This is a genomic window from Chryseobacterium soldanellicola (genome assembly GCF_900100115.1).
Classification (GTDB): domain Bacteria; phylum Bacteroidota; class Bacteroidia; order Flavobacteriales; family Weeksellaceae; genus Chryseobacterium; species Chryseobacterium soldanellicola.
Map to the genome: position 1 here is coordinate 807,400 of NZ_FNKL01000001.1, position 57,671 is coordinate 865,070.

The 57,671-nt window shown below is 34.5% G+C and carries 48 protein-coding genes, 3 tRNA genes and 1 pseudogene (1 of these 52 running past the window's edge); 20 read left to right on the forward strand and 32 right to left on the reverse strand.

Annotated elements, in window-relative coordinates; genetic code table 11:
• Window positions 1–62: 62 nt before the first annotated feature.
• From BLT04_RS03520 to BLT04_RS03540, 5 genes and pseudogenes are all read right to left on the reverse strand, one after another.
• A complete protein-coding gene (locus BLT04_RS03520; RefSeq protein ID WP_089753711.1) occupies window positions 63–767 on the reverse strand; it encodes a hypothetical protein in 705 nt (234 codons plus the stop codon).
• 182 nt (window positions 768–949) lie between these two features.
• Window positions 950–1,399, reverse strand: coding sequence for a hypothetical protein (locus BLT04_RS03525; protein WP_089753713.1), 450 nt, complete (start codon window positions 1,397–1,399; stop codon window positions 950–952).
• Window positions 1,400–1,405: 6 nt separating this feature from the next.
• A complete protein-coding gene (locus BLT04_RS03530) occupies window positions 1,406–2,071 on the reverse strand; it encodes a hypothetical protein (protein ID WP_089753715.1) in 666 nt (221 codons plus the stop codon).
• A gap of 4 nt (window positions 2,072–2,075) precedes the next feature.
• Window positions 2,076–2,515: pseudogene (locus BLT04_RS03535) on the reverse strand (RHS repeat-associated core domain-containing protein); the annotation flags it as partial.
• A 42-nt stretch (window positions 2,516–2,557) separates the two neighbouring features.
• The gene (locus BLT04_RS03540) at window positions 2,558–4,279 is read right to left on the reverse strand and encodes an AraC family transcriptional regulator (RefSeq protein WP_089753716.1); all 1,722 of its coding nucleotides are present in this window, start codon (window positions 4,277–4,279) and stop codon (window positions 2,558–2,560) included.
• A 279-nt stretch (window positions 4,280–4,558) separates the two neighbouring features.
• Between BLT04_RS03540 and BLT04_RS03545 the strand changes: the two genes are divergently transcribed.
• Window positions 4,559–4,804, forward strand: coding sequence for a hypothetical protein (locus BLT04_RS03545; protein ID WP_089753718.1), 246 nt, complete (start codon window positions 4,559–4,561; stop codon window positions 4,802–4,804).
• Window positions 4,805–5,084: 280 nt separating this feature from the next.
• Here the strand turns inward: BLT04_RS03545 and BLT04_RS03550 are convergent, their stop codons facing one another.
• The 4 genes from BLT04_RS03550 to BLT04_RS03565 all read right to left on the reverse strand — a co-directional run bounded on the left by BLT04_RS03550 (window position 5,085) and on the right by BLT04_RS03565 (window position 11,349).
• Entirely contained in the window at window positions 5,085–6,527 is a 1,443-nt protein-coding gene (locus tag BLT04_RS03550) for a TolC family protein (protein WP_170828419.1), read from the reverse strand.
• Window positions 6,514–9,705, reverse strand: a complete 3,192-nt coding sequence (locus BLT04_RS03555) for an efflux RND transporter permease subunit (protein WP_089753720.1) — start codon at window positions 9,703–9,705, stop codon at window positions 6,514–6,516. Before BLT04_RS03555 ends, BLT04_RS03550 begins: the two co-directional genes overlap by 14 nt.
• 20 nt (window positions 9,706–9,725) lie before the next feature.
• Complete coding sequence (locus BLT04_RS03560; RefSeq protein WP_089753721.1) at window positions 9,726–10,808, reverse strand: efflux RND transporter periplasmic adaptor subunit; 1,083 nt, start codon at window positions 10,806–10,808, stop codon at window positions 9,726–9,728.
• A 151-nt stretch (window positions 10,809–10,959) separates the two neighbouring features.
• Window positions 10,960–11,349: a hypothetical protein gene (locus BLT04_RS03565; RefSeq protein ID WP_089753723.1), complete on the reverse strand. Its 390-nt coding sequence runs from the start codon at window positions 11,347–11,349 to the stop codon at window positions 10,960–10,962.
• A 528-nt stretch (window positions 11,350–11,877) separates the two neighbouring features.
• Here BLT04_RS03565 and BLT04_RS03570 point away from each other — a divergent pair.
• Window positions 11,878–12,279, forward strand: coding sequence for a hypothetical protein (locus BLT04_RS03570; protein WP_089753725.1), 402 nt, complete (start codon window positions 11,878–11,880; stop codon window positions 12,277–12,279).
• Between the two features lie 25 nt (window positions 12,280–12,304).
• On the forward strand, window positions 12,305–12,739 hold the full coding sequence (locus BLT04_RS03575; protein ID WP_089753727.1) for an META domain-containing protein: 435 nt from the start codon (window positions 12,305–12,307) through the stop codon (window positions 12,737–12,739).
• Between the two features lie 140 nt (window positions 12,740–12,879).
• On the opposite strand, the gene BLT04_RS03580 is transcribed toward BLT04_RS03575, so the two are convergent.
• From BLT04_RS03580 to BLT04_RS03590, 3 genes are all read right to left on the reverse strand, one after another.
• Entirely contained in the window at window positions 12,880–14,184 is a 1,305-nt protein-coding gene (locus BLT04_RS03580) for a hypothetical protein (RefSeq protein ID WP_089753729.1), read from the reverse strand.
• Between the two features lie 371 nt (window positions 14,185–14,555).
• Window positions 14,556–14,816, reverse strand: coding sequence for a SemiSWEET transporter (locus BLT04_RS03585; protein ID WP_089753732.1), 261 nt, complete (start codon window positions 14,814–14,816; stop codon window positions 14,556–14,558).
• 61 nt (window positions 14,817–14,877) lie between these two features.
• Complete coding sequence (locus tag BLT04_RS03590) at window positions 14,878–16,563, reverse strand: hypothetical protein (protein ID WP_139166206.1); 1,686 nt, start codon at window positions 16,561–16,563, stop codon at window positions 14,878–14,880.
• Window positions 16,564–17,462: 899 nt separating this feature from the next.
• Between BLT04_RS03590 and BLT04_RS03595 the strand changes: the two genes are divergently transcribed.
• The 3 genes from BLT04_RS03595 to BLT04_RS03605 all read left to right on the forward strand — a co-directional run bounded on the left by BLT04_RS03595 (window position 17,463) and on the right by BLT04_RS03605 (window position 20,255).
• Complete coding sequence (locus tag BLT04_RS03595; RefSeq protein WP_089753735.1) at window positions 17,463–17,915, forward strand: transposase; 453 nt, start codon at window positions 17,463–17,465, stop codon at window positions 17,913–17,915.
• Between the two features lie 25 nt (window positions 17,916–17,940).
• Window positions 17,941–18,291 carry a transposase gene (locus BLT04_RS03600; protein ID WP_089753737.1) on the forward strand — a complete coding sequence of 117 codons (351 nt, stop codon included), beginning with the start codon at window positions 17,941–17,943 and terminating at the stop codon, window positions 18,289–18,291.
• Window positions 18,292–18,830: 539 nt separating this feature from the next.
• The gene (locus tag BLT04_RS03605; protein WP_089753740.1) at window positions 18,831–20,255 is read left to right on the forward strand and encodes a tetratricopeptide repeat protein; all 1,425 of its coding nucleotides are present in this window, start codon (window positions 18,831–18,833) and stop codon (window positions 20,253–20,255) included.
• A 600-nt stretch (window positions 20,256–20,855) separates the two neighbouring features.
• Here BLT04_RS03605 and BLT04_RS03610 read toward each other — a convergent pair.
• From BLT04_RS03610 to BLT04_RS03645, 8 genes are all read right to left on the reverse strand, one after another.
• Entirely contained in the window at window positions 20,856–21,899 is a 1,044-nt protein-coding gene (locus tag BLT04_RS03610; RefSeq protein WP_089753742.1) for an NAD(P)/FAD-dependent oxidoreductase, read from the reverse strand.
• A gap of 54 nt (window positions 21,900–21,953) precedes the next feature.
• Window positions 21,954–22,892, reverse strand: coding sequence for a type IX secretion system ring subunit PorN/GldN (gene porN, locus BLT04_RS03615; protein ID WP_089753744.1), 939 nt, complete (start codon window positions 22,890–22,892; stop codon window positions 21,954–21,956).
• Window positions 22,893–22,916: 24 nt separating this feature from the next.
• Window positions 22,917–24,509 (reverse strand): type IX secretion system motor protein PorM/GldM, encoded by a 1,593-nt coding sequence (gene porM / locus BLT04_RS03620; protein ID WP_089753746.1) that lies wholly within the window; start codon window positions 24,507–24,509, stop codon window positions 22,917–22,919.
• 57 nt (window positions 24,510–24,566) lie between these two features.
• The gene (gene porL / locus BLT04_RS03625; protein WP_089753748.1) at window positions 24,567–25,262 is read right to left on the reverse strand and encodes a type IX secretion system motor protein PorL/GldL; all 696 of its coding nucleotides are present in this window, start codon (window positions 25,260–25,262) and stop codon (window positions 24,567–24,569) included.
• Window positions 25,263–25,320: 58 nt separating this feature from the next.
• Window positions 25,321–26,739, reverse strand: coding sequence for a T9SS ring complex lipoprotein PorK/GldK (gene porK, locus BLT04_RS03630; RefSeq protein WP_089753750.1), 1,419 nt, complete (start codon window positions 26,737–26,739; stop codon window positions 25,321–25,323).
• 108 nt (window positions 26,740–26,847) lie between these two features.
• A complete protein-coding gene (gene glmS / locus BLT04_RS03635; RefSeq protein WP_089753751.1) occupies window positions 26,848–28,701 on the reverse strand; it encodes a glutamine--fructose-6-phosphate transaminase (isomerizing) in 1,854 nt (617 codons plus the stop codon).
• A gap of 30 nt (window positions 28,702–28,731) precedes the next feature.
• Window positions 28,732–30,276, reverse strand: a complete 1,545-nt coding sequence (locus tag BLT04_RS03640) for a DUF4270 domain-containing protein (RefSeq protein ID WP_089753754.1) — start codon at window positions 30,274–30,276, stop codon at window positions 28,732–28,734.
• Between the two features lie 13 nt (window positions 30,277–30,289).
• A complete protein-coding gene (locus BLT04_RS03645) occupies window positions 30,290–31,060 on the reverse strand; it encodes a glycogen/starch synthase (protein ID WP_089753756.1) in 771 nt (256 codons plus the stop codon).
• A 170-nt stretch (window positions 31,061–31,230) separates the two neighbouring features.
• Between BLT04_RS03645 and panC the strand changes: the two genes are divergently transcribed.
• A complete protein-coding gene (gene panC / locus BLT04_RS03650) occupies window positions 31,231–32,079 on the forward strand; it encodes a pantoate--beta-alanine ligase (protein WP_089753757.1) in 849 nt (282 codons plus the stop codon).
• A gap of 416 nt (window positions 32,080–32,495) precedes the next feature.
• Here panC and BLT04_RS03655 read toward each other — a convergent pair.
• The 3 genes from BLT04_RS03655 to BLT04_RS03665 all read right to left on the reverse strand — a co-directional run bounded on the left by BLT04_RS03655 (window position 32,496) and on the right by BLT04_RS03665 (window position 32,834).
• Window positions 32,496–32,568: transfer RNA gene (locus BLT04_RS03655), tRNA-Lys, on the reverse strand.
• Between the two features lie 74 nt (window positions 32,569–32,642).
• Window positions 32,643–32,725: transfer RNA gene (locus BLT04_RS03660), tRNA-Leu, on the reverse strand.
• A gap of 36 nt (window positions 32,726–32,761) precedes the next feature.
• Window positions 32,762–32,834 (reverse strand) — tRNA-Lys (locus BLT04_RS03665).
• Between the two features lie 115 nt (window positions 32,835–32,949).
• Between BLT04_RS03665 and BLT04_RS03670 the strand changes: the two genes are divergently transcribed.
• On the forward strand, window positions 32,950–33,465 hold the full coding sequence (locus BLT04_RS03670) for a shikimate kinase (protein ID WP_089753760.1): 516 nt from the start codon (window positions 32,950–32,952) through the stop codon (window positions 33,463–33,465).
• Between the two features lie 58 nt (window positions 33,466–33,523).
• Here BLT04_RS03670 and BLT04_RS03675 read toward each other — a convergent pair whose 3' ends face one another.
• Complete coding sequence (locus BLT04_RS03675; RefSeq protein WP_089753762.1) at window positions 33,524–33,970, reverse strand: RNA-binding S4 domain-containing protein; 447 nt, start codon at window positions 33,968–33,970, stop codon at window positions 33,524–33,526.
• Between the two features lie 55 nt (window positions 33,971–34,025).
• Here BLT04_RS03675 and BLT04_RS03680 point away from each other — a divergent pair, with 55 nt between their 5' ends.
• Entirely contained in the window at window positions 34,026–34,769 is a 744-nt protein-coding gene (locus BLT04_RS03680; protein WP_089753764.1) for a hypothetical protein, read from the forward strand.
• 68 nt (window positions 34,770–34,837) lie between these two features.
• Here the strand turns inward: BLT04_RS03680 and BLT04_RS03685 are convergent, their stop codons facing one another.
• From BLT04_RS03685 to BLT04_RS03695, 3 genes are all read right to left on the reverse strand, one after another.
• Window positions 34,838–36,355 carry an FMN-binding glutamate synthase family protein gene (locus BLT04_RS03685; protein WP_089753766.1) on the reverse strand — a complete coding sequence of 506 codons (1,518 nt, stop codon included), beginning with the start codon at window positions 36,353–36,355 and terminating at the stop codon, window positions 34,838–34,840.
• Window positions 36,356–36,409: 54 nt separating this feature from the next.
• Window positions 36,410–37,756, reverse strand: coding sequence for a tRNA (N(6)-L-threonylcarbamoyladenosine(37)-C(2))-methylthiotransferase MtaB (gene mtaB / locus BLT04_RS03690; protein ID WP_089753768.1), 1,347 nt, complete (start codon window positions 37,754–37,756; stop codon window positions 36,410–36,412).
• Window positions 37,757–37,821: 65 nt separating this feature from the next.
• On the reverse strand, window positions 37,822–38,412 hold the full coding sequence (locus BLT04_RS03695) for a DUF1572 family protein (protein ID WP_089753769.1): 591 nt from the start codon (window positions 38,410–38,412) through the stop codon (window positions 37,822–37,824).
• An 81-nt stretch (window positions 38,413–38,493) separates the two neighbouring features.
• Between BLT04_RS03695 and BLT04_RS03700 the strand changes: the two genes are divergently transcribed.
• Entirely contained in the window at window positions 38,494–38,829 is a 336-nt protein-coding gene (locus BLT04_RS03700) for a nuclear transport factor 2 family protein (protein WP_089753771.1), read from the forward strand.
• Window positions 38,830–38,876: 47 nt separating this feature from the next.
• Here BLT04_RS03700 and BLT04_RS03705 read toward each other — a convergent pair whose 3' ends face one another.
• Window positions 38,877–40,955, reverse strand: a complete 2,079-nt coding sequence (locus BLT04_RS03705; RefSeq protein ID WP_089753773.1) for a T9SS type B sorting domain-containing protein — start codon at window positions 40,953–40,955, stop codon at window positions 38,877–38,879.
• Between the two features lie 153 nt (window positions 40,956–41,108).
• Entirely contained in the window at window positions 41,109–41,906 is a 798-nt protein-coding gene (locus BLT04_RS03710) for a hypothetical protein (protein WP_089753775.1), read from the reverse strand.
• 200 nt (window positions 41,907–42,106) lie between these two features.
• Between BLT04_RS03710 and glgP the strand changes: the two genes are divergently transcribed.
• The gene (gene glgP / locus BLT04_RS03715) at window positions 42,107–43,771 is read left to right on the forward strand and encodes an alpha-glucan family phosphorylase (RefSeq protein ID WP_089753777.1); all 1,665 of its coding nucleotides are present in this window, start codon (window positions 42,107–42,109) and stop codon (window positions 43,769–43,771) included.
• Between the two features lie 93 nt (window positions 43,772–43,864).
• On the opposite strand, the gene BLT04_RS03720 is transcribed toward glgP, so the two are convergent.
• Window positions 43,865–44,056 (reverse strand): DUF6496 domain-containing protein, encoded by a 192-nt coding sequence (locus BLT04_RS03720; RefSeq protein WP_089753779.1) that lies wholly within the window; start codon window positions 44,054–44,056, stop codon window positions 43,865–43,867.
• An 11-nt stretch (window positions 44,057–44,067) separates the two neighbouring features.
• Window positions 44,068–44,541 carry a hypothetical protein gene (locus BLT04_RS03725; RefSeq protein WP_089753782.1) on the reverse strand — a complete coding sequence of 158 codons (474 nt, stop codon included), beginning with the start codon at window positions 44,539–44,541 and terminating at the stop codon, window positions 44,068–44,070.
• Between the two features lie 207 nt (window positions 44,542–44,748).
• Here BLT04_RS03725 and BLT04_RS03730 point away from each other — a divergent pair, with 207 nt between their 5' ends.
• The 3 genes from BLT04_RS03730 to BLT04_RS03740 all read left to right on the forward strand — a co-directional run bounded on the left by BLT04_RS03730 (window position 44,749) and on the right by BLT04_RS03740 (window position 49,554).
• Window positions 44,749–45,930, forward strand: coding sequence for a hypothetical protein (locus BLT04_RS03730; protein ID WP_089753784.1), 1,182 nt, complete (start codon window positions 44,749–44,751; stop codon window positions 45,928–45,930).
• A gap of 5 nt (window positions 45,931–45,935) precedes the next feature.
• On the forward strand, window positions 45,936–47,318 hold the full coding sequence (locus BLT04_RS03735; protein ID WP_089753786.1) for a hypothetical protein: 1,383 nt from the start codon (window positions 45,936–45,938) through the stop codon (window positions 47,316–47,318).
• A gap of 106 nt (window positions 47,319–47,424) precedes the next feature.
• Window positions 47,425–49,554 (forward strand): S9 family peptidase, encoded by a 2,130-nt coding sequence (locus BLT04_RS03740; RefSeq protein ID WP_089753788.1) that lies wholly within the window; start codon window positions 47,425–47,427, stop codon window positions 49,552–49,554.
• Window positions 49,555–49,891: 337 nt separating this feature from the next.
• On the opposite strand, the gene BLT04_RS03745 is transcribed toward BLT04_RS03740, so the two are convergent.
• A complete protein-coding gene (locus tag BLT04_RS03745; RefSeq protein WP_089753790.1) occupies window positions 49,892–50,137 on the reverse strand; it encodes a DUF2281 domain-containing protein in 246 nt (81 codons plus the stop codon).
• Between the two features lie 87 nt (window positions 50,138–50,224).
• Here BLT04_RS03745 and BLT04_RS03750 point away from each other — a divergent pair, with 87 nt between their 5' ends.
• From BLT04_RS03750 to recG, 6 genes are all read left to right on the forward strand, one after another.
• Window positions 50,225–51,880, forward strand: coding sequence for a peptide MFS transporter (locus tag BLT04_RS03750; RefSeq protein ID WP_089753792.1), 1,656 nt, complete (start codon window positions 50,225–50,227; stop codon window positions 51,878–51,880).
• Window positions 51,881–52,013: 133 nt separating this feature from the next.
• Window positions 52,014–53,768 (forward strand): peptide MFS transporter, encoded by a 1,755-nt coding sequence (locus BLT04_RS03755; RefSeq protein ID WP_089753793.1) that lies wholly within the window; start codon window positions 52,014–52,016, stop codon window positions 53,766–53,768.
• Between the two features lie 60 nt (window positions 53,769–53,828).
• Window positions 53,829–54,824, forward strand: a complete 996-nt coding sequence (locus BLT04_RS03760) for a PDDEXK nuclease domain-containing protein (protein WP_089753796.1) — start codon at window positions 53,829–53,831, stop codon at window positions 54,822–54,824.
• Window positions 54,825–54,841: 17 nt separating this feature from the next.
• Window positions 54,842–56,353: a peptide MFS transporter gene (locus BLT04_RS03765; RefSeq protein WP_089753797.1), complete on the forward strand. Its 1,512-nt coding sequence runs from the start codon at window positions 54,842–54,844 to the stop codon at window positions 56,351–56,353.
• A gap of 41 nt (window positions 56,354–56,394) precedes the next feature.
• The gene (locus tag BLT04_RS03770) at window positions 56,395–56,928 is read left to right on the forward strand and encodes a thioredoxin family protein (RefSeq protein WP_089753799.1); all 534 of its coding nucleotides are present in this window, start codon (window positions 56,395–56,397) and stop codon (window positions 56,926–56,928) included.
• A 159-nt stretch (window positions 56,929–57,087) separates the two neighbouring features.
• On the forward strand, window positions 57,088–57,671 hold the 5' portion of the coding sequence (gene recG, locus BLT04_RS03775; protein ID WP_089754236.1) for an ATP-dependent DNA helicase RecG. 1,501 nt of this gene lie beyond the right edge of the window; 584 of the gene's 2,085 nt are visible here — the first part of the coding sequence; the start codon lies at window positions 57,088–57,090; the stop codon falls past the right edge of the window.

Here is a 57,671-nt window from a genome sequence, read left to right on the forward strand (position 1 = left end):
GGCGAAGCCGCCGCCCAAAACAGAAAATAGCGAGTGCGGAAAGCGGGATCAAGCTCCTTATTTTAATTACAAATCGTAAGAAAACTATGACTTTTTATATGGAATTTCATTTTTGCTTCTGATTTTAAAGTGCTGAAAATACTGTATTCAAATGCTTCGACTGCCTTCAGTTTTTGGTCAATAAAATCCGCAATTCTTACCATAGAAAAATGGAAATTTCTGTACAATGAAATATCAACCGTGGAGCCGTAACAAGGCAGATAAGCTCTTAAAAAAGCCAGTGTTTTCTGGTGCTGATCGTAATCTAAGCAATAGCCGGTCTGTTCTTTTGCGGTGATAATTTCGTAATTATTGATGTAATCCTGAACGTTTTGTTTTTCCTTCTCCAAATTGTTTTTCTGGAAATATTTATTGATTTTGTCCAAAATATGTTGAGAATATTCCATCATCGTGATGGTTTTCCACTCGGAAACATTGTTGATTCCTGCTTTTAAAGATTTGGTTTGTTTGCCGTTCTCATAATCGACGCAAAAAGAGATTCCAAAGTTATCAAAATAAGGAAAAAAGCAGTTTTTAACCTTCATAACGGCATCGGTCTGAAGTTTGTTTTCAGAAAAATTATAACTCAGATAAGGTTTATATAATTCGGCAAGACTTTTTAAAAAATCGATCTCGCTCGTAATATGATAATGCTCAAACCATTTTTCAAGATTGTCGAAATAATCTTTCTCGAAATCCCTGAAACTTAAATAAAACGGTAATTCCATAGCTCTGTAATTTTGATAGAACAAAGCTAATGGCGTAATGCGACAAAACTTGACGTGTTATTTTTTATTGGAAAAAGATTCAAATCGATAACATTGCTGTTTTATAAAACAAAAACCACCGCAATGCAGTGGTCTATTGTATTATTTTACATTAAAAAGTTGTACGTTTTCTTTATAATGCATTAAATCCCTGAATACCTTTCTGTTAATAATTTCCACTTTTCTTCTTTACAAGAATATTCGAAGATTACTGTAGCTCCTCCATTATTAATAAATTGATAGTTATTATTTTTATAATAAATATTAAGGTCTATTATTTTAATAATTAATTTATTCTTATTCATTACCGGTATGATTTTCCAAGCATTGATTCCTTTTTTTAATAGATTCTGATTCTTTTTATTATAAACTTCTATAGATTTAAAATAAGAATTCAACAAAAAATGACTAGTAATATATTTAGAATTATCAGAAGTAATTAAATAACATGACTTATTTTTCAAATCACTTTCATTATGATTTTTATTTATAATTATAGCCGAATCTAACAATCTTTTATAATCATCAATTTTAACTTGACTATGGAATAAAATCGTAAAATAAGAAAATGCAATTACTAATATTTTTTTCATAATTTATTATTTTTTAAATTCAACAAATCTTTTTTGAGGAATTGTAGCGGTGACACCTGATTTATTAAAAATATATACTGTTCCATCGCTTCTTGAAAAAACATAATTTGTACCTTTAGCATTAGAAATATCGTAAGCAGAAGGAGCTTTTCCCCAACTATCAATTGTACTTGTTCCTCCAAGTTGCGTTCCCCCAGAAGCACCTGAGCCTTGTACAATTTGACCACTCGGATGGCTGTGAAAGGTTTTATCTGAATTTCTAACATCTGGATGTATAATAGAGGCTTCAGAATCTGTTTGGGGGTTTCCTACAGGTCCTGCTGGCGATTCCGTAACTTTTCCGTCACGAATAATTCCTCCATATTCTCGATTATTTGCATCTGAAGTACCGCCATTACCTGTATCTTTACTAACAATGTCAACCATAGATTGACGTGTTTCTTGGCTACCTTCGATCTCCGAACTATTCTCATAGGCAATATTATTGGACTCAAAGGCTGCTGTATTTCCTGAATTTGCTTTTATAAACTTTTCAGTTTCTTTAGCTTCAGATTTACTTATACCTGCTGAAGTTGCTCCATTATCAAATGATGTTTGTGTAGTTTTAATTACGTAAACCTTTCCGTCATTTTTCCCATCATTACCTATATTTTTCCCATCTTCTAAAATCACCTTCTAATCTTCCATCTGGATCTATAAATCTTAGAGGATTATCATAAGCATAGCGATATGGACTCCATCTGCTGTCTTTCTCTGCGAGCGGATCAATCACACCCCATCTTCCTAAATCCGGCATATAAAAACGTGCTCCATAATCATACATGCCTGTTTCCTGCAATTCTTTACCGTTGTACTTATAATTGTATTTAGGATTTCCTGTTAAAACATTATATCCTTCATGTTTTAACCCAAACGGATAATAATTGTTTTCTTCAATGATCTCTGTTCCGGAAGCACTTTTTGTATAGCTCAAGCGTACGTTTCCTAAGTGATCTACATAATTGTAAATATACTTATTTTGCTGGAAATCATAATAGCCTTCTGCAGTCGGCACAAACTGCAATTCTGTTCCCGCAATTTGACCTGTATATATTGAAAACCATCTAAATAATGAGTAAGAATAAGAGTTTTTCATAGGATTCAAATTATATCCGAATGTTAAATAGGATTCAAAGTAGAAAAGCCCCCTTTTCCGTCCAATTCCTGTTTTCTTTTTCTGATAAAATCTGTCGGACGGATTCCATTAATTTCGTAAAATAAATCAGAAAAATTCTGTCGGGAAGCAATTCCGCATTCTTTGGCAAGGGTTTCGATCCCGTATTTGAGGTATTCTTTATTTTCAAAAAGTAAAACGGTGATGTAATTGATCCTTAACTCGCTCAGGTATTTATTGAAATTCATTCCCTTGTATTCATTAATTACCTGCGACAAATAATTGGAATTGGTCCCTAACTGATTCGCTAACTTATTGATGGTAAGTCCTTTTTGGGTAAATTCTTTTTTTCCTTCAAATATTTTTAGTTTTCGTAGTAATTCTTCAACTTTATTTTCGTCGAGACTTGTTTTCTTTTCTTCAGGATTCGGAAAAGGTTTTTCCAGTAATTTGTCCTGTTGTAATGTAAATTTCTCTTCCAGTAAAATATACTTCTGCTGAATATCTTTCTCTCTTTTATATCTTATAATTAATAAAATAATTAAACCAACCGCAAAAATTGCTAAGCTGATGATAATAAAACTTCCCCATGAGTTGGCGCGCTCCAATTTATTTTTTTCATCTAAAAGAGTTTTTGTGTCATATTCTTTATGGATTTTTGGTGACAAATAAATGAAATCTTTCGAAATAATACTGTCTGCCTTTAAAAGTTGACTTGTATAATATAGCTGTAAAGTCTGATCTTTTTCATTTTTATAATGATTGATTAGAATTTCGTAGTTTTCTCTTAATTCCGGAAGAATAAATTGATGCTTTTGAAATATGGAATCTACTTTTTTAAAGTAATTAATTGATTCTGAATAATTTTTTAAACTTCGGAAACTTTTACCTAAATAAAAGTAATCCACAGAAAGCCAGGCAAAATCATCGCTGTTTTTTATAGGATTTACAGAAAGGTTTAAATTTTCTATTGCTAATGAAAATTGATTCTTTTTATACTCAGAAATACCTTTTGATAATAAAAAATATCCTTTTTCCTGCGCAAAATCAGTATCATTTCCCGCTTCTTTCAACCCTGTCTGGATGGCAGAATTGGCTTGGTTTAATTTTCCTAAATTCTGATAGCAAATAATCAATTGGCGCAAACTGTTAAGATATCCTTTTTTATTATTATAAATCTCGTTTGGATGCAGGTTTGCCTTTGTTTTGGCTTCATAATATGAAATACATTGCTTAAATAATTCCGCCGCTTCCTGATAATATCCCAAATAACTTTTTACGACTCCGATATGGTATAAGTTTTGGTATCTCAGGAAATCATTTTTGGTATTTTTGGAAAATTCATAGGCATTAAGATACTCATTTAAAGCCAGTTGATATCTTTTAAAATGATAATAATAAACAACACCTTTTTCCAGATAAGCGGTACTTATCAGATCATTCACTGAAGATTGCCTGGCAGCCCAGATTGCACTGTCGGCATAGGTAAGCTTTAATTCTTTTGGCGAATAGAAAACTCCATCCTTATAACCCTGAACCAGCTTTTCAAAGTTTTTTTCCTTTTTTGCCTTATTAATATATGCCTGAATATAGGGAAAAGCTTTGGAGTTATTCTCTTCAAAGTTTTCATATTTTGATCTTAATTTATAGTATTCGCTATAGTTTTCTTGAGATAAGAAAAGTTTAAAAAATACTAGAAATAGAAGTATTGATAGTTTTTTAATCACTTTAAGCAGTTATCGGGTACAAGTTTAGTATCAAAAGTACAGAAAATCCTTTAATTTTTATCAACAATTGATGAATTAAAACGAACATTTATAAAGTTTTATATTTTAATCATAATATATTGATTATCAATGATTTAAAATTGTCCTAATTTATGAATTAGGACGTCTTAATTGCCGAATAGAGACAACAACTTCTTTTTTTTATCATACTTTGATGATAATTTCGAACTCAGAATTCTAAACAAAACCTGGCCGGGATAACCTTAACCTCATGATTTTATGAAAAAGATTATCTCATTTAAGATACCGATTTTATTAGCACTAGTGCTTGTTGCAGGCAATTTACAATCTTGCAGACAAGATGATGAAAATGATACATCAACATATGAAGAAAATATTTTTAACAAAAACAATGAAATAGAAGAAAATAATCAATCTACCGCTAGAGATTCTGCAGATGCACCTGCAGGTGGGTATGATGATCCGCCAGTGAAAAACGGCACGCATTGGAAAACACAAAAATGAAGTAAATAAAATATAAATACAATGCTGCCAAACCGACCAAATCTCAATAATTATAGCGCCATCCTTTTTTAATCCTAGTTACTGAAGGATGGTTTTTAAAAAAGAAACTAATAACCATGCAGACATATAATTTAGTTGCTATCATTTCTTGCAAGTAAATTGCAAAAGGTTCATTAATTTGAACCTTTTTATTTCAAATATTTTCAGTCATATATAATCGAAAAGAGACTGTCCTATTGCAGGCAGCCTCTTTTCTTTTTAAAACATTAAGGATTTATAATCACTTCCAGCCTCCGCCTAAGCTTTTATAAATATCGACAACAGTACTCAATTGTTGTTGTTTTGCTTCTACAAGCTCCATTTTTGCATCCAAAGCATCTCTTTGGTTTAAAAGGACTTCCAGATAATCGGCTCTTGAATTTTTAAATAACTGATTTGCAATATCAATAGACTGTTCCAGGGCTTTTGTTTCCTGAGATTTTAACTGATAATACTGATCAATATTTTTAACTTTTGACATTAAATTGGCCACATCCAGATACGCATTCAAAATCGTTTTGTCATACTCATACAGAGACTGGATCTGTTTTGCATCCGCAGTCTGGAAATTGGCTTTAATGGCACTTTTATTAATAAGCGGGCCGGCCAGCTCACCTACTAAATTATAAGCAATTGATTCCGGCATTTTTACTAAATAAGATGGTTTAAACGCTTCCAAACCTAGCGTTGCAGAGATTTCCAGTGAAGGATAAAACTCTTTTCTTGCGGCTTCAACGTCTAATTTTGATGATTTTAATTCTAATTCAGCTTGTTTAATATCAGGGCGGTTCGCTAATAATTGTGACGGAATCCCCGTATAAACCGTTTGCGGAATTATCGACATAAAATCCTCTTTTGATCTTATAATCGGTTGCGGATAACGGCCACAAAGCGCATTGATCTGATTTTCTTTTTCTACGATCTGCTGACGGATCGTGTATGCCGAAGCTTTTGATTTGGCTAATTCTGCTTCAAATTTCTTTACGGCTAATTCTGTTGCAGCGGCAGCTTCTTTTTGAATTTTAGAAATCTCTAAAGCTCTTTCCTGAAGCTTGGTATATTGCTGAATAATATCCAGTTGATTATCCAAAGCCAGCAATTCATAATAATTATCAGCTACTTCTTCAATTAAATTAGAAAGAACAAAGTTTTTCCCTTCAACTGTTGAAAGATAATGGGCAACGGCAGCTTCTTTTTCTGTTCTTAATTTTTTCCAGATATCGATTTCCCAGTTTGCCATCAATCCACCTTCAAAATTTCCCAGCGGATCGGGCATTTCCCTGCCTTCTTCAATATCTGTGGTGGCATCACCGGCTCCTTCGCTCGTATAACGTCCGGCTTTGCTTACTCCTGCTCCTATTCCGGCAGTAACGGTCGGTGTTAACCTTCCTTTTTTAGCAACAACTCCACTTTTTGCAATTTCAATTTCCTGCAAAGTGATCATGAGCTCCTGATTGTTTTTTAAAGCAGTTTCAATTAAAGCTACTAAATTAGGATCAGTGAAAAACTGTCTCCACGGCGTTGTTCCGCTGTTGTTGTTGGCGTCTTGTTGCTCTTCCTGATTAAAATTCTGAGGAATATTTTCTTTTACCTCATCTTTTATCACAGTCGCCATCGGCGCTTTACAGCTTGCTAAAACAAGCGATAAAGCAATGGCTGCTATATATTTATTATAAGTCTTCATGTTTTCCATCATGTTTGTAAGGTTCTGTTTGTTCAGTTAAAGGATTTTCTTCTTCATATTTCGACAATCTGGATTTTTCAGCAATTCGTCCGAAAATATAATACAATCCCGGAATAATCATTAATCCGAAAATAGTCCCGATTAACATCCCTCCGGCTGCGGCTGTACCGATTGTTCGGTTTCCTACAGCTCCCGGTCCGGTTGCCATCACTAATGGAATCAAACCTGCAATAAAGGCAAATGAAGTCATCAAGATCGGACGGAAACGAATCGCCGCTCCTTCAATCGCTGCTTTTGCAACAGGAACGCCTTCCGCTTTCCTTTGTACGGCAAATTCTACGATCAATACGGCATTTTTACCTAAAAGCCCGATTAACATAACCATTGCCACCTGCGCATAAATGTTGTTTTCCAATCCTAATAATTTCAGGCATAAAAATGCTCCGAAAATACCTGTCGGCAAGGATAAAATCACCGGCAACGGCAGGATAAAACTTTCATATTGTGCAGAAAGAATTAAATAAACAAATCCTAAACACACCAGGAAAATAAATACAGCCTCATTCCCACGGCTTACCTCATCTTTTGAAATACCTGCCCAGTCGATCCCAAAACCTCTCGGAAGCGTCTTATCGGCAACCTCCTGAATGGCTTTAATTGCCTGTCCGGAACTGTAACCCGGCGCAGGAGTACCACTTACCTCGGAAGAATTATACATATTATGTCTCGTGATCTCAGATAAACCGTACACTTTTTCCAATTTCATGAAATCAGAATAAGGAACCATTTCACCTTTATCATTTTTAACATAAAGCTTTAATAAATCGCTTGGTAAAGCTCGATACTGCGGTCCTGCCTGAACAATCACCTTATAAGGTCTGTCGAAACGGATGAAACTCGTCTCATAATTCGAACCAATTAAAGTGGATAAATTATCCATTGCATTTTCGATGCTTACTCCTTTTTGTTCGGCTAAGTCATTATCGATCTTTAACATATACTGAGGGAAACTCGCTGAATAAAACGTAAATGCAGAACCCAATTCCGGGCGTTTCTGTAATTCTTTTACGAAATCATTACTTACCGTTTCCATTTTTTTGTAATCCCCACTTCCTGCTTTATCCAGCAAACGAAGCTCAAAACCACCTGCAGCACCATAACCAGGAATAGAAGGTGGCTGGAAGAATTCTATATTGGCTCCCGGAATTTCCTTGGCTTTTGCTTCCAACTGCTCAATAATCTCGGCAGCTGATTCTTTACGTTCGCCCCAGTCTTTAAGGTTAATCAAACACGTTCCTGAGTTTGAACCTGTACCTTCCGTCAGAATTTCATAACCAGCCAATGATGAAACAGATTGTACTCCATCAATATCTTCTGAAGCTTTTTGTAGCTTTAATGCGATCTCATTCGTTCTTTCCAAAGTAGATCCCGGAGGAGTCTGAATAATCGCATAGATCATCCCCTGATCCTCACTTGGAATAAACCCGACCGGAAGTGAATTACTTAAAAAGAAAGTACATACACAGAAAACCAATAATAAAGGAAGTGTTATGATTTTTTTTGTTACTGTTTTATTCAGCATCTTCTCATATCTTCCTGCTCCTTTTGTAAATAAATTATTGAATTTATCCAGGAATATAGTTACAGGAGTTTTCTTTTTAGGTTTACCATGATTATTTTTCAGGATTAAAGCACATAATGCCGGTGTTAACGTTAACGCAACAACCCCCGAAAGGATAATTGAAGAAACCATCGTAATCGAAAACTGGCGATAGAAAACCCCAACCGGACCGGACATAAATGCCACCGGAATAAATACGGCTGCCATTACCAGTGTAATAGCGATGATCGCACCGCTGATCTCATGCATGGCTTCTTCCGTTGCCTTCAATGGCGAGAGATGTTTCTCTTCCATTTTGGCGTGCACAGCCTCGATGACGACAATAGCATCATCCACAACGATCCCGATTGCCATGACTAAGGCAAACAATGAGATCATATTCAGGGTAATCCCAAATGCGGACATGATCGCAAAAGTTCCTATCAATGAAACAGGTACTGCCATCGTCGGAATTAACGTTGAACGCCAGTCTCCCAAGAATAAAAATACCACAATTGCCACCAGGACAAAGGCTTCAAACAAAGTGTGGACTACTTTTTCAATAGAGGCATCCAAAAACCGAGAAACGTCATAGCTGATGTCATAATGCATTCCTTTTGGAAGATTATTTTTCTCAAGATCGGTCATCAAAGCTTTTACATTTTTGATAACGTCACTTGCATTAGAACCATAAGATTGCTTAATGGTAATCGCGGCAGACGGTTTTCCGTTTAATGTAGAATAGATATCATACATTGAGCTTCCAAACTCAATATCAGCCACATCTTTCAATCTTACAAACTCTCCACCGGATTTTGCTTTAAGAATGATATTTCCGTAATCTTTTTCGTTGCTGTAACGTCCCGGGTATTTCAAAATATATTCAAAAGACTGAGAACGTTTTCCGGAGCTTTCGCCCGTTTTTCCGGGAGATGCTTCCAAACTCTGCTCATTTAAAGCTTCCATTACTTCGTCTGCCGAAATGTTATAAGCTGTTAATCTGTCAGGTTTCAGCCAAACACGCATTGCGTATTCACGGGTTCCTAAGATATCGGCATCTCCGACTCCTTTAATCCTTTTTAATTCAGAAAGAATATTAATATCTGCATAATTGAAAAGGAATTTCTGATTTGCCTTCGGGTCATCACTATACAAGTTAATATACATCAACATGTTAGGTTCTTCACGCGTGATCTTTACCCCTTCTCTTACTACGATCGGAGGTAATTTATTTACGGCAGAAGATACGTGATTCTGAACGTTTACGGCAGCAACATTCGGGTCGGTTCCCAAATCAAAAACCACCTGAATAGAAGCTTCCCCATCATTTCCGGCATCGGAAGCCATGTATTTCATTCCAGGAACACCATTTAATGATCTTTCTAACGGAATGATTACGGATTTAATCAACAATTCGTTGTTGGCTCCGGGATATTCTGCGGTGATATTTACTTTTGGAGGTGAAATTGAGGGAAACTGTGTCACCGGAAGCTTTACCAATGACAAGATTCCTAAAAATACGATAATCAATGAGATTACAATAGACAGAACAGGTCTGCGAATGAATTTCTTAAACATACTTCTTCATTTATAGAGTCCTACTCTGCTTTTAATTTCAATGATTCAAGAACTTTTTTCGGATCCTGATACTTCGTCTGAACTTTTTGGTCATCTTTCACTTTCTGCACTCCTTCCAGAAGGAATTTATCCCCTTGTGAAAGTCCGGAAGCTACTACATATAAGTCTGGAAGCTCATAAGCCACTTTAATATTTTTAGATCTTACCTTTCCGTCATTACCCACCACGAAAACATATTTCTGATCCTGAATTTCGTAGGTTGCTTTCTGCGGAATGATCAGGGCATTTTTCAATGGTAAAGTCATTCTTACTTTTCCTGTTTCGCCATTTCTCAGTAATTTATTCGGATTTGGGAATTTTGCTCTGAAAGCGATATTTCCTGTTTCGTTATCAAATTCGCCTTCAATCGTTTGGATCATTCCTTTTTGTGGAAAGGCATCTCCGTTTGCCATAATTAATGTTACTTCATTACTTCCTCTATCATTCACATGAGTTTGATAATTCAAATATTCAGGTTCTGAAACGTTGAAATAACTGTACATATCTCCATTGTCGGAAAGTGATGTTAAAAGATCTCCTTCATCGATCAAGCTTCCCAGCTTTAAAGGAATTCTGTTGATAATTCCCGAAAACGGAGCTTTAATATCCGTAAACGACAGGTGGATCTGCGCCAGTTTTGCTTCTGCGTTGGCGGCGTCCAGCTTAGCTTTTGCCATTAACCTTTCATTCTTAGAAACAATATTGTTACTGGCCAGCGTACTTGCATTTCTCAGCTCAATGGTGGCTTGTTCCACTTCAGCTTTAGCTTTTAATAATTCTGCCTGATACAATTGAGGCATAATTCTGAACAAAGTCTGCCCCTGGTGGACAAATTGACCTTCGTCTACATAAATCTTTTCAAGAAAACCTTTTTCCTGAGCACGAACTTCAATGTTCTTTACAGACTGAATCTGCGCTACATATTCTTTATCGATCACCGTATCCATTTTCACGGGAGTGGTAACCGGATAAACTGTAGCTTCTTCTTTTTCTTCTTTTTTGCCGTTGCAATTTGTCAACAACAAAATACTACTTAGCGCAATGCTTGCGACAACTCTTTTCATCATAATTCTAGAGCTTATATAAATCGTTAATGTTTTAAATGAAATAAAAAATTGGTAATGAGTATTTGAGCGGTGTGAGCTTACCAACAACACAACGCAGAATATTTCCCACTCGAAATGAAGAGCAGAAAATTAACCGTAAAAAGAGATTTTAAATTCTGATAGAACGGATAAAAATGTATTTTTTTACCAATAAAGCATGAAGAACAAGATCTTCGAATGCCAATTTAAGGCGCTCACGAAAACGCAACCCAAAAATATATAATAAACTGAAAACACATGCAAAAACAATAACTGCCTGCACCGTATCAGAAAGCTGAAAGTCATTTTCATTAAATTCAAATGAGGAACTCCCGGCATCATCCAGCTGCTGCTGAACAGAAAGCTTCTCAAAAGTCTGGTTTAAACGGTTGGCGTGTTTAGGCATATGATGAGAAACCGGACCCGAATAATCGTTTCGTAAAGTAGTAACCTGAATTTTGCTTCCTATCACAAAAAACAGGAATAAGCCGGTTAAAAAATATACTAGGTATGTTCTCATTTTGAAGTGGCAAATGTACATTTAGATTTGTATACAATCATAATAGATTAACAAAGTTTAACGCTCCTTTAAATTAACTGAAAGGGCTTTACGACTGCAAAAACGGAATATTAAGATTGATTTTCAGCTATAATTTCCGGCCGTTTCCCAGCGAAAAATTTTAAATACAAAAAGTAAAAAATCAATTTGAATATCAATTTGAATTAAATTTTTAAATATAACTAAGAATTATTTTTAAAATTATATTTATATATTGAATTATTCACAAAAAAATTAATGTAGAAAAAGTAAATAACCATTCGTGAATATTCATTTACAATAACTTATCATGAGAAAAAATAATATCAAGTAAAAGGTAAATTTTGCGCTTATTTTAGGTTAAAACAACATCATTTTAAGAATTTTAAACATCAATTAAAATATTAATACTTAATTAATTTATCTAAAATTAACATATACATTGTAAAAAAAGTTGTAAATTTATGGAATATTAACACTTAACCATGAATCACGAAATCACTTATTATTATGAAAAAATTAGTACAACCAGTCGTAATGGCCCTTTTTGCCCTTTCATTAACAGCATGTAGGCACTCTGCAAAAGAAGGAGAAATGCTTACCGCAACCAATACAACAACTTCTACAGCAAGCAAAGATGAGATTACAAAAAATGTTTTTACGGATAGTTATGGAGATCAGATGGAAGTAGCTGTAAATCACACCAATAATACAATTACTATACATCTTGACGGTAAAACCTACGAACTTAAAAAAAACGATGACCTGCCGGATTATACGGCCTCCAATGCCGAATACCAATATTCCGACATCAATGGGAATATTACTTTTCTAAAGAAAAATATAGACATGGTTTTGTTCCATTTGAAAAGTGATAAGAACCGCTCTTCAAACAAAATGGCATCTTATTAGCATATCACAATCACAAAATTTAAATATGAAAACTTTATACAATTTTCTTACAGCACTAATATTTGTCTCATTTGTAGTGGCATGCAAACCTGTACCGACTACTCCACAAGCCTCAACAGATATTACGGGAAAAACGTGGAAGCTTACGGAAATCAACGGACAGCCGATTAAGCTTAAGGATCCGAAAAGAAATCCTTTCTTTAAACTAAATATGGCAAGTATGCGATATGAAGGCAATGGCGGCTGTAATGGAGTTGGCGGAACTTTTGAAATAAAACCGGAAGCCATGCGCATAAAATTCAACCAGGGAATGTCTACAATGATGGCCTGTGATGATCTCGAAACCGAACAATTATTCACTAAAGCATTGCTAGCTGCAGATAATTATTCTGTAAACGGAAATACCTTAACACTAAACAAAGCAAAAATGGCCCCTTTGGCGAAATTTGTCTTACAATAAATAATTTATAATAAAACACATTCATATAGAGGTACCTGCATAATAACGCAGGCACCTCATTTTTTTTTCATCCGAATAAGCAAAAAACTTTCTCAAGCTTGTGTTTAAATATGATATGTTTAGATTGAAGGAATTTAAATTTACTTAATTGCTGTGGCATAAATGCTGCTTTCTGACCATGTTCCGCCAAAATTCTGGATGGTTGTAGCTGAATTCGGCCCACCTCCCGTGACGGTAGCTCCTACAATATATCTGTACGTTTTATTTGCTCCGGAAGTATTATTAATAAAAACAGCTCCCTGAAATACATCAAACTGTTGAGGATTTGTGCTTACACCGGGACCCTGCACCCGGAAGCTCATCAGAGACGGGCCGCCGTTTACATCTGCTGATCTTGTGGCAACCGCTCCTACAGCTACATTTTGATCTGTAAATGTACTTCTTACAAACATCCAGTCATCGGTGTCCAAAGTTCCAACAGTCTGTGCAAGCTGTGTGATCGTAACCGCCCATCTTCCGGGAGGCAAAGTAATGTATCGCCCTGTGTATTTATAGTCACTGTTATTGACAAAGGGAATATTGATTCCGGAGCCCGTTAAAGCACCTACAACTGCTTCTGCAACAGGAGTTTTCCATTCTGCAGTACCATTTCCGTCTGTAGCGGTTAATACAGAACCTACAGTTACCGAACCTGGCGTTGCATTTTCAAATCTTCTTGTTCCGATCGTATGAAAATTAGTTTGCGGGTTTGTAGTTCCTATTCCAACTTTTCCGGTTTTGTTTAGCGTCATTAATGCATTTCCATCGGCTGGAGCTCCTGCAAAAATTTGTAAAACATTGGCTGCTGCACCAAAACCGTAGAAATCATCACCGGCGGTACTGTTCCATAATGCCAGTTTCTTTCCGTTTGACTGGCCCAGGTCCAATAAATTGTTTGGTGAGGTAGTTCCGATCCCCACTCTGTTATTCGCTGCATCAACAGAAAAAGTATTTCCGTCTACAGAAAAAGCATTGATTGCCGAGCCTGTAAAAGCCAGAGTATTTGCGTTCTGGGCTACCGTACGATTTCCTGCCAAAGAACCGTTTGAGTTATAAATATTTGTGTCTTTATCATTAATGGTTCCAGAATTTAGCTTTATCCAATTAGTTCCGTCGAAATAATAATATCCTACAGAATTAATATTTACAGCTTTTCCTGTTTGTGTACCGGTTGTAGCATTATTTACAAAAATCAGGGTTGAGGTAGCAATTCCATCCATTGACTGCGCCCGCAACCTGTCGATTCGAGGGACAAGAAGTCCTTCCGGAGCTTTAGAAGTTCCTGTTGCAGATTTAGCAACAATATCAAAAGTTGAAGCCGGATTTGGCGTGTTAATACCGACTTGAGCGTTAGCAAAACTTGCAAATGACAAGGCAAAACATGTCAAAGTAATTTTGTTTTTCATTTTTCTTAGTGTTTGTATTAATAATATCCTTTTCAATTATTATTAAAGTATAGTTTAATTTTTAAATGAATCTGGATGTAGTATAAAATTTTAAGAATAGTTTCAGTTGACTTTTAACAATAATAAATGTTAGTGAAAATGTCATATTCGCAAAACTTGGTTGCAAATCTAGAACCAAAAACTATAAAAAGCAGTACTGCAATTCTACTTAAAATTTATAAATATCTAAAAATCAATACATTAAAAACACGCCTCAAGTAAGTTTGAAGTATAAAAAAAATGAAAAAATCAGGAGGTTTTTTTAGAATTATCTATTATTTTTAATGATAAAAATAATTTTTACACAGCAAAAAATAATCAAAACAAAAAAATTACTTGGATTTTTTATAAATGATACAGCAAATTAAAAGAGTGATATTGAGAAGCACAGAAAATGAATTTGAAAGAATAATGGGTAATTCATCCTGTAAGAAACCGTACCAAACCCATAAAGAAAGGCCGGAAATAAGCACTAATAACATAACCCATGAGATGTCGTCTGCATTTTTTTCCTTCAAAACTTTTATTAATTGCGGAAGCATCGCCGCTGAAGTTAAAATCCCTGCAACAATACCTAAAACATTTTCATTCATAGCATTTAATTCTAATCGTAATGAAGATAAGAATTTTCGCTATATTCTCGAAATATATTTATTATTTGATAGAATTAAGAAAAATTCCTAGATCTTCTTCTTTATCAAGCTTCATTTTAGATTTTATTTTTGATTTATAAACCCGGGCGCTTCCTGGGGTAACATTTTCCAGCAGAGACACTTCTTTTGATGAAAGATTGAGCCTGTAGAGCACGCATAATTTCAATTCATGGTCTGTAAGAGTAGAAAATCTATTTGACAGTTTTTCCATAAATTCTTTATTTTCGATAGAGCTTTCATTGATAAGGTCACAATTTTTCTCATCAATCTGCAATAGATTGTTGATTTTAAAAAAAAGATCTCTTACGGTACTTTCGGCATCAATATTTTTTGATCTTTTAATTTTTTTGAGGTTTTCGAGGAATGCTTTTTCTGTTTCTATTTTCAGGTTGAGGTTGAGATGCAGATTTTTTATTTTACCTTGCTGAAACTGAAGATCTTTTTCTAAATTTTCCTTATTACTTTCTAAAAGTGATTTTTCTTCTTCCAGAATATTTTTTTCTGCTTCATTTTTCTTTCTGATTTTAAAAATAATGCGTACGGAAATGGCTATAACAGCTACAATTAAAATAACAAGCAAAATGTTTTTTCTTTTCTGGCTTTCTATTTTTACATCATATTGCTGATTAATATTTTTTAAAATGTAACCGTTGAGTACGTTAGAAACGTTGTCGATTTCTTCAGAAATATCCTGTGCATTTTGGTTATTGTATTTTATCAGCAGATCCGAATATATATTAACATTAGGAATATCATTATTTTTAATATAATAATTGACCAATATTTCACAAATCGCAATTTTTGCTTTCAGAGGTTTTGTTTTGGGTAAAAGTGTTCTATATAAAAGAATTATTTCTTTAACCTTATCTAATTGTTTGTTTGACTGATATATAGAGAGTAATTTAGCTACCTTTTTAACACCGTTAAGAGAAAGGGTCTGCTCAGATTTAGAGTAATCAATATCTTTTACCAAGTATCTTTCGGCGGTTACATAATCTTTTTTATAAAAATAGAATAATCCTAAGTTAGCAATCATTTTATGCATAAAAGTAATCTCATCACCGGTAAGTTTTTTTTTGGTTTTAAGAATATTTATAGCGTATCTGGTTTGCTTAATTCCTGAATCAAAATTACCTGTTTTCATGTCACATAAGGCAAAATTATTGTGCATGGAAGCAATATACATAGTATCCCGCTTACTAAAATTGACTAACGCCTTTCCAAAATAAATCCTTGCAAGAGAATAGCTTTTGTGTGTAAAATACCATCTTCCTTTTGCATGATACATATGTGGCAAAAAGTTTTTTATAGGAGATTTTTCTTCAATTTTTATTGCCTCATTGAGAAACTGTAAACATAATTTGGGTGAGGTATCTTCTAATTCCAGGGCCAGAAAAAAATTACATGCAGCCGTAATGTATTCATAATGATCATCATTAATTCTGATTAATTCGTAAATCAATGATATTTTTTTGGATCTGCTTTCTGTATTTAGAAATATCTCACCGTATTTACTGCTGAGCAGATATTTTAAATCATTTGTTTTTTTATATTTATTAAGCTCCTGTAGATATAAGCTGTGTATTTTTTTCTGATCGTGGTCAGCTTCCGTAAATTCTTTGTCAATATTATAGAAATATTCATTGTCATTCACTGAATGGCTGGAATTCATCAGTAAAACTGACAATAATAATATGAGTATTATCCGGTACACATTCTAATTTAGTAAAAAAAACAATCGGTAATTAATTTAATATTATTTACGCTTAAAATATATACAATTTAATGATTATCAGTTAATTACATTTTAAATTTTCAAATAATTAACATGAAAACCTTATTATAATCGATGTTGATTAAAAAAATAAAATAATACATAATCTCAATTCTACATTAATTAATAAACTGATAGATTTAAATAAAAAGATAAAATAAATAAGAAGAATTCTTTCATTGTAAAACAATAACAATTGATTGAAAAGAAAATAAATCTGGAAAAAAAACCGAAAAATGAGTCTTTAACTCATGTTTTAAAAAATTTGATAAAAAAACAATTCTAAATGTTGTTTTATAATAGCTTAAAATCACTTTTTAATAACCCTATTTTACTAAAATCTGCTTATTTACTGCTTAACTTATGGTTAAATACATAACCCTAGTTTTTTTTCTTAAAAGAAATCACAAATAAGATGAATAAAATACAATTAATGCATTTAGCAAAATAATAAACTAATAATCAACATGTTAAAATAATCAAGTTAACACTTCTTGCGTCGATTTTATAATTCGGTTAACACCAATTAATAGGTGAAGAGTGAGATAATTAAGACTTACAGTATAGATTTGCTATAGAAAACAACAATCAAATTAAAAAACTTGAGAAACGTTAACCAAAAAAAAGAATTTTCGTGCCTAGGTCAATAGTATTATAATAAAAGAGAATTCAAACATTTTAAAATGAAAAAGGATATTAGATAAATAAATCTTACTTGTATAATTTAAGAAATAAAATTAAGGAATATCTTAAAAACAAGATAAAATTTAATTTACTGATAACCAATTTATTAACAATTAAATACAATTATTATGAAATCTTTCCAGAACATACACGCAGGAGCTTTAATAAAACAAAGAGTTTCAGAAGGAAAAATAGAAAGTCAGCGTATTTGTAATTTTTTCAACTGTACGGAAGAAGAAATTGAGAAAATGTATGAGTCAAAAAGCATAGACGCGGAAAAATTACTAAAATGGAGCAAATTGTTAGAATATGATTTCTTCAGGATTTATTCTCAGCATCTTATTCTTTTTTCTCCACCAAGCAATGCCTACAGTGCAGATAAAGAAAAAAAAAGTAGCCTTCCGCAATTCAGAAAGAGTATTTATACAAAAGAGGTAATTGATTTTTTAGTGGAACTTTTACAGTCGGGAGAAAAAAATATGAACGAAATAATTGATGAATACGGAATTCCTAAAACCACTCTTCATCGATGGACCGTGAAATACAGGAATTTTGAACTTGAAAAAAGTGAAAGCAAATAAATAATAATCAGTAAAAAATAACAAAATGATAAGAGTAATCCCAAACTACAAGAGAATTTATAATGACATGATTACCAGAAAACATCCTGAAAAACAGGAGCAATGCAGATCAATATTAGGAAAAGAAGACCTGTCTATGCTGGATGTAATTAAGCTAAATGACATTATTTTCGGAATTAAAGATAAGCAAACGGTTATTTTTAATCAAATGCACCGTTCTTATGATGAGAACACGATATTAGAAATACTTTCATATCAACATAAAAATAATATGAATAACACTCAGTTGGCCAATCATTTCAGCCTTAGCCGAAATACCGTTGCCAAATGGAAAAAACATTTTGTAAACCGGCATTCACATTCTCTCAAAGCATGATGAAATATCAAGACGGTCACATCCTAAAAACACACTATTATGTAAGAACGACGGAAGATTATTGGCAATTTAATTTGTATATTCTTAATATCCCCAATTAAACATTGTAAAAGTAGCTTTAGCCAAGATCTGATCTCGTTTTTATATGCGATGAATGTGAATGTCCGGTTTTTAAAAAAAATATTAATTATTAAACAATCTTCATACATTATATATAATTAGTGGAAGTAAGGAAGCGCAAATAAGTCAATTTCAGATAACTCATCCTCATTTGATTTTGACTGTTTGCCTCCTTCTTTATAAAAAAAGAATTAAAAATTATCTTCATAATATTAAGTAAAGTGGGAATAGGTTTGTGGGAAATCAGGTTAATATTTTATTAATTTGATAACCCTCAGCCTATTTTTTTATAATACTAACAATATAAATTATCAAAATAACAGTTTATATTAAGAACAAATAAATAATATTAATTTATTTATATAAATCATGTAATGGTATCTTATAAAAACTAATTTTGTATTGAAAAGCCACAAATCATGTTTTTAAAAAATCATTCAGTAAAAATATTTTGTCTAATTTTTATTTTCATTGCTGTACTTTTTAATTCGCAACCTTATTCTACCCCAGATCAGCTTGACAGTCTGACAGATAACTTAAGAATAGCGGGTAAAATCAATGAAAGTATTGAGTTGAATAAACGCGCAATAAGCCAGTTTGAAAAGAAAAAAGATACAAATGGACTGATTGCAGCGTACATCAACATGGGTGGCTTGCTGTGGCACTTACACAGGTATAAAGAAAGCCTGCAATATCTGGAAAACGCAGAAGATAAGCTCATAAAAATCAAAAATTTTGATTTACGCGCCAAACTTTATGGTGAATATGGCAGAAATTACGCTTCCTTAGGTCTTCTTGAACAGTCAAATTCCAGCTTAAATACTTCTATTTATTTTGCAAAACAAATTTCCAACAAGAAAAAAAGAGAAAAACTTCTTTATTTTTATTATACCTGGAAACTTGCAAATTTTGAAGAGCTTCATATTACGGATTCTATTAATTTTATTCAAAAAAAACGTCTTGAGCTTTCTGCACAACCTCTGACTTTTGTACATATTGCCGAAGAAAACCTAAAAAACAAGCAATTAGATACTGCCGAATATTATCTTAATAAAGCGATGTCATTAACAGGTGATTACAGCCTTTATCAAAAATCGATGACTTTGCTTGCTTTCGGAAAACTCTATACTGAAAGGGAAAGTTATGATAAAGCGTTACAATATTATCTTCAATCCTTAGCCATTTCAAAACAATTAAGTCGTAAAAATGATATCCGAAATGCATATAAAATAATCTCTGATACTTATAAACAACTTAATGATATTGAAAAAAAGAATGAATATCTGGAAAAATATTCTCATTTAAGCGACAGCATCGAAAAAGATGAGAGAAATGCCCTTGACATTCCTGTGAAAAAAATCATTAAGAAAGAAAGTCAGAAAGAAAAAGAAGAAAGAACAAAATATTATATCATTATCGTTATTATTATTGCTGTTGCAACTTCCATATTATTTTTCTTAGTTAAAGCTTATCAGAAGAAACAAAAACTTAAAGATGAAATAATTGATGAAAAATTAACTGAAACTGAAGAATTAAAGCAAAAATTAAACACCACCGGTTTCGATGAACTTTCGAAGCTGGCAATGACCAATGACCCGTTTTTTCTGCCTCGCTTCAAAGAAATATATCCTGAATTTTATGAAAAACTGACTGAAAAATACCCTCAGCTTTCAGCAAATGATATTAAATTCAGTGCATTTCTGAGGCTTAATCTTTCCACAAAAACTATTGCACAATATAAAAATATTTCTGTCCGCACCATTGAATCCAGAAAATACAGACTTAGAAAAAAATTAGATCTTCCTTCGGATATTGATCTGAATAAATGGATGATGGAATTTTAATTATTAGTCCAGATTTTACATTTTTTAAATAATCAGCAGGATAATTCAAATTTCAAGCTGTTATTTTATACTTCATCAATACTGCAAGCACAACCAATACACATTGATAATCAAATCATTAAAAATATGAAGTGGTATTGCAGTAATGTATTCATCCAAAATTCACTGTACATTTGTTCAACATTCAAGTTAGTATTTAAAACACAAATTTGTTCCCTGATAAGGACTTACAGAGTGAGCTGCTTAATTGTCTGCTCACTCTTTTTAAATTTTAAACTAATTTTTGTCTTGAAATATAATCCGATTGTTTTAAAATTTTCTTACCAATTTAATACACAGTCTTCAGGTAAGAAAATGATAAGTAGGATGTGCAAATATCCTGAAGCAAAGACTCATCCCGTTTTGAATTCTGGATTTTGCAGCCTACTTTTAAGCTTTGACGTTATTTAATGATATATAATAAGTGAAGTGGTGGTGTAGGAATGCAAATATTTCATTTTAATCTTGTTGGATATTTGCTTCCTACTTTTATGAAAAACACATTTTTTGGAGAAAAAGAAAAACCGTTTGATCAAAAACGGTTTTTTATTTTATGAATATCTATTTTACTGTAGTAAATCTATCTAGAGAAACTTCCTTATGCAAAGGGATATTTTCTTCAATAAAATCATATAAGCTCTTAGAAAAATAGCAGCCGTTGAGAATCCCCCTCGCCCCTAAACCATTGAAAACATATAAATTTTTATGCTCCGAATGTCTTCCGAGGATAGGTCTCCTGTCTTTTACCGTTGGTCTGAAACCAAAATTAGTATCTTTAATTTCAAAATCATAAGGATAAAACTCAGATAATCCTTTTATTAATTGTTCCACTGCAGAATCATCAATATGATGATGTAATTGCTCCCTGTCGTAGGTTCCGCCATAAAAAAATAAACCATTATTTACAGGGAATAGAAAATGTTTCTTTTTAATGGTAATATTTGGAGAAATCGGGACAGAAAGCTTTACTTTAATATGATGTCCTTTATTTGGATCTATCGGTAAATCAGAGAAATATGGGTTGTTTTTAACAACAATTCCTTCACAGAAAATAATATGTTTAAAATTAAAGTCTTCATATGTATTTTGGGAAGTATTGATCTTCGAATAATCAAATTTTTCTTTGATAAGTTGTGATTCATTTTCAAAAAAATTGAATAAACCTGTAAAAAATCCATTAACATTAAGTCTGGCGGATTGATTTACCTTTCCTGTATTAAAATCATTTTTTACTACCTCTAAATGATCAAAATTTTTATCTAAAAAATGGGTAAGCTCATTATTTTCTGATTTTTTAAGCCAAAGTTTCTGTTCATTTTCATCATGAAAAATTCTGTGAATAGGATTTTCAATTAAGTAATTTTCTCCGGTATAAGATTCGATTTGGTGAAGTGTTTCCTTAAGGAAATCTATTTGCTCCTGGGCCTTCCAAAATGTGGTAAACTTTTTAAGAACAACAGGATTTATAATCCCTGCTGAAACTTGAGAAGCACTTTTTCGACCTTCGGAAAACAGGACAAAAGATTTATCATTTATTTTTAATTGATGCGCAAGAAATAAGGCCGCGTAACCATCTCCTACAATTATATAATCTACATTTTTCATAATAAAAAAACCTGAGTAAAAGTACTCAGGTTTTCTATAAATATCAAGTGAAATTTAGTAATTCCACATTTCATTTTCCATGTCAAGAATCTGTGACTTGATTTTGTCACTTTCTTCGATCTGCTCTTCAGCATTTCTAGGAATATAATCTTTGATCACACCATCACCTAAGCCGTTTGAAGACTTATAGATGATTGAAGAAAATCTTCTGGCATTAAGCAAATCATCGAATGATAAATCTGCAGATGAATTCTTTCTGTTGAATACAAAATTATTAGCCAATACATCTCTAGCGCTTGGATAATAGATCCAGAACAGGTCAATAAGCTCGTCAGCAGCAACTAGTGGCTGTCCGTCAGGACCTACTCTACCTTGTACAGCAGGATCAGGACCCATTGCAGCAATACCTAGAGGTCTGTATTTCATTTGCCCATCTCTCTTATCGATAAACCACATACCCATAATCTTTAAAACTTTTACTTTATCAGTAGTCGTTTTAAATACATCGGTATATTCTTTTTTCTCCTGTTCAGTTAACTGTCTTCCGGAGTTTAAGATATCAATCGCAGCATCAGCAATTCTAACGCTTTCCAATCTCTTTTGAATTGCCTCAGGAGATAATTTAGTCACAAAATTTTCGTCATCGTAAACTTCAGCAATTTTTCCTGTAGTTGCCGCGTCTAATAATAACTGATATAAAGATCTTGTCTGAGTAGCTAATAAACCATCCGGATTGTCATAATAAAACGGTTGGTTGATCTTATCATTCATATCGATAATTTCCCAAACAAACATACTTTTTAAGATATCTTTATCATCAACAAACCCATATTCTAAAGGCTTTACAGTTTTATCAACGATTGTATCACCAACTTTTTGTTTGTTTTCAGCTCTCATTTGTCTGAACTCTTCCGGCGAAGAAGCGTTCAGGATAGTTTGGGAGAATGCAAATCCCGAAACCAACACTAAAAAACTGCTAATATATTTTTTCATAATATTTTTTTATACTAATTAAAATTACTGAACATTGATTACAACAGGTGAGATATTCTTAATCTGTTGATTTCCTAAACCTGTAGCAGTAGCCTTAATATCAAATACATATACTACATCTCCTGCTCTTGCGTTCTTAACTAATCCAGCAGCGTCACTTAAGCTGTTTCCTTTAATCAACAATGCTGCTCTGCCAGGAACCTTAACCATAAACTGATTAACAGTGAATGATACTGGGAAGTCGAAGTCAGGAATTGCAGCCTGTACCATCTGATTAGGAATCGAAGTAGCAGGAACGTTCAATACTGTCTGACCTCTCATTTGCCCTTGAGGTGCCGGTACATTTTTAATTCTATATTCAAATACCTGAGAAACAGTTTTACCATATGGGTCTGTACCAGATAATGTCATTTTAACCGTGTTACCAGTTGAAGGGATAACAATCCATTTACCAGGTCCTGTACTTTTCACTGTAGCTCCAGGAGCAGATAGTGATAATTTAGAATTATCAGCACCTAAGATTGATCCGGAAAGAGGGTTCTCAAGGCCTCTATATACTACATTCATCTTATCAGGAGATAGTAATAAACCTTTCTCAAGCTTCACTTCTCTTGGTCCTGCAATTACGTTATAAGTATGAGTCCAAGGGAAACTTTGAGGTTTACCAGAAGCATCAGTTAATGTAATCGTACCGTTTAAAGTATGCTCACCAATACCAGAACCTGAAATTGGGATGATTCCTTTACCGTTTTCTACTCTGCTTACACCAGTGATGTTAATTTTGTTGCTGTTAGAATAAGTACCTAACATAACTTTAACTTCTGCCTGCTTACCAGCCTGAAGATCAACCGGACCAGAAACGATAGGCTCATAGCTTGAGAATTTGATGCTAGCATCTACTTTCTCCTGAAGTAATAATGCCAATGCATCAGATTGTACGTTTCTAGCATCATTCTGTATGATCTCAAGATTTGACATCGCAGCAATTAGCGGCTGATGATAGAATTTATTCTGAAACCATGTTTTACCATTTGGAGATTTCCCTTGAGGATATTCAGCGATGATAGATTTATTAGCTCTATCTACTAAATCCTTAAGCTGAGGGTTTTTTCCAAAAGTTGCAGCGATATAATTTCTTACATCATCCATTTTAGCTTTTAATTCCAAAGCTTTTTGAGTAGGAGTATTTTCGTCACCATCTTTAAAGAAGTAACTCATTGTTGCTTCATTATTATTAAGAGCTGCAAAATTCTCACTTACATCAAGTTCTTTTCCTGTGTTAGGATCTTTATCGTGAAATTCCGATTCTTTTTTTAGAACATCTTTGATTCCCTGAGCTGCTAATACCAAAGCATCAACTTTAGATTTCAAAACTTTATAATCCGCCCAAGGCTGAGCATAGGTATCCGGTACCTGCTGCGCTTTAGCCTCCAACGTTTTTTCAAAGATTTTTTCGTTCTTTCTTTCTGTTAAAGTTCTGGTTTCGTTAAGTGCTTTAGTCGAGTCATAGTATGACCTGATGATTTCTGCATCAATATTTAGGGCCATCATAGCGATGAACACCAAATACATTAGGTTGATCATCTTCTGACGAGGTGTCTGTTTTCCTTGTGCCATTCTTTTTTTCTTTTGTTTTGATTAAGTAGTTAAATTTAGAAATAAATGGTTTGGAAATTAAGACTTCATTGCAGTTAACATACCTCCATAAACTCTATTTAAGTTATTTAAGTTAGATGTTAAACCTTGTAACTCTTGATTGAATTTTTCTGATTGTTCAGCAGATTTTTGCATATCTGCTACATATTTATTAGCAAACTCTGATTGTCTCTTACCGTTTTCCAACTGCATTAGATATAGTGCATTCATGCTTTCCATATGTTGAGCAGCTTTGTTTAATTGGTCGTTATATTTGTGAGTAGATGCAGACACATCAACAGTTTGATTGATCTGATCAACTGAATTTGAAAATTTATCAATACCAGTTCTCAGTCTCTCAAATAACTGAACATCTAACTTTGCATCTTGCAGCATCTTGTCTAATTTAGTTGAAAGAGAGTTTTCTAATTCAGCCATTTGCGCCGCAGCGTTATTTTTAGAAGATACGTTAGAATGTAATGGGTTTGGGTTAGCATGCTTATCTAATAATTCAGGATATACATTTTCCCAAGCGTAAGACTCTTCAGATTTTGGAGGGTCAAAAGCGAAAATAATAAAGATAATTGCTTCAGTGATAAGCCCTACAGTAAGAGCCATGTTACCATTAACTGGTCCCAAAGTAATGTGGGTAATTTTAAGCCAAGCTCCAAGAATTACAATTGCAGCACCGAATGAATAAAAGAAATTCATCCAAGCATCTTTAGTCTTAAACATATAAGTTAGTTTTTTTTAATGTTAAATAAAATTGATATTGAAAAATAGTTGTCTGGTTTTAATTTCTGTTAACTCTTTTTGGTTTAACAGCAGCTTCAGGAATATCTTGTACTGTTCTGAATCCGATATAACTTCTTGCTGAATCTTTTCTTTCCCAATCTCTAGCACCCGTCATTAGCATGTATCCAACATCTTTCCAAGATCCACCTCTAACAGATCTTTTAGTATCGGTTTTATCTTTAGTAGAAGGATTTAATGTAGAAGAGAATCCGTAAGAAGAGTTATTATATGCAGATAATGTCCATTCAGAAACGTTTCCAGCCATATCAAACAGGCCAAATCCATTCTTCTTAAATTTCTTTACTGGTGCTGTATATGTATAAGTCCCTTTTTTGTCATCTTCCATATAGTTACCTCTCTTAGGTTTGAAGTTTGCCAGGTAGCATCCTCTGTCATCCATTAAATATGGACCACCCCAAGGGTAAGTAGCGTTTTGCATTCCACCTCTTGCAGCATATTCCCATTCGATTTCGGTAGGAAGACGGAATTGCAATGGTCTTTGTTTTCTTCTTTTTAAGCTTTCGTTATAATCAGACTTTAATTTAGATCTGAAATTACAGTATGCTCTTGCCTGATCCCATGTCACACCAACTACAGGATAATCCTTATAGGCTTTGTGCCAGAAATACTGCTCAAACAATGGTTCGTTATAAGCAAAGTGGAAATCTTTTACCCAGACAGTAGTATCAGGATAGATTGCGATACTTTCACTTCTAAGGTAATTTGCACCTCTTTCGTTATCAGCAACCGCAGCATCCATATCCCCCCATCTGTAAGTATATTTTAATTTACTAACGTCAAGAATTCTTTCGTTTCCAACTCTTGATGATGCAGGTAAATACATCGATTCCAGAACCTCGGCATATTCTACATCCGGATATTTTGTGGTGCTCCAATGCAATGGAATTTTCCAGTCTAATCTTTTAGTATCATCGTATCCATCATCTCTAGTTCCTTGTCCTTCTAAATATTCTTGATATGGTGTTAAATCTTCTTCTTTTTTAGCAAGGTATGCATAATCACCTATTGCAGCACCTTTACCACCACCATCACCACCTTCTCCGGCAGCTTCAGCAAGTAAAGTTCTAGCGATAGAATCTCTTACATAATTGATAAATACTCTGTATTCTGCATTAGTAGTTTCTGCTTCATCCATGAAGAAAGAAGATACAGTAACTGTTTTCAAATTTGCTTTTTCGGGAGCGTTTGTAGGATCCTGATCAGCAAGACCAGCAACAAACGATCCGGCAGGAATACCGACCATTCCGTATGGTCTTTCTGCAACAAATGATTTAGTTTTTTCTCTTGGTATCAACTCTCCTTTTGTTCCCGGCTTCCCTACAGAAGCAGATCCACCACCAGAACAAGATACCGACGCTACCGACGCAGACAATAATAAAAGAAATATCCTTTTCATGTTAATTTTTATAATTAAGCCGTAAATATATAATTTTTTTAAGAAACTTTTAAGATTTTTTTTGAAATAACGGAAGAAATCTAAATTTATTTTATTTGCAACAAATTTTTATTCTACAGTTACCGACTTTGCAAGGTTTCTGGGCTGGTCTACATTGGCACCTCTATACACTGCAATGTAGTATGCCAGCAGCTGTAAAGGCACTGATGCGATGATCGGCGAGAAACACTCTGAAGTCTCAGGAATCTCAATGACATAATCTGCCATTTCGCTCACCTGCTGATCTCCTTTGTTGACCACAGCAACAATTTTTCCTTTTCTTGCTTTAATTTCCTGAACGTTGCTCACAATTTTGTCATAGTGTCCTTTTTTAGGAGCAATGATAACAATCGGCATATTTTCATCGATCAAAGCGATAGGCCCGTGCTTCATTTCCGCAGCCGGATATCCTTCAGCATGAATATAAGAGATCTCTTTTAATTTTAATGCCCCTTCTAATGCGGCAGGATAATTATATCCTCTTCCTAAATATAGGAAATTTGTAGCCCCTATGAAGTCTTTGGCAATATCTTGAACTAATTCGTGAGTAGCGCTTAGAACTTCTTCAATTCTCTTAGGAATTGCGTCCAATTCTGCTATTAAGCTCATGAATTCAGCATTTCCTAAATTACCGTTGTGTTTACCTAGTTTAAACGCAATTAGGGTAAGAATGGTAAGCTGCGCCGTGAAAGCTTTCGTAGAAGCTACCCCGATTTCCGGGCCGGCGTGTGTATAAGAACCTGCATCCGTAATTCTTGCAATAGAAGAATCTACTACATTACAGATACCATATATAAATGCGCCTTTTTCTTTAGCTAATTTTAAAGCAGCCATTGTATCTGCTGTTTCTCCTGACTGAGAAATTGCAATGACAACATCTTTATCTGTAATAATCGGGTTTCTGTATCTGAATTCTGATGCATATTCTACCTCAACAGGGATTCTTGCATATTCTTCAATTAAATATTCACCGATAAGACCGGCATGCCAGGAAGTTCCGCAAGCGATGATAATAATCCTGTTGGCATTTTTGAATTTTTCGATATGATCCCAGATCCCAGCCATTTTGATTACTCCTTCATCTACGAGAAGCCTACCTCTCATGGTATCGTGAACAGATTTTGGCTGTTCAAAAATCTCCTTAAGCATAAAATGTTCATAACCGCCTTTTTCGATCTGTTCAAGGCTTAGCTTAAGCATTTGAATTTCAGCTACAATCTTTGAATTATCATTAATTGTTCTGATATCCACCCCGTTTTCCAGAGAAATAGTTGCCATGTGGCCTTCTTCCAAATAAATCGCTTCTTTTGTAAATTCTACAAAAGGAGACGCATCAGAAGCAATAAAATATTCCTTATCACCGATACCGATTGCCAAAGGAGAACCTAATCTTCCTACAACAAGTACTCCTGGATAATCTTCATGCATTACAGTAATTGCATATGCACCGTAAACCTCATTTAAAGCATATCTTACAGCCGTCGGGAATTCTGTCTCTTGATTAAGATCCATAAAATACTGGATAAGATTTACCAATACTTCAGTATCTGTTTCTGATTTGAAAGAAAATCCTTTTTCCGTAAGCATCTTCTTAATAGTATCATAATTTTCAATAATACCATTGTGGATGATTGCTATTTTTCCATTGTTTGATAAATGCGGGTGAGAATTTCTATCACTTGGTACCCCGTGAGTTGCCCAACGGGTGTGCCCCATTCCCATTTTGGCAATACCTTTCAGCTTGCCTGCAATATTCACAAGGTCATCTACTTTTCCTTTTGTTTTCTCAACTTCGAATTTGTTGTTTGTATTTTCAAGTACGATTCCGGCACTATCGTAGCCTCTGTATTCCAGCCTTCTAAGACCGTTAATAACTACATCGTATGCATCTTGAAATCCTGTGTATCCTACTATTCCGCACATATTTTTATCTTAAGTATAGGTGTTTTAAATTTATTTTTTTGTCCCGTAAATAATTTTCAATTGTACTCTATTCGCATTACTAGGATCCGATCCGATAAATACGGCTCTGTCTCTTGCATATGTTCTAGAAGTATATTGATAGCCTGCTAATGTTCCTGTAGAAGTACTTAGGAAGCTTCCCAAATCAATTTTAAAATATTTATTTGTATTATCAGCACCAGTTTCTACAATATCTTTTACAGATTTTGTCACCGTAAAATCATAATAAGCCGGGTTTTTATCTAAATCAAATGCCTTATAAATGGCAAAATTATTAGCCCCTGTTAAATTTAATAAATCTGCCGTAAAATTTGTAGTTTCTTTACCGTTGGTATCTTTATCTTTTTGTACAATAGTAAATGATGTAGGTTTCGGATATTTGTTATTCCAAGCCGTAGCATCTGTGTAAATTCTGATTTTTGCACTTATGATGCCTGCTTTATCAACCTGATATAATTGTTTAAGCTGATTAATTGTTGCATCAGGAAGCTTAATGCCAATTGAAGGACCTCCCATTCCCTGAGCAAAAAGCTTCAGGTCACCGGTTGCCGTATTTCCCTGTACATAATTTGGCAGTTGAGATCCGGCTCTTTCATACTGATATTGAGCGATACGCGCATTTCCTGCACCTAAAGAGAAGGTATAGGTCGCCTGAGGTCTTGTTGTTGTCCCGTTTTCAGTTTTGTCATATTTATAATACATGATCAGCTCCATATCGTTGGGAGAGAACTGCATTAAATATCCGTCATCCTCAGCTACAGAGATTCTCAAACCTTTAAAATACCTGATAAAATTTGAAACATCCTGAAGTTCCGGCTGATCTTTTTTATCAATAATTTTAGTTTTAAAGAAACTTGCCGATAAAGGGATTCTAAAGCCTACAGCCGAAGTAAAAATCGAGGAAGCATCTGAGTCTTTCGTAATGGTAACAGAATTTACCTTTCCAAAAAATTCTTTTGAACCAAGCTCCGTTCCTGTACCGACAGCTGCATTTGAATAGGCAATGTCTGTTGAACCGTTTAAGAAATCAGTCACTTCATTTACTTTAATTGTCATTTTTGCGGTCGAAACATTCCCGTATTTATTTACAGGATATGTATTTACGACTTTCTTTGCGGCAACGCTTCCGTCAGGATAAACATAGTTTTCGTCGGTGGTGGTTGTTACCGTATCAGCGGCATAGGTAGGCTTAATTACTAAAACCACAGAATCCACTGCGGCATTCGTTCCAAAATCAGGATCGTATGTTGATAATCTTAACTGGGTAAGATAAGATGCTCTTTGTCTGCCAAATTGTCCTTCGTTAAAAACACCGAGAACACCTGCTCCCAATTTCGAAGCATCCGTTCTGATGGTATCATGATTGTCGATATTATAGGCAATAACATCAAAAGATTTTTCATTTCCCTGTGCGGCTCCGTCCAAGAACAATTGCTCTCCTAATGAATCCGGGTCCGGCTCGCAGTTATAAAGCATTACACTTCCAAAAATCGCCAATGACAGGATGGCGAAGGCTCTTTTAATAATATGAGTCATTAAAATGTGTTTTTTAATAAAGTTGATTAATAGAATCTACATCGAGATACTCTGATTTCGCAGTTGTTGCTTCATTGAAAGCCTTATCCAGTTCTTCATTAAGGAATTCATCTCCTTTTACAACGGCATCCACATAATTCATGCTTTCAATTACAAAACTTTGAATACTTGGGTTATCTAACGCTTTTAATCCTGAAATATTGTCGAATGCCAATTTAGCCCCGATATTCTGGTCAAGCGGCGTATCTTTCTCATTATATAAAGAAAGGATGATTTTTGCATCTTTGAAATACGTATCAGATTCGTAATATGTTTTAAGATAAATCGGGACGAATGAGGCCATCCAGCCATTTAAGTGGATCACGTCCGGAACCCAGTTTAGCTTTTTGATTGTTTCAATTACTCCTCTTGCAAAAAATATTGCTCTCTCGTCGTTATCAGGGAAAGAAACCCCTTCATCATCGTAGTAATATTGTTTTCTTTTAAAATACTCTTCATTATCTATAAAGTAAACCTGAAGTCTTTCCCCCGGAAGAGACGCTACTTTAATAATCAGAGGCTGATCTAGATCGTTAATAATAATATTCATCCCAGAAAGGCGGATTACCTCGTGAAGCTGGAACTTTCTCTCACTTATTTGTCCAAATCTTGGCATAAAAACTCTAACATCATTGCCTTCATTGTGCATCTTAAGTGCCATTTTGTTTACCACTGTAGCCATATTTGTGTCTTCTTGGTATGGATACATTTCTGTAGTAATGTACAGTATTTTTTGATTCGGCATAAACTTCTATCTAATTTTTGTAAAAACGCTTTAATGTGCAAAATTACAAAAAAACATCCAACATTATTTTAATTAACATTTTTTTACGATAATTCTGTATTTCAAATTGCTAAAACCACACCTTAATCTATGATATTTTTAGTATTTTTGAATTGATATTAAAATAAACTATGGAAGTTTTAAAAAATAAAAAAACACTACAGGATTTCATTGAAAGACAGAAGGAAATGGGCAAAAGAATAGGCTTTGCACCCACTATGGGAGCCCTTCACAATGGCCATCTTTCCCTTTACGAGGAGGCCAGAAAAGAGAATGATCTTGTTGTTTCATCAATTTTTGTTAATCCTACTCAGTTTAATAATCCTGAGGATCTTGAAAAATATCCGAGAGATATTAACAGGGATATTTTAATTCTTAAAAATTCAGGGTTAGTAGATGCTGTTTATATTCCTGAGGTTCAAGATATTTACCCTGAAAAAACGGTAAGCCAGCATTACGATTTTGATGGTTTGGAAAATGAAATGGAAGGAAAATCGAGACCGGGTCATTTTGACGGTGTCGGAACGGTTGTTGAAGAGCTTTTTAGACAGGTAAAACCGGACAATGCTTATTTTGGTGAAAAAGACTTTCAGCAGCTGGCGATTATCAAAAAAATGGTCGAAAAGAAGCACCTTCCGATAAAAATAAAAGGTGTTGTTATTTACAGAGCAGAAAACGGACTTGCATTAAGCTCAAGAAACCAAAGACTTCAGGAAGACAGACGAGAAGCTTCAAAAGTGATCTACGAAACATTAAAAAAGGTCAATGAATGGTTCAGAATTATCACAATTCCCGAAATTAAAGAGAGAGTGCAGGATATTTTTGACCAACAAAAAGGAATGCATCTGGAATATTTTCTGATCGCGGATGAAAATACGTTAAAAGAAACAGATTTTTTTTATAAGGATAAAAACTACAGAGCATTTATCGTTGTCGTGGTAGATGCTGTGAGATTAATTGATAATATGCATCTGGATTAAAAAGGTTAAGATTAAAGTTTAGCTTAATAATAATTTATTTTTTAGAACTAATAATAGCGTTGCTTTTTGAGTGGCGCTTTTTTATTTTAAATTAATTATAATTAAGTTTTCTATGGTTTATTATGTTGAGATCCTTCGACTGCTTCGCACTCAGGATGACACCGTGAAAATTTTATGCAAAGATTATAACAATAACAATTAGTATTAGCGTCTGTCATTCTGAGCGCGAAGCAGTCGAAGGATCTCATTAAACTAAATACTGATGATATTTATATTCAAGGAATTTAAAAGAATCAAGGAAAAGGATTTTCAAGTAAGTGCACATGTAAAAAAAATCAAAGGCTTCTTGCGGAAGCCTTTGAAACACCAAATCACAAAATATTAATATGAAAAAAATTTACTTTTCAGTAAACTTGTGACCCGGCTGGGATTCGAACCCAGGACCCATACATTAAAAGTGTATTGCTCTACCAGCTGAGCTACCGAGTCGGCCACAATTAATAATAAATATAAAATTAATTTCTTATCTTTACTAATAATTATTTAATTTTTTTTCTGCAGTGTGCCTGCGACTGGACTCGAACCAGCACATCCTTAGGAAACCACCCCCTCAAGATGGCGTGTCTACCAATTTCACCACGCAGGCAATAAAAAGTACAAAAACCAGTAATTTTATTGCTAGTGACCCGGCTGGGATTCGAACCCAGGACCCATACATTAAAAGTGTATTGCTCTACCAGCTGAGCTACCGAGTCGGCCACATTATTATCAAGTTTTCATTTAAGTAATGTCCCTTGTTTTTAGTGGTGCAAAGATATTACTTTTTTCTTTATCTCAAAACTTTTTTGCAAATTTGTTTAAAAAAAATTCATGATAATTTCACTGGTCGGATACATGGGAAGTGGCAAATCTCACATTTCCAAAATATTAAGCGAAAAAATAAATTTTAAACTCATTGACCTCGATAAAGAGATCTCCAGGAGAAATAAATTAACCATTCCGGAAATTTTTGATAAAAAGGGAGAAATCTACTTTAGAAAGCTGGAAAGAGAGACATTAGAAGAGATTCTGGCGACACAGGAAAACCTGGTTTTAAGTCTTGGTGGAGGAACGCCTGCTTATTACAATAACATGGAAATTATAAACAGTAATTCAAAAAGCGTGTTTTTGAGAGCTTCAATTGCTACTTTATCAGAAAGGATCTCAAAGCAGAAAGAAAAAAGGCCTTTAATAGCCAATATTTCTGACGAGAACCTTCCTGAATTTATAGCTAAACATTTGTTTGAAAGAAACGAGTTTTACAGTAAGGCTCAATTTATCGTAAGCACGGATGCAAGAGAGCCTGAAGACATCGTTAATGAAATTACAGAAAAACTTTATTTATAAGCCAGGTAATAGGGCTTAGATTACAGATAATAGGAAGAAAATTAAATAGGTTATTAAATTATTTATCTTCTTTTTCATCCGTTTCATTGTTGCTGCTTTCGCCAAAAAAGTCGTCCCAATCGGTAAAATCTGTAGCAATATCATTACCCACATAATCGTCCATTTCACGTCTGTCTTTTTTGGTCGGGCGCCCTTCCCCCCTGTTTCTATAGTAGTCTTGGGTCATTTTGCGCATTTTCAGGATTTCGTACTGCTCTTTGTCGGTCATATCCTTGATGTGAAGTGAAACTAATTTTGCCCCAATTCTACTTTTAGGAATCTGGATGACTTTAATTTTATAGTCAATCTGATTTTTACGGATCTTGATAACATCGCCTTCTTTTACCTCTTTTGAGGACTTCACAGTAGATTCTCCTATAGAAACCCGATTTTTTTTAATCTCCTCTGTAGCAATGCTTCTCGTCTTATAAAATCGAATACTCCATAAAAATTTATCTATTCTCATAATTTTTTATACTTTTGCCGTTATATTATTTGTAAAGTAATTAAAGTTTTTTGAAATGAAAAAAATATTTTTATATATCCTTGCAGGATCTTTGTGTTTCACTGCCTGTAAAAAAGATGATGATGTAGCAACTTATGTAGAGCCGGAGGACATCTCAGTACAGAATACTTATGATGACCAATCTATTCAGAAGTTTTTGGATGAAAACTATCTGGACACTCAAGGAAATATAAAACCTTTCAGCAGTACGGATGCATCCGATGATAATTACAAAAAACTATCTCAGCTAAACCCTGTTACGCTTCCTTCAGGAGTTGTATATATCATGAGAGACAGCGCGCAGCCTGATCCGGGAACGGCAATTGGGAATAGAGATATCATAAAATTAATGTTGAGATCTAAAACATATTTGGCTGCCAATACAGACGGAAATGTGGCCTTCATTTCAGGAACTGATTTTGTTAACACAATCGACGGAACCGGCTCACCAATTGTTGATCCAACGTATTATTATATTGCCAACAAAAATCCTTTAATAGTAAATGCTACCACCGACGCTGCTAAACAAAAAAGCTATTATATGGTTGAAGGATTAAATGAGGCTTTACAAAAATTCAAAGCTTTTGATCTTTCAAATGGGGCTTCATATAATTTACAAGGTGTCATTATTGTTCCTTCAAGAGCAGCTTTTGCCAGAGATGCACATTACAATTATACAGGATATTCTTTCAGAAACAGAAGTTTTGTATTTAACTTCCAGGTTTATAAAACCGAAGCAAGACCTGCTGATCAGGATTAATTAAAATTTAAAATAAAAATAAAAAAGCCTCAATTTTCGTTGAGGCTTTTTATATGGTAAAATTTAATTTAATACTTTGCTTTCTGCTTCACATTTCCTAAAATATCAGGAAAATAAAGGTCTGCCAAATGATCAAATTCATCTCCTCGCATAAACATTGTTGCATCCACTTCCTCATAAGAACTTCTTCCTGCGGCGGCAATTAATTCATTACAGGTATGAAGGGTATTTTTATGAAAATGGTACACTCTTTCCGCTTTATCCGTAACATCGAGCCCTTTAATCAACATTTTATCCTGCGTGGCAACACCGGTCGGACATTTATTATTGTTACATCGCAACGCCTGAATACAGCCCAGAGAAAACATAAATCCTCTCGCATTATTGCACATATCGGCGCCCATTGCAACGGCTCTTAAAATATCCAGGCTTGTTAAAACTTTTCCGCTGGCAATGACTCTTAATTTCTCTCTTAAATTGTAATTATTAAGCGTTCTGTTTACAAAAATCAAAGCCGGTTCCAAAGGCATTCCTACTCCATCTGAAAATTCCGGCGGTGCGGCTCCTGTTCCGCCTTCTGCTCCGTCGATTGTGATAAAATCAGGATAAATTTTTAATACATTCATCTGAACGCAAATGTCTTCAAACTCTTTGGTATCACCAATACATAGCTTAAATCCAACCGGTTTTCCGCCAGAAAGCTCTCTCAATTGCTGAACAAACCTCAACAATCCTGCTGCATTGGAAAAAGCGGAATGCGACGGCGGCGAAATGATCGTCATTCCAGGCATAACGTGACGGATTTTTGCAATTTCAGGGGTATTTTTTACGCCCGGTAAAACTCCGCCGTGACCGGGTTTTGCTCCTTGGGATAATTTAATTTCAATCATCTTTACATTCGGTAGTGTAGAGTATTTTGTAAATAATTCAGGATTAAATTTTCCTTCATCATCTCGGCAGCCAAAATATCCTGTTCCGATCTGCCAGCAAAGATCACCACCCTCCAAATGGTGCGGAGAAATCCCTCCCTCACCTGTATTATGGTAAAAATTTCCTTTTTTAGCCCCTCTGTTTAAAGAAATCTGAGCCCTGTCACTCAATGCCCCGAAACTCATGGCCGAAATATTAAATAACGATGCATGATAAGGCTGCGAACACTGCTCGCCGCCAACCCAAACTCTCGGAAGCTCTTCTTTAGGAGATTTAGCATAAATTGAATGCTTAATTCCCTCATATTTTCTATGATTAACTTCTAATTGAGTCCCAAAAGGAACTGTATCACTCAGGTTTTTTGCACGTCTGTACACTGCAGAACGTTGATTTCTCGGAAAAGGCTTACCGTCGGTTTCTCTTTCAATAAAATATTGCTGCATTTCTGGTGAAATACTTTCAAAAAAATACCGGAAATATCCCACAACAGGAAAGTTTCTTAAAATAGCATGTTTTGATTGTGTAATATTATAAATTCCAATAGCGTACAAAATGGTAAGTAAAATCGGAATCCACCAATCTGCTTTTATAGAAAAAGCCACTGCCCAGGCTATAATTACAATAACAGCTCCCCAAGATAAAAACTTATCTCTCATAGAATGTAATATTTAAAAGTTAAAAATAAATGTAGTGGAAATTTTGCAAAGAGACTATGCTTTTGCTAAAAAACTTTCGTAAGACGATTGCACAGAAACCGTGCCATCTGACAGGATTTTTTCTAAATTTAAAAATTCGATCTGGTTTACAGAGGCTTGGTCAAAATCTTTTTGTACTCTCACATAATTTTCTGTGAAGCCGTACATTTTGCCGTCTTTATTTTCGTGCTCCCAAAGGACAGGAAGCGTTTTTCCTAATTGAGTCTGATAAAATGCCATTTTCTTTTTCTCAGAAAGAATTCTCAGCATTTTGTTGCGTTTTTTTCTTTCAGGAATCGGAACAATGCCTTCCATTTCTGCAGCTTCCGTATTTTCTCTTTCAGAATAGGTGAAAACGTGCAAATATGTGATCGGTAAATTATTCAGGAAATTATAGGTTTCCATGAATTTTTCTTCCGTTTCTCCCGGAAAACCGACAATTACATCGACACCGATGGCCGCATCAGGCATTACCTCACGGATTTTATTAACTCTGTCATTGTATAATTTTGTCAGGTAACGGCGTTTCATTTTTTTCAATAAATCATCGCTTCCCGATTGCAACGGAATATGGAAATGCGGAACAAAACTTTTGCTTTTAGAAACTAATTCAATGCTTTCATCTTTCAAAAGATTCGGCTCAATCGATGAAATACGGATTCTTTCGATTCCTTCCACCTGATCAAGCTCTGAAATTAGATCTAAAAAAGTATGTTCGTGTTTTTTATTCCCGAATTCGCCTTTCCCGTAATCGCCAATGTTTACACCTGTCAGAACAATTTCTTTGATGCCTCTTCCGGCAATTTCTCTGGCATTTTTAATCACATTTTCGATGGTATCGGAACGGGAAATCCCTCTTGCTAAAGGAATTGTACAGTATGTACATTTATAATCGCAACCATCCTGAACTTTCAGAAAAGCTCTGGTTCTGTCGCCGATTGAGTAACTTCCTATAAAGAAATCAGTTTCTTCAATTTCACAAGAATGGACGATACCCTCATTATCAGTTTTCTCTAAATCATCGAGATAACTTAAAATATTAAACTTTTCTTTAGCTCCAAGAACTAAATCAACACCTTCAATTTGTGAAATCTCTTCAGGTTTCAGCTGCGCGTAACATCCGACAATCACTACCAAACCTTCAGGATTGGCTTTCATGGCTCTTTTTACGTGAAGTTTACATTCGCGGTCGGCGTTTTCCGTTACCGAGCATGTATTAATGACATAAATATTCGCTTTTTCGTCAAAACTCACCTTATCATAACCTGCATCTGTCAATTGACGGGCAATAGTAGATGTTTCCGCAAAATTTAATTTGCAGCCAAGGGTGTGAAATGCGGCTGTTCTCTGAAAAGTTGACATTATTTACTCCTGAATTTTAGGGTGCAAAGATAGTAATTTTAATATTATTCCTAAATTGATTGAATCTATTGATTATATTCATCTCTTACTTCCGGACTCTTTTCGAAGCAAACGGGTGAAGAATTTGAACCAAAATCATTCTCCGGAAACTTATTTTTCATTTCAGCATTGAATTCCTGAGACCTATTTCTTGCAATTGAAAGGGTTTCCCAATCGCCGTCTTTTATCATTTTTGCAACATAAACGATCTGCCCGATATGATAAGGGTAATGCGCTAATTGGCGGAAAACCGCATCGATAACCAATTGTGCTTCTCCCCTGATATAGATTGTAGAATATAAATTTTCATCATTAATCTGATTTAAAGCAGAAAAAAAACACTTCCAGCCTTCTTCCCAATAATCAACGATTTCTCTTTTTGTTTTAAAATTATTGACAAATTCTTCGTCCCGGTTCCGCCAGGATTTTTCACCATCTTCTGTTAAAAAATTCGTCCATCTCGACAGCATATTTCCCGCAATATGTCTTACGATAATGGCTATTGAATTACTTCCGTCATTAAACTTCCAGAAAAGCTGCTCATCGGAAAGCTGTTCAAATGTTTTATCGCCAAGAGATTTGTAATATTCAAAACGTTTTATAAATAGCTCTTTCATGATATTTAAATAAAAACCAAGTTAATAATTTTCGCGTATATGATATAAATGAAAATTATGATTTGTAAAATCAGTCATTTTATGAAAGATTTAAATTCCTTAAATCCTTTACATCTCGAAAAATGGTTTACTGATGAAAGTATAATCTGGATTCCGCCTTCAAAAGAAATTTCGGGTAAAAACAGGATTCTGGCTTTGTTCAGAGCTATTTTCAGACGCTATGAAAATATACAATGGAAGGTTTCTGAAATTTTTCCTTTAGGAAACGGAAAATATTTTTACCAGACTTATTCTTTAGGAAATATGTCCGGAAAAGGTATTTATGAAAATGAAATCTGCACAATTATCCAATTCTCAGAAAGTGGTAAAATCTTATATCTTTCTGATTATTTTAAAGATACAAAAGTATTTAATTAAGAAACCACCCCATAAAGAGGTGGCTTTCTTTTTATTAATAATGAATGTTATTCTCTGTTTTTGACCATTACCCAGCCCGTGTATTTGAAGGGAGTATTCTTTTTGTCATTTTCATTCCAGGTTACGGAATACCAGTAATTTCCTGTCGGAATTTTTCTTCCGCTCATGGTTCCGTCCCATTTGTAGCCGTTTGATTTATCAGCCTGGAAAATTTTTGCTCCATATCGGTCAAAAATATTGAAGATCAGGTTTTGTTTTCCCGCCAATGCTGAATAATCAATGACATCATTCACGCCGTCACCGTTTGGTGTGATAACATTGACTAAATTTGGCACAACAACCGTAATATCAATAGGTTCACAATCGTAAGCATCTTTTACATATATCGTATGATCGCCCCTCGAAAGGTTAGTGAAAACATTGGAATTCTGCCAATTAATATTATCTAATGAATATTGATACGGTGGAGTTCCTCCCACAACATTGATCGTAACCGTATTTGTTGAAATATCAACACTTGTAATTACCGGTTGCTCAGAAGGATAGACTTTTACGGTTTGTGTAGAGACACATTCTCCCGTTTTAAGTTTTACCCAATAGGTGCCGACACCAACGTCTGTAATAACCTGGGTTGTCGCTCCTGTACTCCATTCATATGATGTAAATCCGGGACCTGCGTCTAATGTTGTTTTGTCTTCAATACAAATGATTTTATCCTGCAAAACTGTAGAATATACAGGAGGAATCACCACTAAAGTTACTTTAGCAATCGCATAACAGCCGTTTCCATTAATGACTTTTATATACACGACACCATTTGGAGCGATGTACGCTGTTGGCGTTGTGATCTCGTTGGTTCCGTTTTCGGCATCGGTTAAAGACGGATAATATTTTTTCGTAATTCCAGGTTGTACGGTCACTCCTGCTGCAGTAAGGTTGAAAGAAGCTGTAGAAGGATTTGATTCAATGAAACAAGATCTTAAAGTTGCTTCATTGACTACAACAATCGGATAAAATTTCAGAATAATCTGTGCTACAGCCGTACATCCGAACTGAGAGGTTATTTTTACATAAATGGTACCTTCAGCAGAAACATAGGCTGTAGGATTGGTAATTTCATTCGTTCCCGCATTCAAATCGGTCATTGTTTCATAATACTTTTTAGTAGCTGTAGGATCTGCAAATACAGCCGCACTGGTAAGATCAAATGTCGCTACTCCGGCATTATTGTTATTACATTTGGTTAAAGTAATATTAGTACCCGTAATATTTCCGAGTTTAAATTTAAAAGGGCCGACCTGCCTGCACGAATTGATTGGATTTACAGGGTTCGCGGGATCCTGATAATGAATACTGTAATAATATATTGTTGTTGTATTTACCGTTTGTGGTGCCAAAATAGGATTTGCTCCTGAAAGCGCATCATTCTGAGAAGTATGGTAACTGATGAAGAAATTTGGGTTTGCATTTAAAATAGGAGCTGTCAAAGTACTGAAATCAAAAATTGCAGGACTCTCACAGACCACTACTTCTCTGGGATCTGCAGGATTAGCTGCCGGAATTCCAGGAGGAATAAACGGATGAGGCTGGATGGTAGGATCTGTAAATGGTGAAGCCAAAGTAGCTGTTCCGCCCCAGGTCAGATTAAATGTAAAAACCGTTGTCGAATAATTATCAACATACAAAAAATATGTTTCGCCCGGAAGCACATCAAGATACTTTACAAAACCATCGCCAAAACCCGGACCTTCACTGGTATCCAGGGCGGTCATGTTCATGCCTGTCGGGTATCCCGCAACTGTTCCGTCATTGGAAGAGCATCTGATTGGGATTCCTTTGGTAGCACAGGTTTTATTCGGCCCGTAAATCGCCCAGTCATAATCTACAGGGCCCGTCGGATTGATTTCAAAGGTAAGCGTTCCACCCGTTGCAATGGTAAAAGTGTACCAGGTGGAATTGTGTTCTGTCTGCAAACATCCTCCCAGCGGTTCATTGACTGAACCGATTCCTGAAGGCGTGTAAGTAATGTTTGAATTTCCACAAACCGTTAAGGCAGTCGAGCAATCCGCCTGTGAAAAAAATGCTTGTGATATGAATAGGAGAACAAATAGTAAAGTTTTTTTCATATATTTTCGAATTGGTTATTAATTAATTGAAGTGTAACATTGTGTGTATCAAATATAAACATTTTTCATTAATAATAACAAAATTCCTAAATATAAATCATTTTTACATGAAATAATGAAAATAATTAGCACATTAATACAAAATAACAAATATTACTTTATACTTGTAATATTTCCGCAAAGATTTTCAAGGTGAAAAATCTTGTGAAAAGGGCTTTTAACCTCATTCAAATGTTCCCGGTCCTGAATAAAAGTATATCGTGATGCAATAGAATTCATATCAGAAACAATTACCAGCCAGCATTCATCAACAGAAGTATCGTAGTAAGGAAATTTTTCGTTCTTTTTTTCAATTAGTTCTAAAATTTTCTCGGAACATAATTCATCAAATAAATTCATATTATACTCATGCGTAATGAAAACATTTCTGCGATGGAAGGATTTTCTGATGCTTTTTACATATCCGAAAGGCTTGCCTTTTTTAATGCTTTTATAAATGCAAAGTATAATTTCCTGCTGATCTTCCAGACGGTCAAATTTTATATTTGAATGGAATTCTAAAAAATAAACACCACGATATTTCGTAGTGTCCTCTTGTTCTAATAGTATTTCTGCCTGACGGAAAATCTTGTTTAAGCTGCTTTCCACCTTTTTCATTTCAAGATGGTTGATCACTTCGGTCAACTCGATTCCGATTTTTTTGTCATTGAATTTTGCGATAAAGTCCGGGCTTTCGCAGGTTAAATTTTCAAACTTAACCTCAGGAAAATGATGCATAAAAGAATTGAGGAGTAAAATCTCGGCTTTCTTTTTATATTTTTCGCGATCATGAAGCGGTGACTCATCTATTGTGCGATGATACTTCTCGATCGGCTTCTTTTTCAAATGTCGATTCAGATAATATAAGCTCAGATTTTTAATTAAATCTTCATCAGAAAATGCCTTTTTCATGTGCTGCCTTTTATCGTTATGTGACACATAAAACTTTTGGTTTTACATTATGAAGTTTTTGATTATCAAAAATTTACACTTAAAGGTAAGTAAAAAAAACTATTGATTTCACAGTTTTAAAAATAATTTATCGAATAATTAATATCTCGTTTACTTTCATATTTAATACCTTTACCCCTTCAAATAAAAAACTGTTGTTTATGGATTTCAAAAACTTCGAAATACCTTTTAGTGTCAATCCGCAATACTCTAAAAAAGTTGCCTATTTCTCAATGGAATTTGCCCTTGAGCAGGTATTAAAAATATATTCGGGTGGGCTCGGATTTTTAGCGGGTTCTCACATGAGAAGCGCTTACAACCTTAAGCAGGACCTTATCGGAATTGGTATTTTATGGAAGTTCGGGTATTATGACCAGGCGAGAAATCACGACCAGACCTTACAACCGGTATGGACAAAAAAAATGTACAGCTTCCTGCAGGATACGGGAATTAAATTCCAGATTGAGATTCACAGTGCGCCTGTTTGGGTGAAAGTATGGTATCTTGATCCTGAGATTTTCAACACGGCTCCGATGTTTTTATTATCAACGGATGTTCCTGAAAATGACCATGTTTCAAAAACTATTTGCCACAGATTGTACGATGCCAACGAATCTACAAAATTGGCTCAATATATTTTACTAGGAAAAGGCGGTGCCAAATTATTGGATGAAATGAATGTTGAAAGAGATGTTTATCATTTAAATGAAGCCCACGGACTTCCCGCTGCATTCCATTTACTGAAAAAATATAATGGAAATTTAAATAAAGTTAAGGAAAAACTGGTTTTCACGACACACACGCCCGAAGAAGCAGGAAATGAGAAGCATAACTTAAGATTATGTTACGATATGTCGTATTTCTCCGGATTCAGCATGGAAGAGGTGAAAAGCATTGAAGGTTCTGATGATGACCGTTTCAACCATTCACTTTGTGCATTGAAAATGGCAAGAGTTGCGAATGGGGTTTCTCAGCTTCACGGCGTTGTTTCAAGAGCAATGTGGAGTAAATATTCCGGGATTTGCGAAATTACTTCGATCACCAACGCCCAGGAATTTAAATATTGGTCGGATAAACCGCTTTACAACGCAAAAGATGAAAATGATGAAACTGTTTTTGATTACCGTAAAAAACAATTGAAAAAAAGGCTTTTTAAGCTTGTTGCAGATCAGACCGGAAATTTATTTAATCCAAATATTTTTACAATTGTCTGGGCGAGAAGATTTGCAGGCTATAAGCGTGCTGATCTGCTTTTACACGATAAAGACCGATTTTATAAATTATTAAATCATCCAAAATATCCGGTTCAGATTATTTGGGCAGGAAAGCCTTATCCGATGGATTATTCTGCGATCTCAACATTCAATTTATTGGTTGAAGAAAGCAAAAACCACAAAAATATGGCAGTTTTAACAGGCTATGAATTGTCTTTAAGTAAATCCTTAAAACAAGGTTCCGATCTTTGGCTAAACAACCCGAGAGTTCCGAGAGAAGCTTCAGGAACTTCAGGAATGACTGCCGCAATGAACGGTTCTGTCAATCTTTCAACAGACGACGGCTGGATTCCGGAATTTGCAAAACACGGCGAAAATTCTTTTGTCGTTCCAAAATGCGATTATGAAAAAATGAGTATTTATGAGCAGGATAATTATGACTTAAATAAATTATACGAAATGCTTGAAAATGAAATTCTTCCGGCGTATTATGACAATCCGAATAAGTGGAGAAAAATTCAGTACAATTCAATGAATGATGTTAAAGATCAGTTCAATAGCGATAGAATGGCTGATGAATATTATAAAATTTTATATAATTATAAAGGATAAATTAAGATTTAGGTTTTAAATAAAAATTATTGATCAATTTGTTTAAATATAATAACACGGCGCGGAAAAATTTTCCGCGCCGTGTTATTTGACTTAATTTTTTTTCTTTTTTTCTTTAGGCACTTTCAAACCTTTTTCTCTCGCTTCAGAAATACCGATGGCAACTGCCTGTTTTCTGCTTGTCACTTTGTCTCCGGAGGAAGATTTCAATTTTCCTTCCTTGAATTCGTGCATTACTTTTCCGACTTTGTCCTGAGCCTTTTCTGAATATTTTGTTTTGCTCATGATAAAAATTTTTAAGATTTTGGCAGGGAAACCCCTAATTCGTACACTTTAGCATGCTTCAAATATTTTGATCGCTCTCTTGAAGTCACCGATTCAAGGTGGTCATTTTTTAACACAATGATCGGATCTTCCGTATTTTCAATTTCAAAATTGGCTAAATATCTTTCATCCGGCGGAGACTGTTTCTGTTTTGCTTTAATTTTCTGAAGCTCATCAGCATATTTTCTAAATCCCGGATCAGATGAATGGATAAATTTATATTCATCACCTGCATCCACAAAATAATGAAGCTTTTTTTCTATTAATCCTACTTCATCTACAATTTGGGGATTGTCGTTTCCATCTTTAAATCCTACTTCCACCAAGGCTCCACCTTTTTTTTGCGCACATTCATCAGCATCTTTAAAACTCGAAAAACCGGTATAAATGATTTGATCGTTTAAATCATAACGGTTTAATTTCTGGTTATAAGCATTCGTTTCCATAATTATTATTTGATTTGTTGTTAAGGTATATTCAATTTTTCTGCCAAACAAGTCTGTACACCAGGAATAATTACGAAATATTTAATAATAACTTTAATTAATTATTTCACTATTAAAACATACCTATTTATCGTATATTTTTAAAAATTAATTATTTAACGTGATTTATTCAATTAAAAAATTAAATTTGCAGACTAAATTTTAAGCATGAAATTAAACTTTATTTTTTCGATTTTACTTTCATTTACAGCCGCGATAAGTCAGGCTCAGAGAATCGACTCAGAAAATGTGCCTTTTCAATTATTAAAAGAACCGTCAAACCCTGTAGAAGCCCAAAACAGAAATTTTTCGGTAGCGGTAAGCTCACCGTACAACATCACAAAAGAAGATGTGGTGAAAGATGCAAAGGCTAATTTCCAAAAACAGGTCGATAATTACGATCAAAGTGTTGCAGATGCAAAGCTTCAGCACGAAGAAAGGTTAAAAGACTATGAAGCTGAGGTAAAAAAACTTCAGGAAAAATACAAAACAGAATCTGCAGAGTACAATAAGCTGAAAACCGTTGAAAAAATTGCCATGAATGCAACCCCTCCGGTTTTAAGAATTCCTTCAAGACCTCAATTAAATATTCCTCAAAAACCTGTTTACACCGAACCGGATTTGAGAAACGCACTGATTGTTGACAACAAAGTTCTGGCTTCACAAATTAATATCGACGGTTTTTCAAGAGGTGGAAATTATATCGAAGTTTCCGTAAACATGGAAAGAACGAATTTTCAGGATAATGCAGGAAAATCCTTTGCCAACCAACCCACAAAACTGGTTGTAAAGCAAAATGGAACCGTGAAAATCGACAAAACTCTTTTTTCTGATTTTGAAGAAATTGCTTCAAGCCCCACCAACGAGATCAATCTTGCTGCTCACGAAAAAAATTATCTTCAAAAAGTCATCAATAAAATCAACGAAATTTTAGCGGATAATTTTGCCTATGCTAAAATCAATTCAACCGTAAAAGTTGAAACGGTAAAAAATAAAGGTGAATTTGATGATTTGGAGAAAGCTTCCATTTATGTTGTAACAAACCTGAAAAAATTCCAGGCTAAACCGGATTACGCTCCTAACAAAGCAGCTTTAGAAGGATTGGACAAAGGAATCAATCTTTGGAAAGATGGTCTGAAAAAAGTGAATTATGACGATAAAAAAGCACCTTACAATGCAAAAATCGCAGCTTATCTTTACATGAATTTAATTCGTTTAAATATCGCTTTGGGTAGAAAATCTGAAGCTGAAAAATATTTAAATGAAATGCAGGAGCATTTGGTGGATATGAAATTATCCTGGGACCAAAACAACGAGCTAAAAGGACTTGAACAAAAAATTTACAACTAAAAACCATGAAAAAAACATTCATCCTTTCGCTTACCATAATCAGTGCTTTGGCTTTCGGGCAAAAGAAATTCGTTTACGGTGATGCATTTGAATTCAACTCAAAATACGAAAAAGATATCAAGCTTGTGCTTTGTGACGATTATAACCAATACGTTTTCAGTGATATTAACGAAGACGGTTACAGCTCATATCCCCACAAAAAGATCTTAATGAGAAAGCTTGATCAGAACGGACATATGATCGATACTTATATTAAAGATTATGCGAATAAAACAAATGGAGTTTTGCATAATTATTTAGGTTCAATCGAAATCAGTAAAGATCAGTTTGTCATTTACACGGAAGAAATTGAAACCAAAATCAACAGAAAAGAAATTTTCCAGCACGTTTTCAATAAAAAAGATGGAAATTTTACTACAACAAGCGTTGCGAAACTTTTCACAGAAGGCGGAATGAAACAGGGAACCACTTTCCTTAGATTCTCAGAAAGCGGAAAATATGTCGCAATCATTAATGACAGATCTGTTTCTAAAAAAACAGCCAATACGATTGATAATATCGTGATCGACCTTTCTACTCTTTCTAAAAAATGGGACAAGGAAATCACACTGGACACTGATTATTTTGAAACTGATGCGGCAGTTACCAATTCCGGAAGAGTTTTAATCCTAAGAAAATCAACAGGTTGGAAAGAATCTTCAAAATTGGTATATGTTTCGGCTCAGGGTGATCAGGATATTCCTTTAAAAGAAAAATTAATCCTAAAAACATTGAGCCCGGTTTCTATCAATGACCAGGATTATCTGGCATCTTTCGGTTATTTTACAGGCGTAAGAATCAATCAAAGTAATTTTGGAGATATGGCATTCATCAATCTTCAAAACGGAAATATTACGATGAGCGAATTCCCGGAATTCAGATCAAACACGACAATGTCGGGTGTAGATATCACATTGACACAAACGGTAAACGGAAAAACGTATTTGTATGGATATGACGTTAATAAAACGATGCCGCAGTCTACTCCATCCAACCGTTTTCCGGATCCTATTATTTCTTACGGAACAGGTCGTTGGTTTGCCATCAATTCTGAAGGCGCCGCAACCTCCACTCCGACAAACGGTACCGGAAATGTAGGAAATTTCACAAAAAACAATACAAATTATCTGTTTATTTCTGAAGGCAATCTTGCACCATTTAAACTTGGAAGTACAGGAATAGAAAAAGGTAAAGCCATAAATTTAGAGAGCTACGACAGTGCTAATAAAGGTGGAAGCCCTATTCTGACTTCCATAAAATACATTCCTGAGTCTGACAGAGTGATCTATTTAAGAAGATTCAGTGACAATCAATTAAACGTGAAAAGCGTTTATAATTGGGAAAAATAGTCCCAAAACACTATAAGTAAAGACTAAAGCCGGCAGAAAAATTTTCTGTCGGCTTTTTTTTATAAAATCACTATATTTGAAGTCTTACGACATTTCGATTTTTACAATGAAAAAATTCTTACTAACGCTTACCGTTGCTGCGGCTTTTCAAAGTTTATCAGCACAAGAAATCACTTTAGATAAAATATATTCAGGATATTACCGTGGGAAAGGCATTGCCGGAATCACTTCCATGAAAAATGGCGAAAATTATTTAGTCATTGAACCTACCGGAATTGCAAAATATTCTTACAAAACTTCTCAGAAAGAAGGAAATATTGTTGACGGGCAGTTCGAAAGCTATGAATTTTCTGATGATGAATCTAAAATCCTTTTGCTAAAGGAAAGTCAGCCGATTTACCGACATTCTTTTCTGGGAACATTTGATGTTAAAGATTTAAAATCCGGGAAAGTAATGAGTTTAAATGAAGGAAAACCCGTTCAGGAACCAAGATTTTCTCCTGATGCGACGAAAATTTCTTTCATTGTTGATAATAATTTATTCTATCAAGATTTAAATTCAGGGAAAATCGTTCAAATAACCGAGCACGGTGTTAAAAATAAAATTTTAAACGGACTCGCAGACTGGGTCTATGAAGAAGAATTCGGGCACGCGAGATTGTATGAATGGACAAAAAATTCTGATGCCATTCTTTTCGTAAAATTAGACGAAACTGAAGTTCCGGAAATCTACATTCCGATCTATGGAAAGTCTTTGTATCCGCAGGAAATGCGTTATAAATATCCGAAAGCCGGAGAAAAAAATTCTGTCGCCTCCGCCCACATTTATCAATTAAGTGATGGCAAAAAAACGAGGGTTAATTTAGATAATTTCAAACATTATTATATTCCAAATGTTGTTCAGACCGCAAAACCGGATGAAATTGTTCTGATAACTTCCGAAAGAGTTCAAAATGCTTCTGATATTCTAAAAGTAAACACAAAAACGGGAGCCGTTCAGAAATTATTCACAGAAACCGATGAAAAATGGATCGATACTGACAGTCCGACTCTTGAGTTTTTAGAGGATGATTCTTTCCTTTGGGGTTCCGAGAGAGACGGAAACCGTCATTTGTACTGGTATGACAAAGATGGAAAACTGAAAAAGCAAATCACAAAAGGAAATTGGGAAGTAACTGACTATTACGGATTTAACCCAAAATCAAAAGAGATCTACGTTCAGACAACAGAAAAAGGAAGCATTAATAAAGTAGTTTCTAAAATTAATATTGAAAACGGAAAATCTCAGCTGATTTCAAACGGAGAAGGAAATAATTCAGCAAATTTCAGCAAAAACTATAATTATTTCATCGAAACATCTTCTACAGCAGCAAAACCTTACACATTTGTACTAAAAGACGGAAATGGTAAAACGGTAAAAGAACTTCAGAATAATAATGATCAGCTTCAAAAATTAAAAGCCGATAATTTTGTTGATAAAGAATTCATTACGATTCCAAATGATGCCGGAGATCAGATGAACGCTTGGATTATGAAACCTAAGAATTTTGATAAAAATAAAAAATATCCGTTGTTCATGTACCAATATTCAGGGCCGGGCTCTCAACAGGTTGCGAATTCTTGGGATAACGGTAATACGCTATGGTTTAACCATTTAGTTCAGAAAGGTTACATCGTAGCTTGTGTTGACGGACGTGGAACGGGTTATAAAGGCACTAAATTCAAAAAGGTAACGTACATGAATTTAGGCAAATACGAGATTGAAGATCAGATCACCGCTGCAAAATGGTTCGGAAATCAATCATATATCGACAAGACCAGAATAGGAATGTTCGGTTGGAGTTTCGGAGGCTATATGACGAGTTTGGCAATGACGAAAGGAGCTGATGTTTTCAAGGCAGGAATCGCAGTGGCGCCGGTTACGAACTGGAGATATTATGATTCAGTTTATACAGAAAGATTCATGAGAACACCTCAGGAAAATGCTGATGGTTACGATAAAAACTCTCCTACTGAATATGCTAATTTATTGAAAGGAAAATTCCTGTTAATTCACGGAACGGCTGATGACAACGTACATTTCCAAAATTCTATGGAATTCTCAGAAGCTTTGATTCAAAACAAAAAACAATTTGATTTCATGGCATATCCAGACAAAAACCACGGAATTTTTGGTGGACAGACAAGACCGCAGTTGTATCAGAAAATGACGGATTTTATTTTAGAGAATTTATAAAATTTAACCATAAAAAATCCGAATCTTATGTATAAGATTCGGATTTTTATTTTCCGGCTTTCCAGCTATCAGGATCTCTGGAAGTATGAAAAACAGAATATATTTCAATTAAATTTTTATCTTTATTGTAAGGATAATGAATCCCGTAGGGAAATTTCTTGAGAAAAGCCACTCTGTTATGATCATATTTTTGTTCAAAAGATGAAGGATTCTCCCTTATAAAATTAATTTTCGAACGAAATTCTTTAGTAAAAGAATTCCATAATTTTTATCAATTTTAGAATACCATTCGCTTATTTCCGTTAAATCATTTTTAACAAAATGAGTATAAATAATTTCAGCTTTCACTTCCTAAAGTGTTTATAAAATCATCCATATCAGACTCCGAAACAAAGCTTTGAGGATTATCTCGTGAATATTCCATCCTTTTTCTCACCTCCTCCTTTTGCCATTCCGGAACATTATATTGTCTTCCTTTAAAATGTTTATGCTTCAAAAAATCAATAAAATCATTCACTTCTTCATAAAAATTTTCGGGAAGTGTTTTGATATTGTTTTCTAAATCTTTTAATGTAATTTCCATTTTCCTCATCTTTATTTGAGTCAAAGTTAATAAAATTCGATTATTGTTTTTAAAATTTTATATTTGTGAAATTTGAAATTTGAAAACATGAAAACCAAACATCCTAAAGGCCTGCCTTTCCTCTTTTTTACTGAAATGTGGGAGCGTTTCGGGTATTATTTGATCCTCGGAATTTTTGTTCTGTACGTTATTGAACCTACAGGTTTGAAAGGCGGACTTGGGCTTCCGGACAAAACTGCAGATGATATTTTTGGAACTTATATCGCTTTAACTTATTTAACTCCTTTCATCGGAGGATTTTTGGCAGACAGAGTTTTAGGTTATATTAAATCCATTTATTTAGGCGGAATTTTAATGGCTGCCGGATATATCGGGATGGGTGTTTTCAAAGAATTGCCTTTATTTTACGGATCTTTAGCATTAATTATCATCGGAAACGGTTTTTTTAAGCCTACAATTTCTACCTTATTAGGAAATTTATATTCCGAAGAGCCTTATAAAGCCAATAAAGATTCCGGGTATAATATTTTTTACATGGGAATCAATATTGGAGCGTTTATTTGTAACATTATTGCGGCTTTTATGCGAAATAAATTCGGTTGGGGTGAAGCCTTCATTACCGCCGGAGTCGGAATGTTAATCGGAATGGTGATTTTCACAATCGGCAGAAAACATTATATCCACGCGGCTCAAATGAAACCTGTAGAGAAGGGTGATACAAAGCTTTCTGAAATTTTAATGAAGGTTTTCGTTCCGGCAATCGCTGCAGGAATTATCGGTTGGTTTATTCCCGGAAATATTTTTGGAAGCGACAGTACAGATGCCTTTATTTTTGCTTGTATTCCCGTTATTTTCTTCTATGGCTCACTTTATTTTAAAGCAAAACCGAAAGAAAAATCATCAATCGGAGCTTTGTTATCGGTTTTTATGATCAGTATGTTCTTTTGGGCAGTTTTTAAGCAAAACGGAACCGCTTTGACAAGATGGGCCAATTATTACACCGACAGAAGTGTTCCCGCAGCTTTAGAAAAGCCTTTGGAAGGAATTTATATGGTCGATGGAAAAGGGTACGAAGACAAAGAAGTTTCTGTTTACGACGATCAATATCAATCCCAAAAAGACAAGGGCGGAAAAACAATTAAAGAAACCGGAAAAGATATTTATTTCAGAAATATTTCTCCCGAGCAAAGGGCAGATTTAGAAAAAAATCCTGAGAAAAAAGTTTATTTATACAATACAGAATTATTTCAATCTATCAATCCGTTTTGGGTAATTGCCTTAACGCCGCTTATTGTAGGATTCTGGGCTTTTTTAAGAAGAAAAGGCAAAGAACCTTTAACCCCTACAAAAATCGTTTTGGGACTTTTCATTTCAGGATTATCATGTTTGGTGATGGTTTTAGCAGTCTGGGCTGGTGATAACGGTGCCGTAAAAGTTTCACCCTGGTGGCTGGTTGCGGGTTACGGGGTTATTACGGTTGGCGAGCTCTGCCTTTCCCCGATGGGACTTTCTTTTGTCTCTAAACTTTCTCCTCCAAGAATTACGGCTTTAATGATGGGAGGTTTCTTCCTGGCAAACTCTGTTGGCAATAAGCTTTCCGGGATTTTAGCAAGTACCTGGTACAGCTACGATAATAAGATGAATTATTTTCTTGTAAATTTCGCATTATTGATATTTGCTACACTTTTAGGACTTTCTATGTTAAAAAGATTAAATAAAATCATGAAAGAAAAAGGGCATTAATTTTCAAATTTCATAAAGAATATCAGGCTGCAGAATCGTTCTGCAGCTTTTTTATTTAAATATAAAATTAAAACCTTGCCGAAAACACAAAAAAAACTATATTTGTCAGTCTTAACAAAAATTAACAATAGAAATGGATAATATTGAAGCATTAAGTCCGAAAGCGGATGAATTTGTAGAGAATAAGGGTTCCAGACACCCAAAAGGATTATGGGTTCTTTTCGGAACAGAAATGTGGGAGCGTTTCAATTTTTACGGAATGAGAGCACTTTTGACGCTTTTCATGGTAAATTCCTTATTAATAAAAGAAGCTGATGCAGCGATCATCTACGGTGGATTTTTAGCTTTATGTTATCTGACTCCGCTTTTGGGAGGTTTCATTGCAGATAAATATATCGGAAACAGAAATGCAATTTTAATTGGTGGATCGTTAATGGCAATCGGTCAGTTTTTACTTTTCATCAGTGCATCATCATTTTCCGCAGATTTAGGAAGTGCAAAAATGATCATGTGGTCGGCATTATTCGTTATTATTTTTGGTAACGGATTCTTCAAGCCTAATATTTCTTCCATGGTAGGAAGTCTTTATCCAAAACAGGAAAAATCAAAATTAGATTCCGCTTTCACCATTTTCTATATGGGAATCAACATCGGAGCGTTTTTAGGACAGTTTATCTGCCCATATTTAGGTGACGTAAAAGATGCGACAACAGGAGTAAGAGATATTTTTGCTTTTAAATGGGGATTTTTGGCAGCTTCAATTGCTATGATCGTAGGAACGATAACATTCTTTATCCTTAAAAATAAATATGTAGTAACACCGGAAGGCAGACCAATTGGTGGGCTTCCGAAAAACAATACAAGCGCAGACTTTGAAGAAGGTGAAACTCAGACAGCGAAATTCTCAGGAGCTTCATTAGGAATTACTGGAGGTATTTTCGTTGTATTATTCTTCGTTTTCAGGTATTTACTTGTTGGTGAATTCGGATTCAAAGCTGTAGAAATGGGGCAATTGATCAAAGGAGTTATCTATCCTTTCATCTATGCAGCAGGTATTTCTTTGGCATTCTTAATTATGAGTTCTGCTGAAAACAAGATTGAAAGACACAGAATTTGGGTAATTTATATCGTATCATTCTTTATCATTTTCTTCTGGGCAGCTTTCGAGCAGGCAGGATCTTCATTAACATTTATTGCAGATAACCAAACTGACAGAAGCATTTTCGGATGGAATATGCCGCCTTCAATGGTTCAGATTTTCAACGGAATCTTCGTTGTATTACTGGCTGTTCCTTTCAGTTTATGTTGGGATAAATTAAGAGCAAAAGGAAAAGAACCGGTTTCTCCAATGAAACAGGCTATGGGTCTGGCTTTAATTGCTTTAAGCTATTTTATCATTGCACACAATGTAAAAGATCTTGGAAATTCAGGATTATTGGCCATCAAATGGCTGATGCTTCTATATTTCATTCAAACTTGTGGTGAGCTTTGTTTATCTCCAATCGGTTTATCATTGGTTGGAAAATTGGCTCCTAAAAGATTTGCATCATTATTATACGGTGTATTCTTTATTTCTAATGCTGCCGGTTATGCTTTAGCGGGTTCATTAGGAGCATTGATCCCTGCTACGGGTGATAAATTCAAGAAAGCAGAAGAAATCGGAGTAAATCTTCAGGAAGTTTTAGATAAAAAAGTAACGTTAACTGCTGATCAGGCTGCAGCTTTTGAAAAGGCTCAATTGCCTTTGGCAAATCCAACTTTTGCAGGATTTGAAATTCACAACTTATTCGAATTCTTCATGGTATTCGTGGTACTTTGTGGGATTGCTGCTGTTATTTTGGCATTAATTTCACCAATCTTAAAGAAAATGATGCACGGTGTCAACTAATCTGCATCAATAAAATACAATTAAAACCTCTGTTAAGTCAGAGGTTTTTTTTATTTTCGTATGATGGAAATTTCCGAAGATTCTTTATTTCAGTCCGTAAAAGAGATTATTACCCAGTCGCGCGAAAAGATTTTTCGAATAGCGAATTCTACTCTATTGCTCACGTATTGGCAAATCGGACAATTGATTGTAGAAGATGAACAAAAAGGAAAAGAACGAGCTGGATACGGAAAATATACTTTAAAAAACCTTTCTAAAAAGTTAACTTTAGAGTTCGGAAAAGGTTTTGATGAAAGTAATTTAAGGAATATGCGTTCTTTTTATCACGCATTTCCAATATGTGACGCATTGCGTCACGAATTGAGCTGGACTCATTACAGGTTATTAATAAGACTGGATAATTCAGATAAAATGAATTATTACATTCATGAAGCTATCCAAAACAATTGGAACTACAGAGATCTAAAAAGACAAATCAATTCCCTTGCCTACGAAAGAGTTTTAGATCATAAAAAATCATCCAACGAAACGATTCACAGCGTTTTAAAAGATCCTTATATTTTTGAATTTCTGGGATTAAAAGCCGATGAAAAAATTTCTGAAAAAGACATTGAAACAGCAATTATCGATCATATTCAAAAGTTTTTACTGGAATTCGGGAAGGGTTTTGCATTTGTAGCAAGACAACAGCATATTTCTACAGACACTTCTGATTTTTATATTGACCTTGTTTTTTACAATTATATTTTAAAATGTTTTGTCATTATTGATTTAAAAACAGGAGAGCTTTCCCATCAGGATATCGGACAAATTGATATGTACGTGAGAATGTACGATGATTTAAAACGTGGCGAAGGTGACAATCCGACAATAGGAATTTTGCTTTGCTCCGAAAAAGATGAGACTATCGTAAAGTATTCTGTTCTTAACGATAAAAACAATCTCTTTGCAAGTAAATATTTGTTGTACCTTCCAAAAGAGGAAGAATTAAAACAAATCATCGACCAGGACAGAATCCGATTCGAATTGGATCAGGATGACAATAAAAATAATTAAAATTATCATATATAATTATGAGCGCAACGCTAGAAGAAATACAAAATTTCAAAGGAAAATATCCTAGGCAGATCTGGAGCCTTTTCTTCTCTGAAATGTGGGAACGTTTCTGTTTCTACGGAATGAGAGGAATGTTGGTTTTCTTTATGATCTCCCAACTTAATTTCCATGAAAAGGAAGCCAACCTTCAATATGGTGCCACACAGGCTTTTGTGTATGCCTTTACCTTTATTGGTGGCCTTTTTGCCGATAAAATCTTAGGTTTCAGAAAATCTCTATTTTGGGGCGGACTTTTAATGATTGTTGGAAGCTTGATTCTGGCAACCGATCCTCATAAGTTTTTCTTTCTCGGAATTGCATTTACGGTTGTAGGAACGGGTTTTTTTAAACCTAATATTTCTTCAATGGTTGGTCAGCTTTACAAACCAAACGATTCAAGAGCTGATGCAGGTTTCTCACTTTTCTATGCGGGAATTAATCTTGGGGCACTTCTAGGCGGTTATTTATGTATTGCAATTGGAAAAGGAGAACTTCTTACCAATGTAATCCCGGAAGGCATGAGATGGAATGTAGCCTTTGGGTTAGCTGCAATTGTAATGGTTATCAGTCTGATTAATTTTGTTTTTACACAAAGAAGTTTAGGAAACATCGGACTTCAGCCAGGACATCCAATGGCAGAAGTAAAATCTGCCCCAATTCCAAAATGGCAGGAATACGGAGTGTATGTTTTATCATTAATTTTCGTTCCGATCATTATGGTAATGGTAGCAAAAACCGCTTATACAGATTATTTTATGTACACAATCGGTCCGCTTACGCTTCTTTATCTTTTTTATGAAATGACAAAAGTAACATCTGCAGAGCGTAAAAAACTTTGGGCAGCTTTAGTTTTCATCATATTTTCTATTATTTTCTGGGGTATTTATGAGCAAAGTGGAGGTTCGTTAAGCATTTTCGCGGCTAAAAACTTGAATAAAGATCTTTTAGGATTAGATCCAAACGGCGTTAATAATTCCGGAGGGGCTTTTTTCATTATTTTTTTAGCGCCTTTAATCGGATTGCTTTGGATTTGGTTAAATAAAAGAAAAATAGAACCGAACACAATAATAAAATTTGGTTTAGGATTTATTTTCCTGGGATTGGGATATTATGTCTTATTTGCCACAAGAATTTTTGTAAACCTTGCGGGCATTACCTCACTTAATTTTTTCACTCTTGCCCTATTGATCATCACTTTGGGAGAACTTTGCCTGTCGCCGATCGGATTATCCATTATGACCAAGCTTTCCACCAAAAACCTTCAGGGAATGATGATGGGAATGTGGTTTTTAGCGTCAGCTTACGGACAATACGTGGCGGGAATCATCGGAGCCAGCCTGGCAACAACCAAGAAAGGGGCTACAAATTATGATGCTTTTATCACTTACACCGATGGATACAAACAATTGGGTTTATACGCTGTAATTGCCGGTGTGGTATTAATTTTGATATCTCCCTATGTTAAAAAATTAATGCAGGATGTAAAATAAGAATAGATAAATTATGCTTATTTTTACTTAAATATCAAATTATGAAGAAAATTATAGGCATACTATTTTTATTCTGTGTAAGTTTTTCCTTCGCACAGGTAAAATGGATGACAATTGAAGAGGCTTTACAGGCACAAAAACAGAATCCTAAAAAAATACTGATCGATTTCTATGCAGACTGGTGCGGACCCTGTAAAATAATGGATAAAAAAACCTACGGTAATCCGGTTATTGCTGATATCTTAAACGAAAATTATTATGCTGTAAAATTTAATGCAGAGGAAAAAAAGAGTATCGAAATTTTTGGAAGAACGTTCTCAAATCCTGACACAGAAAAGAAGCAGGGCAAAAATTCTTTACACGAATTTACACAATATATGAATGTTGCAGCCGTTCCGAGCACTGTATTTTTAGATGATAAAGGAGACCCGATTACCATTTTACAAGGCGAATTATCTGCCAAAGAGCTGGAACCTTATTTAGAATTAATTTCTAAAGAGCTGTTCAAAAAGATACGTACAAGACAACAATGGGAAGATTATCAGAAGAAATTCAAATCTCAAATAAAAGATTAACCAGATTTTGAAAATGTGACTCGTAGTTTTCGGGTCTACTATAAAAATAATAGGAGACTTTCAATTTTTTTGGAAGTCTTTTTTATTTTCCCGAAATTCGGACTTTTATTTAATCTAAAATACGTAACAAAACTCGAAACCTGTATCCCTAAACCGAAAATGAATCTTGAAACATCGATAGAATATGTAAAAGGAATCGGTCCTGAAAGAGCCAAACTCATCAAAAATGTGTTGGGAATTTCTACAGTGGATGATCTTCTGAACTTCTACCCCATCCGCTATCTGGACAAAAGTAAAGTGTATAAAATTTCTCAGCTTCAGGAAAGCGGTATTGAAATTCAGCTTAAAGGAAAAATAACCAGCCTACAGGAAATCCAGACAGGAAAAACAAAAAGACTTGCAGCGAAATTCAATGATGATACAGGCACAATGGATTTGGTTTGGTTTCAATATTCAAAATGGCTGAAAGATCAGCTCCCGATTAATAAGGAAATTTTTATTTTTGGAAAAATCAATGTTTTTAATAATCAATTTTCAATGCCTCATCCCGAAATTGAAATTGATGAAAAAAAAGAAACCGACAACCGTTTAAAACCTATTTATTCCAGCTCGGAAAAATTAACCAAAAGAGGTTTAAATCAAAAATTTTTTCAAACCGTTCTAAGGAATATTTGCAGGGAAATCCCGAATCTTATTGAAGAAAATATGTCTGAATATATGATAAAACATTTCAAGTTTTTATC

Bases quoted from the DNA above. Each gene is read 5' to 3' on its own strand.
- BLT04_RS03565 (WP_089753723.1), bottom strand. From the start codon at position 11,349: ATGAGAACATACCTAGTATATTTTTTAACCGGCTTATTCCTGTTTTTT.
- BLT04_RS03755 (WP_089753793.1), top strand. From the start codon at position 52,014: ATGGATAATATTGAAGCATTAAGTCCGAAAGCGGATGAATTTGTAGAG.
- BLT04_RS03550 (WP_170828419.1), bottom strand. From the start codon at position 6,527: ATGAAGACTTATAATAAATATATAGCAGCCATTGCTTTATCGCTTGTT.
- BLT04_RS03645 (WP_089753756.1), bottom strand. From the start codon at position 31,060: ATGCCGAATCAAAAAATACTGTACATTACTACAGAAATGTATCCATAC.
- BLT04_RS03770 (WP_089753799.1), top strand. From the start codon at position 56,395: ATGAAGAAAATTATAGGCATACTATTTTTATTCTGTGTAAGTTTTTCC.
- glgP (WP_089753777.1), top strand. From the start codon at position 42,107: ATGGATTTCAAAAACTTCGAAATACCTTTTAGTGTCAATCCGCAATAC.
- BLT04_RS03705 (WP_089753773.1), bottom strand. From the start codon at position 40,955: ATGAAAAAAACTTTACTATTTGTTCTCCTATTCATATCACAAGCATTT.
- porN (WP_089753744.1), bottom strand. From the start codon at position 22,892: ATGAAAAAATATATTAGCAGTTTTTTAGTGTTGGTTTCGGGATTTGCA.
- BLT04_RS03555 (WP_089753720.1), bottom strand. From the start codon at position 9,705: ATGTTTAAGAAATTCATTCGCAGACCTGTTCTGTCTATTGTAATCTCA.
- BLT04_RS03595 (WP_089753735.1), top strand. From the start codon at position 17,463: ATGAAATCTTTCCAGAACATACACGCAGGAGCTTTAATAAAACAAAGA.
- mtaB (WP_089753768.1), bottom strand. From the start codon at position 37,756: ATGTCAACTTTTCAGAGAACAGCCGCATTTCACACCCTTGGCTGCAAA.
- BLT04_RS03765 (WP_089753797.1), top strand. From the start codon at position 54,842: ATGAGCGCAACGCTAGAAGAAATACAAAATTTCAAAGGAAAATATCCT.
- BLT04_RS03575 (WP_089753727.1), top strand. From the start codon at position 12,305: ATGAAAACTTTATACAATTTTCTTACAGCACTAATATTTGTCTCATTT.
- BLT04_RS03580 (WP_089753729.1), bottom strand. From the start codon at position 14,184: ATGAAAAACAAAATTACTTTGACATGTTTTGCCTTGTCATTTGCAAGT.
- BLT04_RS03640 (WP_089753754.1), bottom strand. From the start codon at position 30,276: ATGACTCATATTATTAAAAGAGCCTTCGCCATCCTGTCATTGGCGATT.
- BLT04_RS03760 (WP_089753796.1), top strand. From the start codon at position 53,829: ATGATGGAAATTTCCGAAGATTCTTTATTTCAGTCCGTAAAAGAGATT.
- BLT04_RS03700 (WP_089753771.1), top strand. From the start codon at position 38,494: ATGAAAGATTTAAATTCCTTAAATCCTTTACATCTCGAAAAATGGTTT.
- BLT04_RS03730 (WP_089753784.1), top strand. From the start codon at position 44,749: ATGAAATTAAACTTTATTTTTTCGATTTTACTTTCATTTACAGCCGCG.
- BLT04_RS03600 (WP_089753737.1), top strand. From the start codon at position 17,941: ATGATAAGAGTAATCCCAAACTACAAGAGAATTTATAATGACATGATT.
- porM (WP_089753746.1), bottom strand. From the start codon at position 24,509: ATGGCACAAGGAAAACAGACACCTCGTCAGAAGATGATCAACCTAATG.
- porL (WP_089753748.1), bottom strand. From the start codon at position 25,262: ATGTTTAAGACTAAAGATGCTTGGATGAATTTCTTTTATTCATTCGGT.
- BLT04_RS03670 (WP_089753760.1), top strand. From the start codon at position 32,950: ATGATAATTTCACTGGTCGGATACATGGGAAGTGGCAAATCTCACATT.
- porK (WP_089753750.1), bottom strand. From the start codon at position 26,739: ATGAAAAGGATATTTCTTTTATTATTGTCTGCGTCGGTAGCGTCGGTA.
- BLT04_RS03720 (WP_089753779.1), bottom strand. From the start codon at position 44,056: ATGAGCAAAACAAAATATTCAGAAAAGGCTCAGGACAAAGTCGGAAAA.
- BLT04_RS03585 (WP_089753732.1), bottom strand. From the start codon at position 14,816: ATGAATGAAAATGTTTTAGGTATTGTTGCAGGGATTTTAACTTCAGCG.
- BLT04_RS03675 (WP_089753762.1), bottom strand. From the start codon at position 33,970: ATGAGAATAGATAAATTTTTATGGAGTATTCGATTTTATAAGACGAGA.
- BLT04_RS03750 (WP_089753792.1), top strand. From the start codon at position 50,225: ATGAAAACCAAACATCCTAAAGGCCTGCCTTTCCTCTTTTTTACTGAA.
- BLT04_RS03725 (WP_089753782.1), bottom strand. From the start codon at position 44,541: ATGGAAACGAATGCTTATAACCAGAAATTAAACCGTTATGATTTAAAC.
- BLT04_RS03710 (WP_089753775.1), bottom strand. From the start codon at position 41,906: ATGAAAAAGGCATTTTCTGATGAAGATTTAATTAAAAATCTGAGCTTA.
- BLT04_RS03545 (WP_089753718.1), top strand. From the start codon at position 4,559: ATGAAAAAGATTATCTCATTTAAGATACCGATTTTATTAGCACTAGTG.
- BLT04_RS03525 (WP_089753713.1), bottom strand. From the start codon at position 1,399: ATGAAAAAAATATTAGTAATTGCATTTTCTTATTTTACGATTTTATTC.
- BLT04_RS03735 (WP_089753786.1), top strand. From the start codon at position 45,936: ATGAAAAAAACATTCATCCTTTCGCTTACCATAATCAGTGCTTTGGCT.
- BLT04_RS03610 (WP_089753742.1), bottom strand. From the start codon at position 21,899: ATGAAAAATGTAGATTATATAATTGTAGGAGATGGTTACGCGGCCTTA.
- panC (WP_089753757.1), top strand. From the start codon at position 31,231: ATGGAAGTTTTAAAAAATAAAAAAACACTACAGGATTTCATTGAAAGA.
- BLT04_RS03685 (WP_089753766.1), bottom strand. From the start codon at position 36,355: ATGAGAGATAAGTTTTTATCTTGGGGAGCTGTTATTGTAATTATAGCC.
- BLT04_RS03680 (WP_089753764.1), top strand. From the start codon at position 34,026: ATGAAAAAAATATTTTTATATATCCTTGCAGGATCTTTGTGTTTCACT.
- BLT04_RS03695 (WP_089753769.1), bottom strand. From the start codon at position 38,412: ATGAAAGAGCTATTTATAAAACGTTTTGAATATTACAAATCTCTTGGC.
- BLT04_RS03560 (WP_089753721.1), bottom strand. From the start codon at position 10,808: ATGAAAAGAGTTGTCGCAAGCATTGCGCTAAGTAGTATTTTGTTGTTG.
- BLT04_RS03740 (WP_089753788.1), top strand. From the start codon at position 47,425: ATGAAAAAATTCTTACTAACGCTTACCGTTGCTGCGGCTTTTCAAAGT.
- BLT04_RS03605 (WP_089753740.1), top strand. From the start codon at position 18,831: ATGTTTTTAAAAAATCATTCAGTAAAAATATTTTGTCTAATTTTTATT.
- BLT04_RS03570 (WP_089753725.1), top strand. From the start codon at position 11,878: ATGAAAAAATTAGTACAACCAGTCGTAATGGCCCTTTTTGCCCTTTCA.
- glmS (WP_089753751.1), bottom strand. From the start codon at position 28,701: ATGTGCGGAATAGTAGGATACACAGGATTTCAAGATGCATACGATGTA.
- BLT04_RS03520 (WP_089753711.1), bottom strand. From the start codon at position 767: ATGGAATTACCGTTTTATTTAAGTTTCAGGGATTTCGAGAAAGATTAT.
- BLT04_RS03745 (WP_089753790.1), bottom strand. From the start codon at position 50,137: ATGGAAATTACATTAAAAGATTTAGAAAACAATATCAAAACACTTCCC.